45 protein-coding genes and 1 pseudogene (1 of these 46 running past the window's edge) are annotated in these 57,671 nt (G+C 43.4%); 17 read left to right on the forward strand and 29 right to left on the reverse strand.

What is annotated here, in order from left to right; translation table 11 throughout:
- Positions 1–71: 71 nt before the first annotated feature.
- The 12 genes from WC615_RS01085 to WC615_RS01140 all read right to left on the reverse strand — a co-directional run bounded on the left by WC615_RS01085 (position 72) and on the right by WC615_RS01140 (position 19,221).
- Entirely contained in the window at positions 72–3,209 is a 3,138-nt protein-coding gene (locus tag WC615_RS01085) for a SusC/RagA family TonB-linked outer membrane protein (RefSeq protein ID WP_372976298.1), read from the reverse strand.
- Positions 3,210–3,319: 110 nt separating this feature from the next.
- Positions 3,320–4,318, reverse strand: a complete 999-nt coding sequence (locus WC615_RS01090) for a DUF4961 domain-containing protein (RefSeq protein ID WP_372976299.1) — start codon at positions 4,316–4,318, stop codon at positions 3,320–3,322.
- A gap of 17 nt (positions 4,319–4,335) precedes the next feature.
- Positions 4,336–4,809 carry a DUF5004 domain-containing protein gene (locus WC615_RS01095; RefSeq protein ID WP_372976300.1) on the reverse strand — a complete coding sequence of 158 codons (474 nt, stop codon included), beginning with the start codon at positions 4,807–4,809 and terminating at the stop codon, positions 4,336–4,338.
- Between the two features lie 32 nt (positions 4,810–4,841).
- The gene (locus WC615_RS01100; protein WP_372976301.1) at positions 4,842–6,575 is read right to left on the reverse strand and encodes a RagB/SusD family nutrient uptake outer membrane protein; all 1,734 of its coding nucleotides are present in this window, start codon (positions 6,573–6,575) and stop codon (positions 4,842–4,844) included.
- Between the two features lie 254 nt (positions 6,576–6,829).
- Positions 6,830–7,657: an alpha/beta hydrolase gene (locus tag WC615_RS01105; RefSeq protein ID WP_372976302.1), complete on the reverse strand. Its 828-nt coding sequence runs from the start codon at positions 7,655–7,657 to the stop codon at positions 6,830–6,832.
- Between the two features lie 5 nt (positions 7,658–7,662).
- Complete coding sequence (locus tag WC615_RS01110; RefSeq protein ID WP_372976303.1) at positions 7,663–9,081, reverse strand: SGNH/GDSL hydrolase family protein; 1,419 nt, start codon at positions 9,079–9,081, stop codon at positions 7,663–7,665.
- 66 nt (positions 9,082–9,147) lie between these two features.
- Positions 9,148–11,463 (reverse strand): GH92 family glycosyl hydrolase, encoded by a 2,316-nt coding sequence (locus WC615_RS01115; RefSeq protein WP_372976304.1) that lies wholly within the window; start codon positions 11,461–11,463, stop codon positions 9,148–9,150.
- A gap of 144 nt (positions 11,464–11,607) precedes the next feature.
- Positions 11,608–14,172, reverse strand: coding sequence for a glycoside hydrolase family 38 C-terminal domain-containing protein (locus tag WC615_RS01120; protein WP_372976305.1), 2,565 nt, complete (start codon positions 14,170–14,172; stop codon positions 11,608–11,610).
- Complete coding sequence (locus WC615_RS01125; protein ID WP_372976306.1) at positions 14,153–15,571, reverse strand: SGNH/GDSL hydrolase family protein; 1,419 nt, start codon at positions 15,569–15,571, stop codon at positions 14,153–14,155. The genes WC615_RS01120 and WC615_RS01125 overlap by 20 nt, the downstream gene beginning before the upstream one ends.
- A 34-nt stretch (positions 15,572–15,605) precedes the next feature.
- A complete protein-coding gene (locus tag WC615_RS01130) occupies positions 15,606–16,355 on the reverse strand; it encodes an SGNH/GDSL hydrolase family protein (protein ID WP_372976307.1) in 750 nt (249 codons plus the stop codon).
- Positions 16,356–16,361: 6 nt separating this feature from the next.
- Positions 16,362–17,885 (reverse strand): sialate O-acetylesterase, encoded by a 1,524-nt coding sequence (locus tag WC615_RS01135; protein WP_372976308.1) that lies wholly within the window; start codon positions 17,883–17,885, stop codon positions 16,362–16,364.
- 136 nt (positions 17,886–18,021) lie between these two features.
- Positions 18,022–19,221 (reverse strand): DUF4185 domain-containing protein, encoded by a 1,200-nt coding sequence (locus WC615_RS01140; RefSeq protein ID WP_372976309.1) that lies wholly within the window; start codon positions 19,219–19,221, stop codon positions 18,022–18,024.
- A 208-nt stretch (positions 19,222–19,429) separates the two neighbouring features.
- Here WC615_RS01140 and WC615_RS01145 point away from each other — a divergent pair, with 208 nt between their 5' ends.
- Complete coding sequence (locus WC615_RS01145) at positions 19,430–20,602, forward strand: carboxypeptidase-like regulatory domain-containing protein (protein WP_372976310.1); 1,173 nt, start codon at positions 19,430–19,432, stop codon at positions 20,600–20,602.
- 148 nt (positions 20,603–20,750) lie between these two features.
- On the opposite strand, the gene WC615_RS01150 is transcribed toward WC615_RS01145, so the two are convergent.
- From WC615_RS01150 to WC615_RS01165, 4 genes are all read right to left on the reverse strand, one after another.
- A complete protein-coding gene (locus WC615_RS01150) occupies positions 20,751–23,165 on the reverse strand; it encodes an outer membrane beta-barrel protein (protein ID WP_372976311.1) in 2,415 nt (804 codons plus the stop codon).
- A gap of 320 nt (positions 23,166–23,485) precedes the next feature.
- On the reverse strand, positions 23,486–24,907 hold the full coding sequence (locus WC615_RS01155) for a M56 family metallopeptidase (protein WP_372976312.1): 1,422 nt from the start codon (positions 24,905–24,907) through the stop codon (positions 23,486–23,488).
- A gap of 2 nt (positions 24,908–24,909) precedes the next feature.
- Entirely contained in the window at positions 24,910–25,299 is a 390-nt protein-coding gene (locus WC615_RS01160) for a BlaI/MecI/CopY family transcriptional regulator (RefSeq protein ID WP_372976313.1), read from the reverse strand.
- 725 nt (positions 25,300–26,024) lie between these two features.
- Positions 26,025–27,188 carry a glycoside hydrolase family 130 protein gene (locus WC615_RS01165; protein WP_372976314.1) on the reverse strand — a complete coding sequence of 388 codons (1,164 nt, stop codon included), beginning with the start codon at positions 27,186–27,188 and terminating at the stop codon, positions 26,025–26,027.
- Between the two features lie 139 nt (positions 27,189–27,327).
- Here WC615_RS01165 and WC615_RS01170 point away from each other — a divergent pair, with 139 nt between their 5' ends.
- The 11 genes and pseudogenes from WC615_RS01170 to xrtY all read left to right on the forward strand — a co-directional run bounded on the left by WC615_RS01170 (position 27,328) and on the right by xrtY (position 38,570).
- Positions 27,328–27,546 carry a substrate-binding domain-containing protein gene (locus tag WC615_RS01170; RefSeq protein ID WP_372976315.1) on the forward strand — a complete coding sequence of 73 codons (219 nt, stop codon included), beginning with the start codon at positions 27,328–27,330 and terminating at the stop codon, positions 27,544–27,546.
- A gap of 308 nt (positions 27,547–27,854) precedes the next feature.
- Complete coding sequence (locus WC615_RS01175) at positions 27,855–30,275, forward strand: GumC family protein (protein ID WP_372976316.1); 2,421 nt, start codon at positions 27,855–27,857, stop codon at positions 30,273–30,275.
- Positions 30,276–30,295: 20 nt separating this feature from the next.
- Complete coding sequence (locus WC615_RS01180; protein WP_372976317.1) at positions 30,296–30,811, forward strand: UpxY family transcription antiterminator; 516 nt, start codon at positions 30,296–30,298, stop codon at positions 30,809–30,811.
- A 125-nt stretch (positions 30,812–30,936) separates the two neighbouring features.
- A complete protein-coding gene (gene asnB / locus WC615_RS01185; protein ID WP_372976318.1) occupies positions 30,937–32,718 on the forward strand; it encodes an asparagine synthase (glutamine-hydrolyzing) in 1,782 nt (593 codons plus the stop codon).
- On the forward strand, positions 32,711–33,832 hold the full coding sequence (locus WC615_RS01190; RefSeq protein WP_372976319.1) for a glycosyltransferase family 4 protein: 1,122 nt from the start codon (positions 32,711–32,713) through the stop codon (positions 33,830–33,832). Before asnB ends, WC615_RS01190 begins: the two co-directional genes overlap by 8 nt.
- Positions 33,825–34,685: an ABC transporter permease gene (locus tag WC615_RS01195; RefSeq protein WP_372976320.1), complete on the forward strand. Its 861-nt coding sequence runs from the start codon at positions 33,825–33,827 to the stop codon at positions 34,683–34,685. The genes WC615_RS01190 and WC615_RS01195 overlap by 8 nt, the downstream gene beginning before the upstream one ends.
- Positions 34,685–35,302, forward strand: coding sequence for an ABC transporter ATP-binding protein (locus WC615_RS01200; protein WP_372976321.1), 618 nt, complete (start codon positions 34,685–34,687; stop codon positions 35,300–35,302). Before WC615_RS01195 ends, WC615_RS01200 begins: the two co-directional genes overlap by 1 nt.
- A pseudogene (locus WC615_RS01205) lies at positions 35,290–36,021 on the forward strand (hypothetical protein); the annotation flags it as partial. The gene WC615_RS01200 and the pseudogene WC615_RS01205, both read left to right, overlap by 13 nt.
- Positions 36,018–37,151 (forward strand): XrtY-associated glycosyltransferase XYAG1, encoded by a 1,134-nt coding sequence (locus WC615_RS01210; RefSeq protein WP_372976322.1) that lies wholly within the window; start codon positions 36,018–36,020, stop codon positions 37,149–37,151. The pseudogene WC615_RS01205 and the gene WC615_RS01210, both read left to right, overlap by 4 nt.
- Positions 37,148–38,014 carry a glycosyltransferase family 2 protein gene (locus WC615_RS01215; RefSeq protein WP_372976323.1) on the forward strand — a complete coding sequence of 289 codons (867 nt, stop codon included), beginning with the start codon at positions 37,148–37,150 and terminating at the stop codon, positions 38,012–38,014. The genes WC615_RS01210 and WC615_RS01215 overlap by 4 nt, the downstream gene beginning before the upstream one ends.
- The gene (gene xrtY / locus WC615_RS01220) at positions 38,001–38,570 is read left to right on the forward strand and encodes an exosortase Y (RefSeq protein ID WP_372976324.1); all 570 of its coding nucleotides are present in this window, start codon (positions 38,001–38,003) and stop codon (positions 38,568–38,570) included. The genes WC615_RS01215 and xrtY overlap by 14 nt, the downstream gene beginning before the upstream one ends.
- 170 nt (positions 38,571–38,740) lie before the next feature.
- Here xrtY and WC615_RS01225 read toward each other — a convergent pair whose 3' ends face one another.
- From WC615_RS01225 to WC615_RS01245, 5 genes are all read right to left on the reverse strand, one after another.
- Positions 38,741–39,115 carry a hypothetical protein gene (locus tag WC615_RS01225; protein WP_372976325.1) on the reverse strand — a complete coding sequence of 125 codons (375 nt, stop codon included), beginning with the start codon at positions 39,113–39,115 and terminating at the stop codon, positions 38,741–38,743.
- Between the two features lies 1 nt (position 39,116).
- Positions 39,117–40,073 (reverse strand): HNH endonuclease, encoded by a 957-nt coding sequence (locus WC615_RS01230; protein ID WP_372976326.1) that lies wholly within the window; start codon positions 40,071–40,073, stop codon positions 39,117–39,119.
- Between the two features lie 46 nt (positions 40,074–40,119).
- Positions 40,120–40,638 carry a hypothetical protein gene (locus WC615_RS01235; protein ID WP_372976327.1) on the reverse strand — a complete coding sequence of 173 codons (519 nt, stop codon included), beginning with the start codon at positions 40,636–40,638 and terminating at the stop codon, positions 40,120–40,122.
- 25 nt (positions 40,639–40,663) lie between these two features.
- The gene (locus tag WC615_RS01240) at positions 40,664–40,849 is read right to left on the reverse strand and encodes a hypothetical protein (RefSeq protein WP_372976328.1); all 186 of its coding nucleotides are present in this window, start codon (positions 40,847–40,849) and stop codon (positions 40,664–40,666) included.
- An 82-nt stretch (positions 40,850–40,931) separates the two neighbouring features.
- Positions 40,932–41,453, reverse strand: coding sequence for a hypothetical protein (locus tag WC615_RS01245; RefSeq protein WP_372976329.1), 522 nt, complete (start codon positions 41,451–41,453; stop codon positions 40,932–40,934).
- Positions 41,454–41,556: 103 nt separating this feature from the next.
- Between WC615_RS01245 and WC615_RS01250 the strand changes: the two genes are divergently transcribed.
- Genes WC615_RS01250 through WC615_RS01260 form a run of 3 tightly spaced genes read left to right on the forward strand, consistent with a single transcriptional unit; the run spans position 41,557 to position 45,378 of the window.
- Positions 41,557–42,330: a DNA-formamidopyrimidine glycosylase family protein gene (locus WC615_RS01250; RefSeq protein WP_372976330.1), complete on the forward strand. Its 774-nt coding sequence runs from the start codon at positions 41,557–41,559 to the stop codon at positions 42,328–42,330.
- 14 nt (positions 42,331–42,344) lie between these two features.
- On the forward strand, positions 42,345–44,873 hold the full coding sequence (gene uvrA, locus WC615_RS01255; protein WP_372976331.1) for an excinuclease ABC subunit UvrA: 2,529 nt from the start codon (positions 42,345–42,347) through the stop codon (positions 44,871–44,873).
- Positions 44,874–44,883: 10 nt separating this feature from the next.
- Positions 44,884–45,378 carry a peptide-methionine (S)-S-oxide reductase gene (locus WC615_RS01260; protein ID WP_372976332.1) on the forward strand — a complete coding sequence of 165 codons (495 nt, stop codon included), beginning with the start codon at positions 44,884–44,886 and terminating at the stop codon, positions 45,376–45,378.
- 14 nt (positions 45,379–45,392) lie between these two features.
- Here WC615_RS01260 and WC615_RS01265 read toward each other — a convergent pair whose 3' ends face one another.
- The 3 genes from WC615_RS01265 to WC615_RS01275 all read right to left on the reverse strand — a co-directional run bounded on the left by WC615_RS01265 (position 45,393) and on the right by WC615_RS01275 (position 47,885).
- On the reverse strand, positions 45,393–45,647 hold the full coding sequence (locus WC615_RS01265) for a hypothetical protein (RefSeq protein ID WP_372976333.1): 255 nt from the start codon (positions 45,645–45,647) through the stop codon (positions 45,393–45,395).
- 11 nt (positions 45,648–45,658) lie between these two features.
- Entirely contained in the window at positions 45,659–46,780 is a 1,122-nt protein-coding gene (locus WC615_RS01270) for an exodeoxyribonuclease VII large subunit (RefSeq protein ID WP_372976334.1), read from the reverse strand.
- 181 nt (positions 46,781–46,961) lie between these two features.
- Positions 46,962–47,885 carry a glycosyltransferase family 2 protein gene (locus WC615_RS01275; RefSeq protein WP_372976335.1) on the reverse strand — a complete coding sequence of 308 codons (924 nt, stop codon included), beginning with the start codon at positions 47,883–47,885 and terminating at the stop codon, positions 46,962–46,964.
- Between the two features lie 116 nt (positions 47,886–48,001).
- Here WC615_RS01275 and WC615_RS01280 point away from each other — a divergent pair, with 116 nt between their 5' ends.
- The gene (locus WC615_RS01280) at positions 48,002–49,723 is read left to right on the forward strand and encodes an ABC transporter ATP-binding protein (RefSeq protein WP_372976336.1); all 1,722 of its coding nucleotides are present in this window, start codon (positions 48,002–48,004) and stop codon (positions 49,721–49,723) included.
- Positions 49,686–51,461, forward strand: a complete 1,776-nt coding sequence (locus tag WC615_RS01285) for a hypothetical protein (protein WP_372976337.1) — start codon at positions 49,686–49,688, stop codon at positions 51,459–51,461. The genes WC615_RS01280 and WC615_RS01285 overlap by 38 nt, the downstream gene beginning before the upstream one ends.
- On the opposite strand, the gene WC615_RS01290 is transcribed toward WC615_RS01285, so the two are convergent.
- The 5 genes in view from WC615_RS01290 to WC615_RS01310 are tightly spaced (at most 22 nt apart) and all read right to left on the reverse strand, a layout consistent with a single transcriptional unit that may run on beyond the window.
- Positions 51,458–52,852: a condensation domain-containing protein gene (locus WC615_RS01290; RefSeq protein WP_372976338.1), complete on the reverse strand. Its 1,395-nt coding sequence runs from the start codon at positions 52,850–52,852 to the stop codon at positions 51,458–51,460. The two genes, WC615_RS01285 and WC615_RS01290, sit on opposite strands and share 4 nt — an antisense overlap.
- Positions 52,849–53,463: a DUF4254 domain-containing protein gene (locus tag WC615_RS01295; protein ID WP_372976339.1), complete on the reverse strand. Its 615-nt coding sequence runs from the start codon at positions 53,461–53,463 to the stop codon at positions 52,849–52,851. Before WC615_RS01295 ends, WC615_RS01290 begins: the two co-directional genes overlap by 4 nt.
- A 22-nt stretch (positions 53,464–53,485) precedes the next feature.
- Entirely contained in the window at positions 53,486–55,906 is a 2,421-nt protein-coding gene (locus WC615_RS01300; protein ID WP_372976340.1) for an outer membrane beta-barrel protein, read from the reverse strand.
- Positions 55,907–55,919: 13 nt separating this feature from the next.
- Positions 55,920–56,291 carry a hypothetical protein gene (locus tag WC615_RS01305; RefSeq protein WP_372976341.1) on the reverse strand — a complete coding sequence of 124 codons (372 nt, stop codon included), beginning with the start codon at positions 56,289–56,291 and terminating at the stop codon, positions 55,920–55,922.
- Positions 56,236–57,671 carry the 3' portion of a hypothetical protein gene (locus tag WC615_RS01310; protein ID WP_372976342.1) on the reverse strand. Its footprint extends 427 nt past the window's final position, so the window shows 1,436 of its 1,863 coding nt (coding positions 428–1,863); its start codon lies off the right edge, out of view; it ends in the stop codon at positions 56,236–56,238. Before WC615_RS01310 ends, WC615_RS01305 begins: the two co-directional genes overlap by 56 nt.

Below are 57,671 nucleotides of genomic sequence, written 5' to 3' on the forward strand. Positions count from 1 at the left end.
AGCAACTACAGCTGTTATTAATAGTATTTTATATTTAAAGGTCTTCATAATCATATCCTTTACTGTTAATATTATAATTTGACACTTACACCGGCGTTAAACACGCGCTGTATAGGGTAAGCTAAACCATTCACTTCCGGGTCGATACCTTTGTAACCGGCTATGGTTACCAGGTTTTCGCCATTCACAAAAAACCTTAAGCTTGATATCCCTAATTTTGATGTTACGATGTAAGGAAGGGTGTACCCTACCTCGGCATTTTTTAACCTGATGTAATTTGCAGAGTGCAGATAGAATGTGGACCATGCGCCGTTATTAGCATTTATGCCTACAGTGGTTAGCCTTGGCGAGGTAGCTGTAGCCGCTGTTTCGGGTGTCCATCTGTTAAGTATAGTTGTATAGGCCTGGCCATACGGGGCGTTCCCGAAAAAGCCTTTACCCATAAAACCCTGCGTAATATCGCCCTGACTATAAATGGTTTGCAGATTACCAACGCCCTGTAGTATAATGCCTACATTAAAACCTTTGTAGTTAAAGCCAAAGTTAAGGCCGTAAAAAATAAGCGGTTTTAAATTGCCGATAGCCGATATATCATTCTGATCGATAATGCCATCGCTATTCAGGTCCTTATATTTAATATCACCCGGTTTGGCAGTAAAGCCTGCTGTTGTAGCGCTTGTACTTGCTTCCTGTTGGGTTTGAAAAAAGCCTAATGCTGTGTAGCCATATAAAGCATTTACCGGTAAACCAGTTTTCGCCATCCATGGGTATAAAGGCTTTAATTCATCAAAAAACACTTGTTTTGTTTTTACTATGCTTGCATTACCGGTAATAAAGTAATTAAAATCGCCTATGTGGCTTTGGTGTGTTACGGTAAGTTCGCCGCCCTGCATCAGGTTTATACCAATGTTTTCATAAGGATAATTTGCGCCTAAGAGCTGGTTGCTGTTTCCGCGATTTTTAAGCAGGTTATAATACCGCTCATAGAAGTAATCGGCAGTGATCTGCAGCTTGTTGTTAAACAGGGCTATATCAGTACCAAAGTTTATTTTATGTGCCCTTTCTGCCTCCATAGCCGGGTTTATTACACCGTTGGTTTCGCCATAACCCGATCCGTTAGAATAACCGGTACCTTGTGGATAACTGGCACCATTGCTAGAATCATAAGTACTGCGGTACGCAAAATAGCCCGGCACCTCGGCATTACCATTACCGGTGTTGCCATAGCTTGCCCGCCATTTCCATGAGTCTATCCACGATATATTGTCTTTAATAAAGCTTTCTTTGCCCATTTGCCAGCCTATGCCGCCCGCGTAGAACATGCCAAACCTATGGCCCGGAGCATAACGATCATCGCCGCTATTGTTTACAGCCCCTGTTATGAAATACTTGCCATCGTAATTATATGAAACCTGCAGGGCCCGGTTTTGAATAAGGCGGGGAAGGTCATAAGTAAGTATAATGGACCTGAAATCGTAAAATAAAAGGGCGTTGAAATTGTTTTTACCAAAACTGTTATCATAAGCTATAGCAGCCTGGGCGTATGAATACCTTGAGTTTGATACATTGTTAAAGCTATTGCTTTGTGGCCGTGTCGAACCGAACACATTATAAGTACCATTAGCATTATATTGGTAAACCGCGTTTTGTGAACTTCTGTCGATGTAGTTTTGGGAGTTTATGGCAAAATTACCTTTTGCACGCAACGATAAGCCTTTTAGATAACTCCCCATATCGTACTTAAGATCAAGGTTTGTTAATACATCATGGTTTTGCGTTAACGTATAACCCGAGTACTGCGACATGGCCAGTAAGTTGTTTTGATAAAAACTTTGGTTATTGCCACCAAAACTGCCATTAGGGTTATAAATAGGATAAGCATTGTTTGGTGTACCAAACAGCGTTGAAAAGATATTGCTAAAACCGCTGGCACCCTGGCCCGGATAATTAATACTTTGTACACGACCAAATAATTGCAGATCGATAGTAAAGTTTTTGGTTGCGCTGATATTGATATCTGAGTTAAGAATATAGCGGCTAAGGTTATTATTGGTGTTGTATGACAGCGATGGGTCTGACTTTAAGATACCAGCCTGGTTAAGATAATTTAACGATACAGAATACCTGGCTATGCTGTTACCACCGGTAATATTTAACTTATAGTTACGCATAGGCGAATTTTTACGCAGTATGGTGTTAAACCAGTCTACATCGGGGTGGCCTATTGGGTCGGTATGGTTACGGTAAGCGTCAAAATCGGCGGTGGTATAAAATGGTGCCTTACCATCATTTTGTAGTGCCTCGTTATATAAATAAGCGTATTGGTATGCCGGTAAAGGTGTTGGTAAACCCAGTGATTGCTGTATGGCTGTTTGCGCTGTAAAAGATATTAGCGTACGCCCTGCCTGCGCTTTTTTGGTTGTTACCAGTAAAACCGCGTTAGAGCTATTGATACCCAACAATATGGTTGAGAGCCCGTCTTTTAAAACCGATACCGATTCAATGGTTTCAGGGTCAATTGATGATAGCTCCCGCTGTACGCCGTCAATTATGGTAATTGGGGCAGAGGCAAAACCAGAGGCGTTAACCGCCCCCCTAACCTGCAGGCTCATTTGCCCATTGTTATCATTTGATGTGATATTGCGGCTTGTTACATAATTTACAAGAAATGAGTTTGTTGTTGGCGAACCCGCTTGCGGGCTACCAAAACCGCTTGTTTGCCGGGTGTATAACCCTGCCAGTTGGCCGGGTAAAGCGTAGGTATATAGTGACGCCGGGGTTGTGGTAAGCTGGTTGGTGTATATGGTTGATACCGCGCCTAAGCTCTCCTCTTTATTTATTGTATTGTACAGTACATCTACTTTATCAGGGTTTTTCAGGAACTGATCTGACAGCTGAATATTTATTTTATCTGCCTTATTAATGGTGTAACGCGCAGCATTATATCCTTTACCGGTTATTTGCAGCACACTGCCTTTTTGGGCTAATATTTGAAACACGCCATTTTTATCAGTTGTCGCGGTATCGGCAGTTTTTGCTACATGCACTTTTACACCCGCTAAGGGCTCTTTAAACTGATTGAAAACCTTACCGCTAACATATCCGGCAGGTACAGTTTTAACTGTATCCTGCGCAGAGGCAAGGCCAGTGCCGATCATGACAAGCATGAACAACACTAAAATGCTTTTTTTCAAGTAATTATATTGCATAGAATCAGGTTTATAAGTTGTAATTAAAGGGCATAATTAGGGCTAAACAGGTGCTGTTTTACGGGCAAACCTTGCTGTATTTTAATTATTATTTGCCCAGGGCTATTTTATTAATCGCAAAGAAATTTAATTTTGAAAGGAACCGTTGATACGTTACCAAACCCCACTTTTACCGTCCCTCCCTGATCGGTAAAATAATAGTCGACGCTGGTTAGTGTTTTCCCTGCCGGGACGTTGAAATACCCACGCGGCCAAATTGTTATCTGGAATTTATTGGGCGCTATCGTTCTCATTTTTGAACGCTCATCCTGTGCGCAAACTACAATGTCCTGGCCATCACTGGTGTGGGCGGTTGCGCATAAATAAATGTTTTGAACATCTTTTAGGGCCGTTGTTGTTACCGTATTATCAAAAGTGATGCTCTCAAAATCGTTATCAAGCACTTTCACCGGAGAAAGCACTGCTAAAGATGGGTTACAAAAATCAATCAGATCGCCGGTACCGCCGCTAACTTCCAAACAATTGGCATATTTAACAGGCCACAGATTTGGTGTATCATCTGCCAACCCATCATCTTTATTACATACAACATAACCAAGCCTCACTGATGTATTTTGCCCATCAATACCCACCTTCATTTTTATTTGAAACTTCGCATTAGCCTTATCGTTAATATTTGCAGTAAGGCTCTCCGTAGTCTGGAATGGCACCCACTCCATATCATCAATAAAGTTTGGACCAATACCCAATTTATTTTTCATTCGTGTGGCCCAGTTCTCGCCATTTTTAGCGCTGGCGGCAACTTCTGATGCCGGTATCGGGATCATCGTACCAGTACCTTTATCACCACTGAAAGTAATTTTTGTGTTTTCACCCAACTTCCATGATTTTGGTGCAAGTATGCCTATTACTATCCTTTTTGTATACGGCCCGCCATCTACATTGAAATTGGCATCCAATACGGTTGTAATCTCTTCGCCAACATTTGCGGTTAAAGGCTGCGTAATGGAATTAATAATAAAATCGCAATTACTCAGGAACAGGATAAGCGCCGCCAGGAATACATACCTGGGTAATTTTTTTCGTGTGTTACGTAAATATTTTATCATATAACAATTGTTACGCGTTAGTTATCTTTTTTAAGTGTGTATACGTAAATGTTTTTGCTGCAACCCGGGCTAAAAGTTAGTGTAACCCGCCTTTGCCCCTGCACTACCGGAAACTGGAATGTAGATTTCACAGCCGTAGTAGCACCTGTTGGTGTAAAACTTATATCAAACGGATATTGAGGGTCGTTAAAAGTATAGGTGCCATCTGTCTCCACAATAAAAGGTATTGGGTTTGTAAGTGTATATTTCCCATCGGTAAAGGTTACACCAAAGCCGCTCAAATGGGTCATGGCATCGGGTATAGTGTTTAATATATCCGTTCCGTTTAATGTTGCCGATGCTATTTTCCAGGTACCGTCGATATTTTTAACGGACTCATTTACCTGAGGTACCATATTCTCTGTTTTGCATGATGCTGCAAAAAACATACAGCCTGCAAGTAATATCCTGATTGCCTTCCGCTGGCTTAACTGCATTAATATTTTATACATAGTTTGTTATTTATATCAATCTGCTTAAATTATTAATATCCCGGGTTTTGTAAGGTCAACGGGGATTTTGCCACCTCACTTGTTGGTAATGGCCAAAGATAAAGCGCCGTTTTAAAACCATGTTTCCGTACATCAATACGTTTTAAGTTTTCAATAGCACCCGCACTGTTCCTTTGAACTTCTAAACCAGTCATTTGCTGGGTAAGTGCTTGCGGCGCTATTTTCCATCGGCGTACATCCCAAAAGCGGTGCCCTTCAAATGCAAGCTCTAAGCGGCGTTCGTTTTGTATTACTTTGCGCATCTCTACCTGGCTTAAACCAAGCGGTAGTTTATAATTGGTCAGCCCTGCCCTCATCCTGATCTGTTCAATCGGGTCATAGGCTTTTGCAGGGCCTTCAAATTCATTTGCAGCTTCGGCATAGCTTAACAATACTTCGGCGTAACGAATTAAGGGTATACATCTTGCTGTTTGGCTGAAGGAATTTGGAACAGCCTTTGGATCGAGCATCTTATTGCCATAATAGCCCGTTTTTGTACCTGCGTAAATAGCATCAACACCTGTGCCCTGCCCGTTTACCGTATAAATATTGATAGGCGTTGGCGTTAACGAATTAGCGGTTATTAATTTCGACTGATCACGATTTACGGTGTAAGCCAGTCTTGGGTCGCGATTATCATAGGGGCTGTTTGCATTATATGACGAAGTTGGATCATGAATATCCTTTCCATTAGCCATCGGGAATGCATCAACCAACTCCTGGTATGGGAAACCGCCGCCATGGCCCCCGCGTGATGGTGGGTCGTAAGCATTTTCAAGGTCCTGGTTAGATGACCGGGTTACCTGCCAGATATTTTCAAAACTTGGGCGAATGGTAAAACCATACTGAAACCCAAAACCCGGGCTTGTAGCATTATCGGTATATAATTGATATGCCCCCGATTTGATCAGCGTATCGGCAACTTTTTCTGCTTCTTCCCAACGCTCCTTTTTAAAATCGGTATAGCCAACCAATAGTTTAACTTTATCTGTAGCTATAGAAAGTGGCGTAGGACCCGGAATAGTATTATCATCATTAAACAGCGGGCTTGCAGCATACAGCAATACCCTCATTTTTAAAGCCAGACATGCGCCCTTTGAAGCCCTGCCAAACAACAGCCCCACTTGTGTAAACGGAAGGTCGGCACCAGCCTTATTACACTCTGATATAATATAGTCCACACAATCTTTATAGCTTGCTCGCTGGGCCGGAATTTTATCGGTATAGTTGTATACGGTATCGCCAATTAAAGGTACACCTCCATAATGCTTTAATAGTATAGAGTAATACCAGGCCCTTAAAAAACGCGCCTCGGCTTTTATTTCGGTTTTGGTAACTTCCCGTAGCGGGGTTTGTGGCAAATGCTTTAACAATACATTTACCGCCCTTATATTGGTATAGCAGGTGTTGTAAGCATCGCCCGATACTGTATTGGCATCAACCGAGCCATTGGCAAAACCTATGGTGGTGATCTCTGAATTGTCATAAGGTTCGGCCTCGTCGGATGCCACATCAAGGCCGCCATTACCAAAGCGTGTTGCGCTTTCGCTAAACCCAACCTTTAAATATATATTGGTTAAAAAGGCGGTGGTGTTAACACTGTCTTTAAAAACTGCCTCTTCGGTAAGGTCGCTTGTTTGCGTTTGGCCCAAAAAACCATCTTTTTTACATGAAAAAAGAATAGTGGCAGCAGCGCAAAAAAAGCTAAGAATGTAAAATTTCCTCATAGCATAAAGTTTGTTCAACAAAGCTTAAAAGCTTCTTAAAAAGGTTATTTAGCAAGAGCCTGTTTAAAGGCGTTATAATTGGTTATTGCAAATCAAATATAAAATCATAAAAACGATTTAGCAAATTATTTATTTGAAATATTGCCCTATCGTAAACTTTTAAAATTTTGGTAATATTTGCAATATTTAAGTGTAAATCTGATACTTAAAAACAAGATTCAATATTTATTTATCAATGTTTTGACGCCACTAAATCAGTTTAGCTTATCAAAAAAGCGTCTAAAGAACAACATTTGATAATTTATAGAATTGCTCCAGTATTCCCAGGTATGTGCACCGGGCCTGACAATGTAGTCGTGCGCTATTTTTGCCTTGAGTAATTGCTCATGCAAAGTGTTGTTCACGCCAATAAAAAAGTCGTCTGCCCCACAATCAAAAATAATCTTCAATACACCGGGTTTTAGCTGATCTACCATACCTACAACACTGTGGTCGGCCCAGCTTTTAGGGTTGTCTTTATATTCGCCAAGTATCTGGTTTATAGCAAAATCTTTAGCAAAAGGTTTAAGATCTACCGCCCCACTCATGGAGCCCACAGCCCCATAAACTTCCTGATGACGTATTGCCATTGATAAAGCCCCATGCCCCCCCATGCTTAAGCCGGTTATTGCCCTGCCGGTGCGGTTTTTTATTGTAGAAAAGTGCGAGTCGATATAGCTAACCAATTCTTTTGAAACATAGGTATCATACATCCAGTAGCTATTTACCGGGCTATCAATATACCAGCTTGCAAACGCGCCATCGGGGCAAACTATAATGCAATGGTACTGATCTGCAAGGTTTTGCACGGGGGCATCTTTTGTTATCCAATCGGCGTAATTGCCGCTAAAACCATGTAATAAATAAACTACGGGGTAGTTTATTTTTTTTGAATAGTTATTGGGCAGTATTACTACTGCTTTAATATCCTTTTTCATGATATCGCTATGCGTAAGCACCGTATCTACCTTGGCGGCGCTGGCATTTATCCCGAAACAAACAAGTAAAACAAAGAGTATTCTTTGATATATAATTTTAGCCATAATTATTAGTTGATACGGGTTAATGATACCTTATGGGTAACAGGTTTATTTATTTTATAGATCTGGCTCAACAGTACATCCATTTCCATTTGCCATGCCTCCCTTACAGATTTATATTGCGACAAAACGTAGTTACCCTTGTTACCGGCAACAAAAATTTCCTTTTTAGCAATCTTGCTAACCGTATCCATTGCGGCAATATTATCGGCATTTAACAAGCCACGGTCATACAATACATTGTATTCAATAAAAGCATGGTTGCGTAATCGCCTTTCAATTTCCCATCGTTCTTCATTCAGGCTCATAATTTGTATCGCCTGCTGGTATTGTGGTGTGTTGGTTTGCTCGGCCAGATTTATACCATTAGCCAGCGCAGTTGCCGACCACTTTCCTATCACTTCATCATCAATTTTAAGCTGATAGTTACCTGCTGCCAAATCTTTCACGGTGAGCATTTCGCGGTTAAATTCGTTCATAAACGGAACCAGCTTTATAGCTTCGATCTGTTTTTTATGGTTACCCCAGCTTCTTGAAACGGTGTCTAAAGGATATGGCAGTGATTTAGCCAGGTAATCAAAAGAGATACCATCGGCAGTGCTTACCAACTTGCTGATCTTGCTGTTATCAGCTTTCACTATTTTTTTATCGTTAGCGCTGATCACTACGTCAGCTACTGATTTACCTGCCAGGCCCTGTGCTTTCAGGATGAGGTAAGCCATCACCATGTGCCCATCATTATCCGGGTGGATACGGTCGTTTGGTGTGAGACTAAATGTTGGGTTTTTCTCCTGCTCGCGTTTGTTTATCGCCGTCATTGGCCGGTTCAGGTCAATAAATCCCCAGTTATTCTTTTTGGCGGCCTCTTCCTGAAACTCGGCAACTTGAAGTAACGCTGCGCTTTTACCCTTGTATATATTATTGGGCGTAGCGTAGGTAAACTCATCGTAAGGCGAAGAAGCGATAAGTATCGGTTTTATATTAGGCAGCTTTTTAAGTTTTGCCTCTATCTGGTGATAATATTTAAAAGATGTATCCAACCGGCTTTTAATCGTTTGCTGCGCATCGCTGCGGAACCACTCGATGTAACCTGTATCATTCATTCCCCATGAAAGGGTTACGACTGTAGGATTTTTTGTAAGCACGTCGGTATCAAACCTTCGGGCTATTTGTTTGGCTACGTCGCCACCAATACCAACATTAAAACAGGTAATGCGCATATCCGGGAAATGCGTCATATAATACAGCCATACATACGAGTGGAAATGCCCTCCGTCGGTAATACTGTTACCTACAAATGCCACCCTATCGCCATTTTTAAAGGGGGCTGCAGTTTGCGCTTTAAGCGTTAATGATGATCCCAGGCAAAACACTGCTGCCGACGCGCAAGCTATCCACTTCGCACCTTTTTTAAGTTTTATATTCACTTTATTTAGTTAATCGATTTAGTTATTAGTTACGACAATTGCCTTTTACTGCATAATTTATTCTGGCTAATTAGCCAATCCCCAGGTTTTTGAGGCCTGTGCACCCATTTGCAATTTAAGTGTGCCGCCGGCTGCAATATCTTTATAATCTATAAAGCATTTGTTGTAAGGCTTACCATTTAGCTGCGCGCTTTGAATATATATGTTTTTTGCCGAGTTGTTTATCGCCAGTATGGTAAACAATTTGCCTTTACCATAGCGGTTATCCAGTTTAACACTTATCTTATTAAACACCGGACTGGTTATTTCCTGCCTTGTATCGCCCGGACAAACAGGGTGTATCCCCATGGCCGACAATACATACCAGGCCGACATCTGCCCAACATCTTCATTACCTACCAAACCCAAAACACCATCATGATAAGCTCTTTTGCAAATAGCACGTGTCCATTTTTGGGTTAGCCATGGCGCACCTAAACGGTTGTATAAATAAGGCACATGGTGTACAGGTTCGTTAGCGTGGTTGTAGTAATCGTTCCACATCATATCTTGCGGGGCTTTTTCAAAAAAGTTGTTCAGGTCGGCAATTACTTTTTGTTTACCGCCCATCAGCTTAACCATGCCGGGTACATCCTGCGGTACAAACCAACCTTGTTGATACGGATTGCTTTCCATAGTACCATACCAGGCTTTTAACCTGCCCGAATCTGGCCAGGCGGCCCAATTGCCGTTTTCCTCACGCGGGCGGAACCAGCCTTTATCCTTATCAAAAATATTTTTATAAGCCTGCCCGCGCTGGGTATATTTTTCGTAATCATTATTGTTACCCAGGGCTTTGGCTAACTGTGCCGCGCACCAGTCGGTATAGGCATATTCTAATGTGTACGACAGGCTTAGTCCGCCAGGGGTATAGCCTTTATCACCATTGCCAAACTTCTCTACCGAGTTTGCCGATAGCTCATAGGCTTTTTTAAGATCAAACCCACGGATTCCCTTGGCATAAGCATCGGCAATAACCGATACGGCCGGGTTGCCGAGCATACAGCCGCTATAGGAATTAAGCAATTCCCAACGCTCTAAGTAGTTCTTATCTTTTTCATCTGCCAGTGTAACCAGCGAGTTTACCATATCATTTACCAATGCGGGATTGATGATAGTTTGCAAAGGCATCTGGCTGCGAAATACGTCCCAACCGCTAAAAATAGTGCGTTTGGTAAACCCGTTTGAGGTATGCGCTTTGCCATCGCCCCCCCAGTAACGGCCATCTACATCTTCAAAAACGCGGGGATCTATCATGGTGTGGTACATGGAAGTATAAAAAACGGTCTTCTCTTCTTTTGTACCGCCTTCTACCGCCACTTTTGATAGTGCCTTGTTCCACAATGCAACGGTACGCTGGTGTACGGCATCAAAGTTCCAGTCGGTAATTTCTTTGCTCAGGTTATTCTTAGCGCCATCAATGCTAATGAACGAGATACCGGCTTTCATTAGCACCTGCTCATTTGCCTGTGTGGCAAACTCGGTATAAAAGCCAAGGTGTTTACCTTCTTTTTCTTTTACCTGTTTTAATATTTCTGCGTTTGCTATTTGCGCCTGGTATTTGGCACTCTCTACGTCTTCGCGTTTACGTTTCCAATCATTTGGGATATCAGCACTCCAAACACCATAGTTTTTTAAAGGCTTGCTAAACTCCGCGTGGAAATAAACGGTGTATTCGGCATGGCCATCGCCATTGCCCCAGCCACCGCCATCGGGAGTGCACTTCATCCAGCCTTCAATGGTATGATCATTAACCACCTTTACGCTTTGCAGGGTTGATGTACCGCCTACCCTGCGTGCCAGGTCTATCTGGATGCGCGATTGTTTATTTTGAGGGAAAGTAAACCTGAGTATACCGCTATGCGGCGCGGCTGTCATTTCTGCTTTAATATTGTTATCGGTAAGTTTTACAGCGTAATATCCTGCCGATGCTTTTTCACTTGCTTTTAAGTATTGCGAGCGATAGCCACCTTCCGGATGATCGACCGTACCGGCACTGGTTTTTAGTTTACCTGCCGTAGGCATCACCAGGAAATTGCCCAGATCGCCATACCAGCCTATGCCGCTCATTTGTGTAAATGCGAAACCTTCTATACTGGTGTGTTCATAGCTGTAACCCGAACCATTATCGCCACCGGTAATGGTATTGGGACTAACCTGCACCATGCCAAAAGGGGTATCGGCACCGGGGAAGGTTTTACCAAGGCCATGATAGGTACCAGCCGCTTTTGTACTGGTGCTTGCCCCAATAAACGGGTTAACATAACTTGCGGGTGTTTGCGCGGCTGCCGTTAAAGAACCGCTTAGTATAGCAGAAAAAGTTAGTAAACATTTAAATCTCATTCCCTTGAGGCTATTATTTTAATGCGATACCTTTTATTGAGGCCAAAAAGATAAGGCATTAGTAATTGGTTAGTGACAAATATATCAATTAAAACGTTTTAGCAAAAAAATTATATATTTCCTGCATTAAACTTATTTTTTGCTTTAAATAGTGCTAAACCTGATCGTACGGATGCCGAATTTTGGTATCAGCAACTCAACAGATGTTTGGCCGTTTGATGCTTTTGAAACCTTTAATTCACCGTATACTTTTCCGTTCAATTCAACTACCTGCGCTTTGGTATATTTAAAATTCAGGATGATCTTCTTTTTACCGGCCTCGCCTTCTGCATTAAAAAAGCGCAATAAAACATCTTTACTGTTATTTTCTGCCGATGTTAATATCAAACCCTTTTGCGGATTAACAAGCGTTTGCTGTTTAGCTGTTGCTGATGAATTGCCAACATGAACAACCAATGGCTCGTTCCATTGCGCGGATGCCGACCACACACCTGCCTCGTTCCATTTACCGGCATGCGGCATCAGGGCATAATGGATATTTGTTGGGCCATCTGTGTAGTAACTGCGCCCCCACAGACCCATTCCCGAGTATTGGGTAACTAAGCCTAAAGGGAAGTTTTCACCGTAGGTATAGCTGGTAGTATGGTCGGTAAACATGGCCATACCAAATTTGCCATCGCCATCGGTAACATCAACCCAATTCAGTATCACGGTATTTTTAATACTATCCCAGCTATTGTAGAAAGTGTTTTTCAATTTGCTTTCCGTAACATCAAACGGCGCATTTTTATAAACTTTTTGGTTCTTTAAATTCAGCGGGAAAACCGTTACCAGTTTATTGCTATCGTTATAAAACGGCTTCTTGTAATCCGTCCATTTGTAGCTGCTTTTTACCACATCTTCGCCAACGCCAACATCTTTTTTCCAGTCGATGTTTAAGTTAAGATCGATGATCTGCTGGCCCTTGTTCAGCGTGATTACCTGGGTAAAGTCTGTCCCGTTAATTTTACCTTTTATTTGTACGCTGGCGCGGATAGGGCCAGTCTCTAAAATGGTAACGGTCGCAGTTTCATCAGTAGACGCCTTCAATCCGCCATCATTATAAAAATTTCCGCGAAGTGTATTAAAACCATTTCTGTTAGCTTGGTCAACCATCTCCTTATTCATTTTTTTGGCAAACAAACTGGTAATGCTGCCTCCTTTTTTAGGGTTGATAATGATGGTGTACAGGTCAGATTCTAATTTGAAGTTTCCATCAGCAAGTTCTGTTACCTGCGTACCTTTTTCAATTGGATCCGTTGTTTCTGTTATGCTATATGTGTTATAGCCGAATGATGGAGTTGAGGCCACAAACAGCAATTTATCGTTAACCACCTGAGATACCACCGCTTTGCCCAATACATCCTTAACCGACAAACTTTTACCCTCCAATCCGGCAGGTATAATTACAGAAACGGTCTCGTTACGTTTGCTGGCCTGTGTGTTTACAACGGTAACAATGTCTTCTGTTCCTTTTTTGTTTAAAAACACTGTTTGTACCGATACGTTTGCAATACTATCGCTGATTCGGTTGGTATTGCCTGTCCAGTCTACTACTTTATCTGCCCAGGTATCGCCTTTTTGGCCGTTATACGGTACTATCCAGCAATCGTGGTGTTGGGATAACAGCAAGGTGCGCCACGCGCTGTCGAAATTTGCTTTTGGCCAGTTATTTGAATCATTTAGCAGGTTTGATATCACCGCTGCTTTTTCGGCAATCAACACTTTATTCTCAGCCACACGCACACGCTGGGCCAGCTTTTGTGTTACCTGCGATCCCCAAACAAGGCTTACCAGCATATCTTCCTGCGTAACTTTCCAGTCCTGCCTTTTATCTTTCGGAGTAATGTTGGCAAAATAGTTATGCCAGGTGGTGTACTTATTTTTTTGCTGCTCCGTATCTGCATTTCCAATAAAGGGGCCGCCTTTCCAGCCGGCATCCTGCAAGGTCATACCTATAGGGTGCGGTATGCCATACTTAATAGCCGCGTTTATATACCTTGGCGAGTTATCCCAGGCAATAGTTTGCCAGGCAGATTTTTCTAAAAGTGCCTCCACCTCGTACCGGGGTGATGTAGTGATTGCCGTACCATCCGGACCAATCCAATTCACCAATTCGCCGCCAAAAGCACGGGTGTAACCACCAAAACAGGTATTCGGGTTTTTTAATGACGCGTATTTAAACCCGAATGACTTTAAGATCTGCGGCAACGCGCTGGTGAAACAAGGTTCTTCAGTAGAGTAGGTATTAAAAGTGATCCCCGGGAAATAACCTTTCAATTTATCAATACCATAACTAAACTGGCGGATGATGCTTTCGCCATCAATATTGTACATATAACTTTGCGCGTAAGCCGGGTTCACATACTCTACCCTGCCGCTTGCCGTTTGGTTGGCCATCAGTGCCTGTAACTCTTTTAAGGCTGCTGGGTCAACTTTTGCGGCCCTGTCCCAGGTTTCGGGTTCTATCTCCAGGTTGATGTTCCAGTATGGGTGTTTATTCAGGTTATCTACGATGAAACGGGTATTCCAGTCGGGGTAATGGCCCCAAACGCCGCCGTGGTAACCATCAATATAATATGCCTGCTGACTAAACGCCTTTACACTACCCAGCGTTAATGCGGCGGCTAAAACAGCCCCCTTTAAGAATTTATTTTTGTGTGATAACATGTTCGGCTTGGTTGTCTTCCTTTATCTCGAAACGGTGAGCTATGGGTTGATTAATAATATAGATCCGGTCGGTTAGCAGGGCAATTTCTTTTTGCCATGCATCACGCACGGGTTTAAGTCGGGCCTTGTAATAAGTATTAAGCGTTACACCTACAAAAAAGTCTTTTTTAGCATATTTCTGTAGCGAATCAACGGTAGCCTGGCTGTCGTTATGCAACAGGCCGTGTGGTTTCATGATGGAGTATTGCAGCCACCAATATTCGCGCAGACGCCGCTCTATGCCCCAGCGTTCTTCGTTCAGGTGCATTACTGCTAAGGCCTGCTGGTATTGCGGTGTAGCGGCTATTTCGGCAAGATTTATCCCTGCCTGCAGTTGCAGTCCGTTCCATTTACCTATGGGTTTACCATCAATCAGTACTTCATAGTTTTTACTAACACCAAGGTTTTGTACCTGTAAAACTTCCTGATTAAACTCTTGTTGAAACGGGATAAGTTTCAGGGCATCGGCTTGTGTACGTGCTTCCTTGCCTACGCTTTGCGCCATGGTATCAATAGGGTAAGGCAGGGCGTTTGCCTTATATGTATAACTTAAGCCATTTTTTGTGACAGATAGGTTGGTTAACAGGCAATTTTCACTTTTTATAACTGATGCTGTTTTGGCGTTGATATCAACAGCGGCCACTTTTTTGCCTGCAAAACCCTGTGCCTTTAAAAATAAGTAGGCCATTACCATATGCCCATCAACCGTCGGGTGGATCCTGTCGAAACTCTGCATGGAGAATGTAGAATCTTTAGCCTGTTGCTGCTCATCAATAGCAACCATAGGCGCGTTAAAATCCAAAAATTCCCAGTTATTTTTTTTTGCTGCCTCCTGCTGAAATTTCACCACCCGTTGTATGGCCGCATTCTTATTATACAGAACCCCTGGTTTTATTTTTGCGGTACCATCATAGGGTGATGTACCGATCATGATCTTGCGAACCTCGGGGTGTGCCTTCAAATGTTTCTGGATCTCTAAAAAACTATTAAATGAGGTAGCAACCTTAGCGTTATAAGCTGAATCGGCTTTGGCGCCGGTAAGCCACTGGTAGCCGGTATCATTCATGCCGAACGTTAGGGTCATTACATTGGGGTGCTTGCCGAAAACATCCTCCTGCAGGCGCTCGTCAATCTGTTTGGCAACATCACCGCCTATCCCTGCGTTAAAAATATCAATACGTGCTTTTGGCATGCGGGTCATATAATACAGCCAGATATAGGAATGGTAATGCCCGCCATCGGTGATGCTGTTGCCGGTAAAAGCTACCCTATCACCTGCTTTGAAAGGTTTTATTTGCTGGGCGAATGCAAACCCTGAATATATAATCAGGGCAAATAGTATGTATAATCTTTTATTCATATAAATCGATTTAGCTTTAACGGATAAAAAAAGCCTATTTCAAGGCTTTTTTTATTGCAGCTTCTGCAAGCGGTTCCATTACTTTATAACCTGCCATATTTGGATGTACGCCATCCGTACACAGTTCCTTTTTAAGGCCTTTCTCTTCATTAATCATCGGCGTATAATAATCTATATAACCCAGTTTATTTTGTTCGGCGTAAGCTTTAAGCATCGCGTTAAGTTGTATAATTGATTGTATCGGGTTTACCTTTGGGTTCCACGGAAACGCAGCAGCAGGCAAAACTGATGAAAGTACAACTTTGATATGTGCAGCCTTAGCCAGTTCGGCCATAGAAAAAATATTACCCGCTACGTTCTCAATTTTTGATGGACCGGTATTCCCGGCGATGTCATTGATCCCGGCCAATATCACAACTACGGTTGGTTTCAGGGTTATCACATCCTCCCTAAACCTTACCAGCATTTGCGGGGTGGTTTGGCCGCCAATACCACGGTTTACGTATGCTTTACCCTTGAAGAAATCGGGATCGGTATTTATCCAGCCTTCGGTGATGGAGTTGCCCATAAAAACCACGCGCTTTTCTCCTGGCGCAGGTGCCGGTAGTTTGGCGTTATCATCTTCGTAGCGTTTTATCCAGGCCCAATCATTGTGTATACGCTCTTCTACAACTTTTTGGAAATTGGCCCAGGCTTCGGCTTTCTTTTGTTCTTCGGTTTGCTGTGCGCGTGCACTGAGTGTGCAAACAACAACCAGACAAATAATGATTTTAATTGTTTTCATATGCATTTATTTTTTAGCAACCACAGGTTCAGCCCAGTTATCTGTGCGGAAAGGCACTACCGGTAAACCGTCTTCATTTTCTAAATTAGTAACCGGGTAATTGGTAAAAGCATAACGTACTGCAACAGGTTTTTTAACCTGCTTAGTACTTAGCTCGATAGTGTTATTGATGATTTTTGCCTCCGCAGGCCAAAACACCTGATCGGCGCCAGCTATCATAAAAAACTTTGGTTCGGCTCCATCAGTAGTACGCAGCCCCGTTTTTACACTTGCCGGGGTAAAGTTTACAATGGCTTTTTTCTTCTTAAACGCCACATAGTCTACATGCGGCCCTTCATAATTGATATCCAGCATTCCGTAAGTGCGGTTTAATGCTATTCGGGCTAACCTATCTCCTACCGGCTTTTTATTGGTTGGATGTATGTTTTTCGCGTCACCTACGTCCATGGTAACGGCCATAGCTGTGTTATTCATTGCCGAGATCTTTTCCTGCACCTCGCGGAAGAAAGCATAATCATTTAGCGTAGAATCAAATTTTTCATAAGCATGCGGCGCAACCTGTACATAATAAAAAGGTAGATCGCCTTGTGCAAAAGCTTTGCGCCAACTTTTTATCTGGGCATAACTCAACCGAAGGTAGCTTTCACGTTCGGCGCGGTTTGATTCGCCCTGGTACCAGCAAATGCCTTTTATAGATAGGTTATAAAACGGATTGATCATGGCGTTATGGATCAGGAAAGGCTGGTACACCCTATCGAACGAAAACACACCGTCCAGTTTTTCTTTTGATTTCGGGCTATCGAAAAACGGTTTAAGATAAACCCTGTTCAGCATCGTATCGGCAGCCATTACATCTTGTGCCACATACGCCTGCTCCCATGATCCTCCTATACCTGAATAGATCAATCCGATCGGGATATCCAGTTTGCTTTGCAATTCTTTACCAAAATAGTAGCCTACCGCGCTAAAATCCTTTACAGTTTGCGGCGATACTTTTTGCCAGTCGCCTTTTAGGGTATCTATAGGTTTGGTATTCCAATTAAAGCCTACATTTAATATACGGATGTTCGGTTGATTAGCAGCAGCGATCTCGGTAGCGGCGTCCTTAACCTCACGCATAGCGAATTGCATATTTGATTGCCCGCTTAAAAACCACGTGTCGCCTATAAGCAGATCAGTTAGCATTATTTTTTGATGATGGCTTTCCGCTGTTAACGTATGGGCGGTATAATCACCCTTCTTTGCTTCCGGGACGTTGATAATTGCCATGAACTTATTATCGGCACCGGCAATAACCGTTACGGGTTGCAGCAGCCAGTCGGCTTTAACAGTAACCGCTTCGCCCGAAACAGCCTGCCCCCATACTTTAAAAGGTTTGTTTTGCTGTATTACCATGTTGCTTTGCAGCACCTGGTTAATTTTAAAAGCTACCGGGCTAATCTGTGTATTAGTTATAACTGCTTCTTGCTGTGCAAAACTTGTTTGCGCTACAAGGCATATCGTAATAAAAAACGGTAAAGCTTTAAACATTCAGTATGGTTAAATAAACTGGTTATAATGGTTTATGCCAACAAATGTAAATAAACTAAAATGATTAACTAAATCAATTTAGCAAAAAATAACAAAACTTGTTTAACAATGTTGTTACCGGCAGTAATACGCAGTATTATTTCAGGAATTTAACCCTGATGAAACGCGGGCGATATAAATGAGGGTGGTGTTGCAAATCGGTAATAAATTCGGTTGAATTGATATTGTAACTGATCAACAGTTCGCCCGGTTTTGAAAGACTTGGATGCGCTTTTGCATTATAAACTAAAAAGGTATTCTTGAGCAGGTCGGGCTTGCAGTCCCATAGTTTAATAATCGGCCCAAACGGCCCTGTAAGATTGTTTGACAAACGCATACCAATAGTCGGGCTCATACCATCCACCTGAAAAATGAGGGCATACCTGCCATCGGGTAAGCGCGATACGCTCAATTCATTTGATACATGGTTTGTAATATCGGCCACCTTGCTCATATCGCTTACCCATTGCGTGCCGTCCCAAAAACGCCACTGGCTGTAATCGTCAAAGTTTTTTGGCAGCACACGAGCAACCATCAGGTTTTTAACCATGCCACGCACACCATATACATATATATAGCCATCTGCATTTACGGCACCTGCACTTTTGGTGTTTACGTATACACCTGCACCAAACGAGCCAATGTCTCCTTTTTCATCCGTAAGATAAAAGGGAGTATCTTTTTGTTCTTGTACGGTAAAATACGGGGCATTTGCAATGTTTAGTTTAATAAGCGTGTTACCTACTTCTTTAAAGCCAAATGCACCTTCACTAACATTCCTAACCCGATAGCCAAATAAGTACAAAGCCTTATTTCCATCAGTATTTACAAAACCATCGCCAAGCCAGTAATAATCGCTTTTGTGTGTTTGAGCGGTATTGGGTATAAATACCGACTCGGCAGATCCGTCTTTATTTTTATCCCAGTAAAAGCTGATATTCTGTGGCTTTGGTTCATTTCCTTTTAAAAGCGCTACAGAGTTGTGGATCATTTTGTAGCCCGGCTTCATGGTGCTGTCGGTTACCTCCCCTATCATGGTATCGCTAAATATGATCAGGGTTTTATCACTCTTTTTAGCAAGCCCATTTTCAACACCGTTTAAGGGGATAGTATAAATACCATCTCCCCCAAACCAACCCGAGTACCTTTTTAGTAAGCCAGTCCATGCTGTATCTGCCTCAACAGAAAACTTGACAGACTCTGGCCCCAATTGCTGCACTACAGTTTTTTGCTGTGCATTTGCATAACAAAATGCAATTAAGACGGCTAAAACAGATAAACCAATTTTCTTTTTCATCGGGGGATAATTATGCGGCACTAATCTATTTATTTTTTAAAAAAATACTGTACCCATCAATACCTATAAAATTATAACCCAATAAGGTTGTCGTATTTACTTGTCTTTTTTGCCTGCGCGGCTATAAATGCACTTGTGAATTATAATTTGCTATAAAGATTTTACAGAATTCTTAATCGGAATAATTATTTAGTTAATAAATTGGGGCATGCTTAAACTTTTACTATTGCTGCTATTCTTTATTCCATCCGCATTACAAGCTCAAATTACCATAACAGGTAAGGTTATAAGCGTTACCGATAAAAAGCCTGTTGCGAATGCAAGCATTTTTTTAAGCAACTCTAAAGTGGGTAATATGTCGTTAAAAGATGGCTCGTTCACCTTAAGCAATGTAAAGAATGGGCAGTACGACCTGGTAGTTACCTGCATTGGCTTTGAGCCCCTTCACCAAACTATATCTGTACGCGGCAATGATATCCAATTACCCACTATTGCCCTAAAAGATAAAACAAGCCTGCTGGGCGAAGTAAAAATAAACGGTGGTAAACGCAAACGCGATTATAAACGGGAACGATACATCAGAATATTTACACGTGAGTTTTTGGGCCGCACAAAAAACGCCGCAGAATGTAAAATTTTAAACCCCGATGTACTACAGTTTGAGTATGACGAGCCTACTGATAGGATGCACGCAACGTCAACCGATTTTTTGGTTATAGAAAATAAAGCGCTGGGATATCGCATAAAATACCTGTTAGTATCATTTGAATTTGACCCTATAAACGGAACTATGTATTACACCGGCCCATCAGTATTTGAACCAATGGAAGGCACAACTGAGCAGGAAGACAACTGGGTAAACAGGCGTGTAAATGCATATAATGGTTCAATGATGAGCTTTTTGCGCGCTTGTTTAGTTAGCAATGTATCAGGCGCCGGGTTTAAGGTATTTGAATTATTCAGAACACCAACGATAGGAAGAGAACCAGACAGTTTGATAAATGCAAAGGTCAAATTTTACAGTAAGCACACGGCTGGAATACCTCAATATTGGTCAAAACAGTCTAATATGCCAAAATTTGACCAATACCCGGGCAAGGTGTTGAAAACCAATGATTACTTAAATTTAACCGATGAGAAAGGCATTTATGCATTCGGATACACCCCAACTCTACATTTGATGATCAATTATAAACATGAGCAAAACGGTTCTAATTATCACACCTCATTTATTACTTTTCTTGATAAGTACACTTACTTTGATAGCAATGGCGTAATATCCACGCCCTTAAAAACCGTGGTTGAAGGCTACTGGCAAACACTGCGGATAGCTGACCAGCTACCGGTTGACTACGAATTGCCCAACGGCCGAACAAGATAGCAGACGACAAAAAACCTTGATTCTTTTTATCGGCGACTTATGATTACTATAATATCCTAACCTGTAGGTCAAAACCCACTACTACTTATTTTTTTATAATATAGCATTGCAGTTGGGCTCATTCAATACACAATATGTTGATATATCCTTAATTTTTCACCCTGTTCTTTTCGCTTTCAGCGCCATCGGCATTGTGCTTACGTAATCCGGCTATGGTTTTACCAAAACGGTAATTTAATGATAGCACAACCGTTCTGGAATCGCCACGGTTCAAATAATTGGCCTTTACATTAGCCAGGTTGTTGATGTCGCCCCCGTTGTTAAAAGTGTATAACAGGTCGTTCCCAACCAAAGTCATGCTGAGCGAGGGGGAAAATTTCTTTGTAACAGCCATATTAATTTTCCCTCTTGCTGAGGCAACAAACTGCGCGTTAGTGATCTTACTCTGATAACCACCGTCAATTTGCGTTGTCCAGTCATTCGGTAATTTAAATTGAAACACCGGGCGAATAAAGTAATATGTCCCCTTTGTATCAAGCGTGCCGGTATAAAATTGGCTGATGGTGTGGATATTGACAACCCTACCAGAAAAATGAAAGTTAAGCCACTTTGCAGGATCAAAACTCGCGTCTATACTAATACCCTTATTGATGCTTTTCCCCAGGTTCCCGGGGCGGCTGTAATAAATACCGTTTACTATTTCTATTGTCTCGTTCACATCATCCTTTGTCTGGCTATAGTTAAGGGTTGTAGTGATGTTTTTCCAGGTGTGTGACAATTCCCAATCATCGGTATATGATGGTTTAAGGAAAGGGTTACCAGTGTAGTAGGTAAACTTATCCAACGGCGATAAAAACGGGTTAAGGTCTTCATAATAAGGTCGGTCTATCCTGCGGCCATAATTAAAGTTGATGCTGTGGCTGCCCGTACTGTCTAATTTGTATTGAATATAGGCGGTTGGAAATAAGCCGTTATAATTTCTCTTAAAGGTTGAATCCGGTTTTTGTACGTTGCCAAGTTGGTGACCATCAGATGCGGTATTCTCAAACCTAACCCCCAATTGCAGCGAGATCCTTTTCCAATCTTTATTGACATTTAGGTAGCCCGCGCTGATCTGCTCCTTATAGATAAAATGGTTGGTTTTATCATAGTCGGGCGCTGTAACACCTCCTTGAGTTACAAAATAGTCGGCTATATTATCGGTTTTGGTATAACTACTTTTCAAACCGGTTTCAAGCTTAAAACCACTGTTTAAGGGGTGAGTATAATCTGTTTTGGCCGACCAGATATTGATGTTTGAAGGAAGGTTACCGGTCAGCAGATCGTGAGTGGAAATATTACCATTGGGTAGGTACCCCGTGTTGTCAAAAGACTGGCCCATGTTGGTTTGATAGCGCAGGTAATCAAAATCAAGGGTTAATTCCCTCCCCTTTTTATCGTACTGATGGCGATAGTTTACGTTTGCTGACCCATTCTTAAAGTTACGATGCTGGGCATTTAAGGCTACAATGGTAGAATCAAGATTGCCACCTGTGTTTAAAAACCTGCTTTTATTTATAGTATTCACATCGCTGGGATTTATTAATCCGTTAACAACAAAACCAATCGTTGATTTCTCGCTTACATAATAATCAATCCCAATTTTTGAATTATAGCTTTTTGATATACGGCGGATAAATGAGTTTTGCAAAAAATCATAGTCAGGTACGCCAGCGTCAGTAAAAAAATGGCGGTTAATATCCAAATCGCTGAAACCATTGCCCGTGTTATAGCTAAAGTTCCCGAAAAGGTTCACTTTATTATCGCGGTAAGTAAAATTCAACCCGTTATTTGTCCGTCCGTAATATCCCTGCGAATAACTGAGATTTACGCCACCGTTAAAGCCTTTTGCTTTATTCCTTTTTAAACGGATGTTGATAACACCGCCATTACCGGCCGCGTCATATTTTGCAGGCGGGTTGCTCATCAGCTCTATCTGGTCAATAGTTGCAGACGATAGCGAGCGCAGGTAGTTCTCCAGGTCGGCGCCAGACAGGTAAGTAGGCTTATCATCTATAAAGATCTTTACCCCGCTCTTACCCTTCAAGCTGATGGCACCACTTTGATCTACCAGTACTCCAGGCGATTTTTCCAGTACGTCCATCGCTGTCGACCCGGCATTACTGATCAGGGCATCAACGTTTACCACTGTGCGGTCTATCTTTTGTTCAACAAATTGCTTTTGGGACGTGATAACAACTTCCTTTAACAGTTTGCCTGTTGGTTGCATTAAAGCAAGAAGCGTGGTATCTGGTTTTAATAAGCCACTTTTATAACTAGCGAAACCCATCATACTAATGTTAAGATAGTACTCGCCTGGTTTTAACTGGGCAAAGCTAAACGCACCGACGGCATCGGCCAATGCCGTTTTAACAAGTGCTGAATCTTGCATCAGGTAAACGCTTGCACCATCAAGCGGTTTCTGACTGCTATCAGTCACTTTACCGCTGATGCTTTGTGCGTTTAAAAAAGTTGAGGCAATAGAAAGCCAGGCAGCTAAAAAAGCTGCAATTTTTAATTTCATGGTCAAATGGTTTTAGGAATTTTTAGGCATAGCTATGCCCGTTCATGTGATTGAATGTTTTTTCAGATAAACTTCTGCTTATTTTTTATCGTCGGTAGTGGTATCGTAATTATTGTACAATGTCCAGGTACTTTTACCTTTTGATACGGGTACAAATTTATCCTTGTAACGCTTTTGTACATCATCCGGCTGGCGTACGCCATTAACAATCAGATCAGTATTGCTTAGTTTGAATGATATATGTTTGTCATCCGCACTGATGAGCTGGTCTTTAATTAGCTCGGCTGTTACCTGTTCGCCAATGCTCGGCGCTTTTGCTTTTACCGGTTCGTCAGGCGTTGCCGTGTACTGTTTTGCAGTAGCATTATGTTTAGGCTGCTATTTTTATACGGGCTTAGGCGCCCGCTTAATGGCGATAATGGCTTTGCATTAATTGATGTTATAGGTGTTATGGGGTGCGTACGGCCAGTATTGGGTGTTATGGGGGTTATTGGGCTTATGGGCGTTGTTGGCGATAACCGGCTTTGCCTAACCGAATCTTCAAATGCTATCTCCTTTTGTTTATTTAATGTTACTTCCTTTGTTTCCTTAACTTCTGCTTTCTCTGTAACGCTTTCTAAATGTTGCACAACGGTATTGGCTTTAACTTTTTTAGTAATTTGCTTTCGTTGTACCGGTATGGTATCTGTTGACGTGATAACAGCATGCGTAAGCGCTTTTTGGGTTTTTACTGCTAAATGCCGGATCTGTTTAGCGTTGGTAAAAGCTACCGTTAACAATCCCGCTGTAAAGAGTGTTATAAATAAGATGGAACGTTCCCTCAGGTTTAAAGCATGGTTGGTGCCCGATGCCATACGTTTTACGCGATCCATCAACTGGCTGCGCCTGCCCGGGAAAGCCATAGCATAAGCCGGGGCCGATAGCTGGTACTCCTGGCAGGAAACAAGTGCGCGGATGTAATTTACCTTGCTGCTGGTTTGCTCAACCGCGATATCATCACAGCAATTCTCCCTTTCGGTACGGATAAGGGCAGATAGCCACAGCACCGCGGGGTTAAAGAAAAAGATGATCTCCAGGAAGCTTTGCAGCAAATTCACCAGGTAATCCCTCCGCTGAATATGGGCCAGTTCATGTATTAAAATAGCCTCAATTTCAGCAGGCGGTAAAGCGGTTAATAATCCTGCAGGAATGAGGATCAATGGCTTTAAGTGCCCAATTACCATAGGCACTTTCGCTATGCCCGATTCTGCAATGCCCACTACCCTGTTTATCCCCAACTGAGCGGATAATATCGATACTCTTCTGCCCCAGTTTTCATCAACTGCAAACAGATTTTTACGGCGCAAATGGTATAAGCTTTGCAAACCCGTAGCTAATTGCAGGCTGCGAGCCAATACTATAAAAAACCAAACCAAAACGATGCTTTGTGTATGGGTATTAACATACTGCATTACCTGCTGTGGTAAGCTGCGTTCAACATTAGTAGGATTTGAAATAGCCGAAACATGGTAAATAATATCGCCTATTGCTGCTTTAGCAGATGGCTGATAAAACTCATAACAAAACGTACCGATAGAAACTATAACGAACGCCAACATTGTCCCTACCATCAGTAAGTAGCGGTTAGCGGCTTTGGCATTGCGGGTAAGAATAATTATCAAGCCCGTAATACCTGCCAATATCACTCCCTGCCATAATGAATGGATGAGTGTTTGGCCCAATGCAATATTAAAATTATCCATTGCTATTCCTCCAATTTTTTAAGAATGTCTTTGATCTCCTGCAACTCTTGCTGAGAATTCTTTTTATTACCAAGTAATTGTAATACCAGCTTACTTGCCGACCCTTTGTACATAGCATCTACAAACTTATCCAGCAGGTGCGATTTGGTTTTTTGCTCCTCTTCGGCAACGCTGTAGATATGCTTCATCTGGCTTTCATCACGAATAAGCATCCCCTTCTCGGCCATCAGTTGCATAAACTTTAATGTAGTGGCATAATTCACTTCTTTTTGTTTTTGCAGTTCATCATTAACCGTGCGCACGGTTGCCGGGCCTATTTCCCACAGTACCTGTAGGATTTCCAGCTCTGATTTTGTTGGCTCAACGGGTTTGTTTTGCTCTTCTTTACTCATAACACTTCAAAGGTAGAAATTTTTTCCTATGCTCCAAATAAAACATAGGATTTTTTTTCTACCTTTTAATATATGACCATTTTAGCTATAAAATAATGATTATACAATTATTGCTATGTTTTCATCATGGCTGATCCGGATCATTTGTTATTTAAACAAATGACGGCCATGTAATGCAATACCTAAAAAAGGAGATCAATATCTAAGAATACTTTAGCGACAAGACAATAAGCTTTCCCCCCTTCCTCCAGATATTATTACTGACCGAACCGGGCATTATCTGTAAATGTAGCTGTACCCCATTTTTTATTTAATGGTAATACCGGGTAAGGATAGATCCTTCTCATCAACCTCGGTACGCTTACTTTAACTGGTGCCTGGGCGTAGGTTAGCAGGCTGCTGCATGCGACGTAAAAACGCTAAAAAGCATAATATGCCTTTAAGTGATTCTTTACGCTTTTGTTTTTAGAGGCAACCCTTCCAGGGTCGCTTCCTTTTGCGTAAACATTTGTAAAATTTCCATCATTTGTTTATTTATAATTGGTTGTTAGTACTTAGGTATTACTTAATAAAGCTCTGCCATAACACATTTTAATTATTCAATTCCTTTACTTTTATACAGGAAAACCGGTTCGGCAAATTAGCTTTAAAACGCCCGGCAGGTATTTTACCTGCGGGTGTTTGTTTATAATTTTAGTTGAAAATAGATGTAATACTAATTGGCATTATTTACCGTCGCCTGCTATTGGGTCTGGTTCTGAGGGCTTAGCGGGGTCATAAATAGCAACCCCCACCCTCGAATCTGCACACCCGTAATACAAATACCATTTATGTTTAAACCAAGCCATACCTTCAATAAATACCGTTCCGTTAACATATTGCCCGCTTTTTTCAAACGGTTGCATAGGGCGTAAAAACGGTACATCGAGCCTGGTTATTAACTTAGTAGGATCGGTTTTACTAAACAGCATTTGGCCCGCACTATAGGAGTTGCCATGGAAGCGTTTATCGCCCCCCTCACCTGGATGATTTTTACCATTGTAAAACAATATTACCCCTTTGCCTGTGAGTATTGCCGGTGGTCCACATTCGGTAAGGTCACTATCAAAATAACCGGGCCTGGTGGGTGCCAGTACTTTTAGTTCGCCTTTATTATCTATAAGCGGCGCCCAATCAACAAGGTTGTCTGATGTTGCACCATAAACAGCCGTTTCGCCCCAATACATAAAATACTTGCCGTTTACTTTTGCAATAACCTGTTTATCATTTTTTATGCGTGTGAGTATCGAAGCCGACTTGTGTGCCATATTAAAAAACTTACCCTTATAGGCATATTGAAATATAGGGCCATGTTTTTTCCAATGAATCAGATCTTTAGATGTTGCCACACCAAGGCGAGGCGTTTTACGGTTCCATTGAGTGTAAAAAACAACGTAAGTACCATTTTCTGTAACAGCTACGCGCGGGTCTTCACAGCCGCCCGGCCACTCATATTCTTTTTGCGAATCATTACCGGGGAAAAATACAGGTTGAGTTTTACGCGTAAAATGTAATCCGTCGCTGCTTTCAGCATAGCCAAGGCGGGAGGTACGCATTCCGATCTCAATACCCGTTTTATCTTCCGAGCGGTATAGTACCACAATCTTCGCGTTTTTAACAGCAGCTGCCGGATTAAAGGTATCATTAGCTTCCCAATGAATCATTTTTTTGCTCATAGGATCGTAAAATTCTGATGCAGGGTTGGGAGATATTATAGGATTGACACCCTCTGGCCGGGCAAAACCACCAAATGCCCATGCAGGCAACACATTTTTATCTTGTGCGGTAGCTAACTGGGCATACAAAAACAGCGTAATAACCCATGTAAGTTTTAATAAACGTTTGTTCATTTAATAAATATATTAATATGTTGTTATGGCAGATATTTACAGATTTGCCGGGGTTTGCAAGCTGTAATAATAATTGGTTGAATTACAAAACAATTATAGGTAATAAAACCGTGGCCTAAAAGCTATTAATGACTAGGAATTGCAAATACCAAAAGACATAGGTGTAATAGCCTTTGATGACCACGACATTTTTAACGTTTATAACCCAACCATCAGCGCTGTTGCCCAGCCGCTTAAAAAAATGGCCTCTGAACTATTTAGGATACTATTAGACAAATTGGAGAACAGGGTACCAATCGGGCAGTTCCAACAAGTTGTTATACCATTTGAACTTATTATTAGGAGATCAATTATCTAACAAAATCCCCGGCGTTATATCAATTACCCCGCCTTCAGTATATTCCCATGCTAACTTTCTTTGTAATTAATAACAATATCGATATAGTCCTTTTTTATGATTTAAATGCTGATTCTTATTTAGGCCCCTACTCTAAAAGGTCTGTTTAAGTGTAAAATAAAATACGTATTTTTGAAGTTCAGGCAGGCGCTTGAATAGGTAAGCCGTGATCATTTAGGATTCGCGATGAGTAACTTTTGGACCTGCCGAGACAAGTATTTCGGGCCGTGTTCCACTTTATAATTATGAACTAGCCCTGTCAGGCAATAATGGAAGAAACAAAGAATATCGTTAAGAAATTGCCAAACCAGGAAGTTGACTATTTTAAAATAGGCAAGATACTGGTTAGCCGTTGGTATTGGATAGCCGGTTCACTTTTACTGTTCATACTTGGTTCATACGTTTATTTATGGTATACCCCTAAAACTTATGCTACCTCTGGTACCATGAAACTAGAGGAGAAAAAATCAGAAATATCTGACCTGGTAAATGTTATAAGCACATCAGACCGCGGCCCGTCAAAAATACAAAGCGAAACCTCTGTTATTCAAAGCCCATCGGTTATTCTGGCAGCTATTAAAGACCTAAATTACCCAATAAGTTTCTATATTGAAGGGCGTGTACGAACCAGTGAGATCTATCCCCAAAAGCCACTTGAGATACAAACACTGCGATTTGACAGCCTGAACTTTTATCGTGACATCATTACATTTAAAGCACTTGACAAAAACCACTTTAGGCTGGCATATAAAGTATCAGATAAAGTAGTTTCAAAAGATTTCCAGTACAATACTCCTGTAACTATTGGCCCAACAACATTCCTTGTCAAAACACCTGTAGGCTATATAGGCAATAACACCGTTTATCTTTTCAAATTTAATATGCCTGAAGATTTTATCGGTCGGGTAAGGGGCGGTTTACGCACCAGCGAGATGGTAAAAAATTCCAATATACTTTTACTTCAACAAACCGATGCCAACCCCCAATTTGCGTCCGATGTGCTCAATGCGATCATGAAGGAGTATCTGATATACGACCGAAACCGCAAAACACAATCGGCCACCCAGATGATCAACTTCATAGACGACCAGTTGAAATACCTTTCCGGTACTGTCAAAGGATCAGAGAAATCCATCCTGGAGTTTAAGCAGAAAAACAAATTGATGGATGTTAGCACATCTGCCGAAGGAGCACTTACCAAGGCTAAGGATATCGAGACACAGCAGGCCATATTAAAACTACAGCTAATTGCTATTGAACAATTAAGGGATCAAATAGATAAAGAGAAAAATAATGTAAACCTTAATTTCAATGCCGGGAAAGATGTGGACCCGGCCTTGAACGCATTGATAGAACGACTTGATAATTTGCTAAACCAGCGTTATGAGCTTTTAAAAACCTACAACAGCAACTCTCAGCCTATATCAGATATAAACCGTTCTATCCTGCAAATAAAAAACAACGCTTTAAATAGCCTTAACATCACCTACTCGGGCGTTAAAAGAAATTTAGATTATTTGGATGCTCAGCTAGCTGTTGTCAATAAACAAATATCTGTATTTCCGGTTGCCGAACGCGACCTGATCGCTTTAAACCGCCCTTATGAAGTAAACGAAAAAGTTTACTCTTTTTTATCCGAAAAAAAGCTCTCTGCCCAAATAAGCAGGGCCGGTATACTGCCTGGGGCCACAATTATTGAGCAGGCGCAACCAAATTTTTCGCCGGTATCGCCCGATGAACGTAGTATCCATAGGTCAGCAATCATATTTGGTATCCTTACCGGCCTGGGGTTAATCATCCTTATCAGGGTGTTAAATCCCTATATATATGATAAAGAAACCGTTGAAAGCCTTACCTCTGTCCCTATTTTAGGTGTAATCAGAAAATTTCCAGAAAAAATAGATGAAGATAATGCCCAGGTATTGGCCATTAGCAGACCCAAAACCATGTTTGCCGAGTCGGTACGGTCGGTGCGTACTAACCTAAACTTTCTTGCGTCAGAAAAAGCCAGCAAAGTTATTTGTATCACCTCAGAAGTGGCCGGCGAGGGAAAATCGTTTGTAGCCATTAATTTATCCAGCACGCTCTCCTTAATAGACAAAAAAGTTGTTTTAATAGGCGCCGACCTGCGGCGTTCAAAACTGCATAAAACATTTAAAGTGCCTAATGATATTGGCCTTAGCACCTACCTTTCGCGTCAAACCGAATTAGATGATATCATTCTAAAAACCGGGCAGGAAAACCTCGACCTCATCATCTCCGGCCCAGTACCTCCAAACCCTTCGGAGCTATTACACAGCCTGCGAATGGACGAATTGATAAAAGAACTAAAAACGAGGTACGACGTAATTATGATTGATACCGCCCCAATTGGCCTTGTATCAGACGCTATACCCCTTATCCGTGTAAGCGATATCAACATTTTTGTAATACGTTCGGGCAAATCAAAATATTATGCGGCAACCATACCACAGCGCATAGCGCAGGAATACCACTTAGATAATACCGTGATAGTGCTTAATGCCTTTGCCGAAGATCTTTTACACTCAAGATATTATACCACCCGGTTTACAGGCGAAAATTATGGTAAGTACTACTATTACTCTGATTATAGCGGGTATGAAAGTTCCGGTTACTATATAGAGCATGATAACAAGAAGTGGTGGAACATTAAGCGTTGGTTTAGTTAATTAGTGTTCTATTTACAAATATGGCTTTAATGGTAAGTGAAAGCAGCTTTAAATGGTATCCTGTTTGCACCAATCCCCGTGCAGAAAAAAAAGCTTACAGCGCCTTATTAGAAAAAGGTATTGAAGCATACCTGCCCCTTAACCGCCGCTTAAAACAATGGAGCGACAGAAAAAAGTGGGTAGAAGAGCCTCTTTTAAAATCGTACCTGTTTGTACGCATTGCCGATAGCGACCGTGCCGAAGTATTAATGACCAAGGGAATTGCCCGTTTCATATACTTTTCGGGCAAGATAGCCGCAATGCCCGACAGGCAGATAGATGAATTAAAATTATTAATGGCAAGTTCGCTTGAGCTTGAAGTAACTGAAGAAAATTTACAACCTGGAGAAAAGATAAAGATCAAAGCAGGCCCACTAAAAGGTATTACCGGCGAAATAATAGCCTATCGTTCGCAAAAACAGTTATTATTACGTTTAGAGAACCTGGGTTGTTCAATAATTATAAATGTTGCAGCATCATTAATTAACAGGCTTTAGCTTATTTTTATACGATAAGCCGGGGTTGATATACATATCGCAACCACTACATAAGTGGTTGAAAAATAATAAGTTACACAATATCGTTGTAACTTACGGGGCGAAGCTATATATAATAGGATACAATGTGCAGAATTGCGGGGCTTGTTACAAACGCCTTACAGGAAAATGAGATAAAACAAACGGTGAATGCAATGTGCAATGCCTTAAAACATGGCGGGCCCGATGATGAGGGTGTGTATTATAGCACAGATACAAGGGTGGCATTTGGGCACCGGAGGCTATCTATTATTGACCTGAGCGCAAACGGTCACCAACCAATGGCCGACACCCGGCAAATAGCATGGATAACTTTTAATGGCGAAATATACAACTATCGCGAATTAAAAATAGAGTTACAATTATTAGGCGCTACATTTAATACAGGCACCGATACAGAAGTTATTATACAGGCTTATTTATACTGGGGTACCAACAGCTTTAGCAAACTTAGGGGCATGTTTGCATTTGCCCTTTATGATACCACAACAGAAGCCATTTATTTAGTGCGCGATATAACAGGGATAAAACCCTTGTATTATTACGTACACAATAGTCAGTTGTATTTTGCGTCAGAAATAAAGGCGTTTAAAGCGGCCGCTATTACCAAAGATGAGGATACCCGCTGGCCGGTTTGGTTGTTGGCTTTTGGGCATATCCCCGAGCCTTACACTACGTTAAAAAATGTATTAAGTATTCCCAAAGGGCATTTTTTATGCTGGGATAAAAGCGGCATTTACACCATAACAAATTACCACAAACCAAGCACTGGTAATTATATAACAGATCTTGAAACAGCCCGCCTTGGTTTACAAACGCATCTTAAAACCGCTATACGTAGGCAACTGATAGCAGATGCCCCTATAGGTGTTTTTTTAAGCGGGGGGATAGATTCGAGTTTGCTTGCCCTGCTGGCGAGTGAAGAAATAGAGCAACTTAAAACCATATCGATATTTTTTAACGAGCAGCAATATGATGAGCGCACATATCAACACGCGGTTGCCGATAAAATAAGGGGCCAAAACTTTACCCACCTGATAAAACAGCAAGATTTTGAAGAGGCTTTTCCGCAGGTGCTAAATGCGATGGATATGCCTACTACTGATGGTATAAACAGCTGGTTTATTAGCAATTATGCCCGTAAAGATGGGTTAAAAACGGTTTTATCGGGTATTGGCGCCGATGAACTTTTTGGCGGATACCCTTCATTCAATCGTATTAAACCGCTTAGGTACCTTAAAGTGTTACCTGCAGCCATTTTTACGCTAACTAAGCCATTCAGTAATGACCGTTATAAGAAACTGGCATACCTGGAAAACAATAATACTATAGCCGATTACCTGTTTTTGCGTGGTTTATATGCAGCTGCAGATATAGCAAAGTTAACCGCTATGGATGAGGATGAAGTAAAAGGCATCCTGTTTGATGATATTGATATACCAAAGGTGGGTGCTTACAATAAATTGCAGGCCTCGTGGATGGAAACCAACCTTTATATGCAAAACCAGTTGCTACGCGATACCGATATGATGAGCATGAGCCATGGCTTAGAGGTTAGGGTGCCGTACCTTGACGAGGATTTCCAGGAATACGCGGCGCAACTACATCCCGGAATTCGTTTTGATAATAATCAGCCAAAAAAAATACTGATAGATAGCTTTAAAGATATTTTACCTGAAGCAGTATGGAACAGGCCAAAAATGGGCTTCACCTTCCCACTTCAGCAATGGATGAAAGATAACAAGGCAATTAGCGATACAACCCATTACCACGGAAAAACAGCTAAAAGGCTGATCAATGATTTTAATAACGGGCGGATACATTGGTCAAGGGCCTTTGCCTTATACCAAATACAGGGCCATGTTTAAAAACATAACACTCTTTACGTTACAAACATTTAGCACTACCGGCGGCATCCAAAAAATGACCCGCACACTTGCACATGCGCTCAATAGTATTTGTAGAACAAATAATTGGAAGTTTAAGCTGGCATCATTATATGATAATAACAACGACCTGATGCCACAGTACATCCCTAAAGAAAATTTCGAGGGCTTTAATAACCGGCGGATCCCGTTTATGTTAAAAAAAGGATTCTCTCGTCAAAAACAAGATGTTATTATATTAAGCCATATCAACCTGGCCCTTATTGGGCTATTGATTAAATTATTCAACCCTAAAACCAAGATCTGGCTTATAGCACATGGCATTGAAGTTTGGAGGCCTTTATCATTCCATAAAAGGCAGCTGTTAAAACAATGCGATAAAGTTATTTGTGTAAGCGCCTTTACAAAAACACAAATGTACAAATGGCACAAAACAGATCCGGCCAAATGCTTTGTGCTAAATAACGCGCTCGATCCGTTCATGAAGATTCCGGATACGTTCCAAAAACCGGCTTATTTGTTAGATCGTTACGGCTTAACCGATAGCAGGCCTGTTATATTTACGTTAACCCGCCTGGCATCAACAGAACTTTATAAAGGGCATGACAGGGTTATAAACGCCATTGCCAACCTCAAGCATAAGTTTCCGGGCATTAACTACGTACTGGCTGGGAAATACGACCATGCAGAAGGTATCCGTGTAAAGCAGCTTATAGCGGACCTTGGGGTTACAGAGCAGGTAATATTAACCGGGTTTATTAAAGAGGATGAACTATCTGACCATTTTTTAATGGCCGATATTTTTGTACTCCCCAGTAAAAAAGAGGGCTTTGGAATTGTGTTTATTGAGGCTCTTGCCTGTGGCCTGCCTGTTATATGCGGCAATGCCGACGGCAGTATTGATGCCATACGTAATGGCGAATTAGGCACAGCAATAAACGCTGATAATGAAACCGAACTGGAAGATTGCATTGCCAACCAATTATATGAACCATTAAAACTAAACAAGCGCAAGCATTTAAAAGATAAGTGTTTGCAGTACTTTAACGAACAAGCCTATATTAGCACCTTGCAAAAACTGTTAACTGATGACTGAACCGGAAGAGCACTGGGACCTGGAAATTAAACCAACCGGCAGTTTATTTGACTTAAAGTTGAAGGATGTTTGGCATTACCGCGATCTGCTTTTACTACTTGTGCGGCGCGATTTCGTATCGTTTTACAAACAAACCATGCTTGGCCCAATATGGTTTTTTGTACAACCCATTATAACCATATTGGTTTATACCCTGGTGTTCAGCAACCTGGCGGGTATAAAAACGGATGGTATCCCCGGGCCTGTATTTTACCTGGCCGGCACCATCATGTGGAACTATTTTTCGGAGTGCCTTACTAAAACATCTACCGTTTTTAAAGATAATGCGGGCATGCTGGGTAAAGTATATTTCCCACGGCTAATTATGCCGCTAAGCATTATTTTTTCCAACCTCATTAGGTTTGGGGTACAATTGATATTATTTATTGTGCTGTTGGCATATTATATACTGGCCGGCAAGCCAATTGTGCCAAATGCCTATTTGTTGTTATTCCCCTTTCTTATTATGCTTATCGCTGCGCTTGGTCTTGGCCTCGGCATGATCGTATCTGCTGTTACAACAAAATACCGCGACCTGTCTTTCGTGGTATCATTTGGCGTACCGCTGTTAATGTATACCACTACCGTTATTTACCCGCTATCAGAAGTGGTCAAAAAATATAACCATTATTCATGGCTAATTAAATTCAACCCCCTTACGTCCATTATAGAGACTTTTAGATATGGCTTTTTAGGCAAAGGGAGTTTTAGTTGGGAGCTATTGCTTTACACAACCACGTTTACCCTTGTGGTTTTATTGATAGGTATTGTAATTTTTAATAAGGTAGAAAAAACATTTGTTGATACTGTATAATGGCTAAAGCTATAAAAGTTGAGAATTTATCAAAAGCTTACCAGCTTGGCGATTTTGGCACAGGCACCATCTCACGAGATTTGGAACGCTATTGGGCGCGCTTACGCGGCAAAGAAGACCCCTTCCTAAAAATAGGCGAAACAAACGATCGGACATCAACTGGTAAAAGCGACATTGTTTGGAGCCTGAAAGATATCAACTTTGACATTGAACAAGGTGATGCAGTAGGGATAATTGGCCGTAATGGCGCTGGTAAAAGCACCCTTCTGAAAATTTTAAGCCGGGTTACTTCCCCTACCACCGGCTTGGTAAAAGTTAAGGGGCGCATAGCCAGTTTGCTTGAAGTTGGTACCGGCTTCCATCCGGAACTTTCGGGTCGCGAGAATATCTATTTAAACGGATCAATACTAGGCATGCGCAAGGCCGAAATAAGACGCAAGTTTGATGAAATAGTAAATTTTGCGGGGGTTGAGCGCTATATCGGCACACCTGTAAAACGCTATTCATCGGGCATGTACGTAAGACTGGCATTTGCGGTTGCAGCTCACCTCGAATCGGAAATTTTAATAGTAGATGAAGTACTTGCAGTTGGTGATGCCGAGTTCCAATTATCATAAGCGTTTTGATACTGGGCATATTTTTATACCCTACCTATAAAAAAGTGGTGTTAGCTATTTTCGTACCTGTTTTACTCGCCCTTTTTTTCCTGTTGCCCACTTATGCCAAAATATTCCGTCAGAATGCATGGGGAGATCAGGTATCTGCCGATGATGCCTCACAACTGGCATTAGATGCAGCGTTAAATCCTGGCGATGATGTTGACGATACGAATTGGGGGTTCCTGGTTTTTCGCCTTAGTGAAATAGACATGTTTACCACATTCATCAGCTCGACTCCTGAAAAAATTGATTATTACCATTATGATCTTCTTGAGCAATCTGTAGTAGCGATCATCCCAAGGATATTTTGGCCGGAGAAGCCAAGTACGGAGGATCTGGTTATGGAAAGGGTGTATGATGCTGGGGTTGTTTACCGGGGTGCGAACGTATCCGCCAAACCAGCGTTTATAGTAGACGCTTATCTCTCATTTGGCCAGTTCGGTATTTGGATATTTTTATTTGTGTATGGCGCGGCGGCACAATTAATCTCCTTAAAAGCCGAAAAGCTGTTCGGCGGATACCTTTTAGGCACAGCGTTAATATTTTCAGGGCTTTTTCAGATATTTTGGCGCGGATTAAGCCTGGAGTTTATTATTAATTCCGTTTTTTGGAGTTATATCAGCATGTTACTGATCGCGTGGGCCTTACGCTATAAAAATATAATTCGGCCGATTTGAAAATATTACACATTATTGCCGCTTATAAACCCGCTGTAATTTATGGTGGCCCAACCATGTCGGTAGCTATGCTTTGCGAGGAACTTGTGAAGAGCGGCGCACTTGTTGAGGTTTTTACAACAACAGCCAATGGTGCTACAGAATTGCCCGTTACTGCCAACACACCAACAAAAGTTGATGGTGTAACTGTAACTTATTTTAAACGCTTAACAAAAGACCATACACACTTCTCGCCTGCTTTGTTAAAGGCTTTATGGAAACGCGCCGCCGAATTTGATACTATCCATATCCACGCATGGTGGAACCTTGTATCAATATTTTCATGTTTAATAGCTTTACGCCGGGGCATACCTGTTATACTATCGCCCAGGGGTACGTTAAGCAATTATTCATTTACTAATAATAACACCAGCAAAAAAAGGTTTATCCATAAATTTTTAGGTAAAAACCTGCTGGCCAAATGCCACATGCATGTTACGTCGGTAAGAGAAGCCGAGGCTATTACAAAGCTTGTTTCACCAAAAAGTATCACAACAATATCAAACTTTGTAAAAATTGAAAATGCCGGGATGAATGCCATCTCCCTATCCTCCTCCCCCCCGCTAAAATTGCTTTTCTTTTCGCGTATAGAAGAAAAAAAAGGCTTAGATATTTTACTCGATGCATTGCCATTGCTTACTGTGTCCTTCCATTTAACTATTGCAGGCGACGGGGATAAAGGCTACATTGATCAATTAAAAGCATCCGTGCATCCTGCTCTGGCAGATAAAATAACCTGGGCTGGCTTTTACAACGATGACAAGTTTGACCTGCTGCGGCGGCATCATTTAATGGTGTTACCTTCACATGATGAAAATTTTGGTAACGTTGTTATTGAAAGCCTTAGTGTTGGCACAGCCGTACTGGTAAGCGAAAATGTTGGCCTGGCCGGATATGTGAATTCGCATCGGTTAGGTTGGGTTTGCAGCACCAATACAGCATCTATAAGCGAGGCGATAAACTATATTGCAAATAAACAATATCAGCAGCTTGAAATAATAAGAAGCTCTGCCCCGGATATCGTACGCGGGGATTTTACAGGTGATAAATTGGTACACCAGTATATCGACCTTTATAAAAAACTAAAGTGAACCAGCATTTTTCATTTATCATATTAACTTATAACGAAGAGATGCACCTGCCCAGGCTGCTCAATTCTATCGCCGGTTTGAATGCCGAAACATTTATATTGGATTCGGGCAGTAAAGATGATACTGTTGCAATTGGTGAAAAAGCCGGGGCAACTATAACACAGCATCCATTTGAAAACCACCCCAAACAATGGGATTTTGCCCTCAAAAATTTTGCTGTAAAAACGCCCTGGGTTATTTGCGTAGATGCTGACCAGATTGTAACGCCCGAACTTTATAAACAGCTGGATAACTTTAGGAATGAGGATTATAAAGATGTTAACGGCATCTACTTTAACCGTAAAAATTTTTTTAAAGGCAAATGGATAAAGCATGGCGGCTACTACCCTTTTTACCTGCTCAAAATGATCCGCTTTGGCGTTGGTTTTTCGGATACTAACGAAAACATGGATCACCGGCTCATTGTGCCCGGGAATACCCTGATCTGGAAACAAGGACATCTGTTAGAAGAAAACCTGAAAGAAAACAAGATCAGCTTTTGGATAGAGAAGCACAACAAATACAGCGACCTGCTTGCACACGAAGAACTGGAGCGCATGCTTAGCATCAGGCAACAAACGGTAAAGCCGCGCTTTTGGGGCTCGCCTGATGAACGTACCGCATGGCTAAAACAACGCTGGTGGAAAATGCCGCGTTATACACGGCCTATGCTTTATTTTATATACCGAATTATTTTTAAACTGGGCATTTTAGATGGGCGCACCGGCCTCATTTTTCATTTTATGCAGGCTTATTGGTTTAGGTTGGTAGTGGATATTAAAATTGACGAACTTTTAAAACAACGCGAAAGTGAAAACAGGTAAAGCAAAGTTGAGTCCGCCGGTTGTATTTGTCATAAAATTTGTGTGCCTGTTTGGCCTGCTTTATGGTTTTTACCTGGGTTACCTAAGCATAACCTCTCCCGGCGGGCACTATGTCGCTTTTTTTGATACCCACCTTAATTTTATTGCATGGTTAAGATCCCTACTGATCGAAAGCAGCGCCGCTATATTAAACCGGCTTGGTTACCAAACCAAAACAGCTGCCGACCAGATGCTTGTTGTTGGGCGCAATATGGTGTATGTGGGCTATGATTGCCTGGGCTTTGGTGTTATGTGTTTCTTTACGGCTTTTGTATTCACATACCCAGGTATATTAAAAACTAAATTATACTTTTGGGCCATTGGGTTAATAGCTATACAAATTATAAACCTGGCCCGTTTTGTAATCCTCTCGCTTTATTGGCGCCGTAGTAACAGTGTTTACCTCTCCGATCATCATACTATATTCAATCTCATAGTATATATTGCTATCGGTGTAAGCTTGTTTTTTTACATCCGCTACCAAGATAAACTTCTCCTAACTCATACCAAAGTTTAATTCCTTCATTTATAATGAATTATTACTATTAACATCCTATTTGCCGATGAAGGAAGTGAAACGTAACTGACTATCAATGAGTTACTTAATTCGAGTTACAAAATAGGAACAATTTATTTTCGCTATTTTATGTGGATAAGTTTTCTACTTGAGAGACGCTAAATTGGACATTATTTTTGAATTTCAAAACGTAAATTCAAAGTAATGTCTTTCAGTTTAGGTAGCCTGAAGAAATAGTTTTCCCACATAAACTTCAGGTAATCGCCCCGGTCTACCCTCGTCATCTTAAAGGATTTGATTTTCGGATGAGCAAACTCGATCAGTTTTAGGGTCATGTCAATATCCCAGAAACTTTGCGACAAATCAGAAATAGCATCATTAACGGATTCAATGTACACCGTATATTCACTTGTTCTATCTCGCCGGCCCAGCAACATTTCAGTAAATGCACTTTGCACCCCCTGTCCTAAAGGCGTCGTAAAAAGCGACTGCGCATTCCAATCAAAATTGGCGATCCTTTCCTCATCGATTTCGTTTTCTTCCATCCTATCCCCTAAAAACCTCCCTCCGATGCCATCTCAACAACTCCACATCGGGCCAGGCCGATTTATGTTCAGGCAGTAACATCCGTTCCCCCTCAAACCGTGTCAAACTGTAAGCATGTTCCGACTTCTCCCGGATATGCGAGGAAAGTAAAACCGAATAATCGTCACCAATAGCAATTAAGCCACGGTCAAAAGCCCGGTGTATATTCGGGCACAAGGCCAGCCCGTTCGTCACCCGGTCATCATGCGAAACACTGAAAGGCACAATATGACAGGCATCTACAAAAGTATGTCCGAAAGTACTGCCCAATTGCATCCCCGAGATCGCGCAGGTCTGTGCATAGACCTGTGGCACCAACCGCTTGAACAAGCCGCTGCGAACATAAACTTCCTCCTCTGTTTCAATTTTAATAATCTTCTTCCTCGCCTCCGGCGCGTTCAGAATATAAGCCTCCAGATCATGAAAGTAACCCTCACCTTTCCGCTTATGCGTAACAAACTCACCCGCCTTTGAAGGGAAATAGGTCTCAATCAAAAGCCTTCGCACTTGCGCCCTTTTCGCAGCATCGCTCAAAAACAAAAATAACTCATCACTAAACCGACCGTAATTTACCACCGATATCAGCTTATTGATACTTTTGATATGTGCGTTAACCTGGCAGCCCGGCATCGCTATTAAAGCCCAATAGCCCTGGCCATCTATCTTCTCACTCTGCAGATAATAAAAAGGTTGCGTAAAATCAGGGTGGTTAGCCGAGTCGACCAGCAGGCGCCAGTTCTCCTGGAATACCCCAACCAGCTCCGTATCCGGGTAAAAACGGTTCTCCGAAGCATAGCCGCTTTCCATCAGCTCCAGCAAAGTCAGCAGCAGCACCGGCTTATGCGGGGCCTTACCAAACTTGGTCGGCGCCCGGTTCAGGTGGGTCAGGGCGTATAAAAACTTCGACGGATCACTCATGTGCTCCCGTAAAGCTAAAAAATTTTTTGTTTATCGAGAACCGCGTTTACGCATGCTGCGATTTCAAAATAAGCGCTTGTGCTTCGCGTCTTAAACCCTCATCACCATCTGAAAGCTGCTCGAGCAGGGTCTGCTTTCTTTTTAAATAATTCGGCAACTTTCCCCCTCCAAAACGCAACATCCAATCAATATTATAGATCAGGTCCGCATATTTCACCGTTTGGGCGTCCGGGTTGATGTCGGCAAGGCGGGTCATTTCCCTCCGTTTACGTTCTTGTTTCCTTAATTCAGGATATGCGGCTTTTGTGAAAACATCCGTCAGTTCCACTACACAAATCCTTATATGCTCAGCCGACGGGGCCGGGTAACCAAAACATAATAAAGAGGAGAGCAATTCCGCTTCGGTTATGTTGGTCTCTTCCAGCAGATCATGGCAGATGCCGATCTCATACCCTAAAGGGAAGACAGAACCGACCTTCTTGGCGACAAAAAGCAGATGATCAAAGTAGGGCTCATCCGTTTTCCGAATTAACTGACCGGCATGCTGTTCCTTTACCCAAGCCATTAACGCATTCCGGTTAGGTTTGACCCTATTCACTCCGGGATACTTGAGCGTCCTCCGGGTTTACTTCGGTTTCGTCTTTGGACGGTTCTTCACCTTCCAGCTTCTCTTGCACGGCATCCTTTTCCGCATCCGCGTTATCAATTTCCGTATCAATGATATCATCCGGTCCAGTCTGCGATTCAATGGGTTCTTGTTCGTTTAATGTGTTCATAGTTTATCCAGTACAAGGAGTATACCAAACAGTTAAACGTCCCGATACTTTCTTTGAATGTATTTTAAAATCGCGCTAACAATTATTTCACAGTAATCTTGCTCTTCTTAAAGATCACGGCCCATTTTTCTAAAAACAATGGCGATAAACTTGCTTGTTTGACCGCCACAAAATTGATAAATAGTGCGGATCTACCCTGTATGACATAGTATAATTGAGACTCCGGTTTGGGGCTGTCAATAAAAGACGGTGCCTGTATCTTAAACATGATCCAGTTATAACCGGCTGTCTGGCTTTGTTCGATCACCAACAATTTCGCATCCTTTGCCCGCTTCTGCATTTGCGCCAGGAAAACACCAGGGATCTGGGCAAGCGGCCGCCTGGCGCCTTTCATCACCAGCATGGACCCGATGGTCGTCCAGCTTTTCAATGTCTCGTTGCCGGGAACGATCTCTACCATCTGCTGCGTCGCGCTTTGCTGGTTCGAGCCGATCTTCCACCGGTACTCGGTCGGCCAGAAGATCTTCAGGACTTCCTCTTTTTGCTGGGCGTGCGAACTAAAATTCGCTGCGCATAGTACCATAAGAATGATTAACTTTTTCATAATCGGATATTTGGTTGAACCGCATAATAAACCATCGATGCGCAGAAAGTGTTTGGGCATTTCGATCCCGTAAACTTTTACCTGTTTTTGCCGTTCATCTCATATGGCAGAATTACCAGATCTCACCGTTTTCGCCCAAATCCTGACCAGGAAATATGCGGGTAAAAAACTTCAGGCGCTCGACGTCACCGTTCCGAAAAAACTCAACGTCAGCGAAGCTGAGCTAAAATCAGCGCTCGTAGGTCGGGAACTGATGGGTGTCCGTCGTGAAGGGAAGACCCTGCAGTTTGATTTTTCGGGTGATCAGGTACTCGGGCTGCACCTGATGCTAAGGGGGGAACTTGTCGCGCTCCAAAACGGTGAGGCTCCACGTTTTCAGATACTGGCTTTTCACTTTAGCGACAAGGAAGGTTTTGCGGTCATTGACCTGCAGAAACAGGCCACTCCCACCCTACAGCCAAAACCTGCCGCTGCGCCCGATGCCCTAAATTTGAAAGAATCAGCGTTCAAATCACTCGCAGCTAAAAAGCGGACATCTATCAAAACACTGCTCATGGACCAGAAGATGGTGAGGGGGATCGGTAACTCCTACGCCGATGAGATTTTGTACCATGCAGGCATTTCGCCGTTTTCGACGGCCAAGGCCATTCCTGAAAAAGCGATGGCCAGGATTTTTAAAAGTATTTACATAGTGCTTGAAAAAGCTATCGAAGATATCGCGGAAGCGAACGGTGATGAGCTTAAAGGAGAATTACGAGATTTTATGGCTGTCCACGATCCAAAAAGGAAAACCACTGAAAAAGGTGAAGAGATCAAAACCGATAAGATCGGTGGCCGGACAACGTACTACACAAGTTCACAAGAGTTATATCAATAATATGAAGATCGATAATGGCTAAACAACCAGCAGACCTCAACGGCTTTGTCCGGGTGCGCGGGGCGCGCGAACATAATCTCAAAAACGTTAGCCTGGATATCCCTCGCGATGCGCTTGTGGTCTTTACTGGTATATCCGGGTCAGGGAAATCGTCCCTGGCTTTCGGTACGCTTTATGCGGAAGCGCAACGCCGTTACCTGGAGTCCGTTTCGCCCTATGCCCGGCGGCTGTTCAACCAAATGGCTATTCCGGAAGTAGATGAAATAGAGGGCCTGCCACCGGCGGTTGCCTTACAGCAACAGCGCGGTGGTACGTCTACCCGTTCGTCCGTCGGCAGCGTGACTACGCTCTCTAACCTGCTTCGTATGCTTTACTCACGGGCGGGCGACTATCCCAAAGGACAAAGCATTATTTATGCCGAATCTTTTTCGCCGAACACACCAGAAGGTGCCTGTGTCGAATGCCATGGCCTGGGACGGGTTTACGAAGTGACCGAAAAAACGATGGTGCCCGATGAAACGCTCACTATCCGGGAGAAAGCTATTGCCGCGTGGCCCTCAGCCTGGCAGGGACAGAACCAGCGCGATATCCTAACCACGATGGGTATTGACATTGACACCCCATGGAAAGATCTGCCGAAGAAAGACCGGGACTGGATCTTATTTACCGAAGAGCAGCCGGTCGTACCGGTTTACTCAGGCTACACCCACGAGGAGATCCAGCGTTTTATCAAAAACAAACGCCAGCCGGATTATATGGGGACATTTACAGGCGCACACCGCTATGTACGGCACACGTTTGCCAACACGCAAAGCGCCCTGATGAAAAAGCGGGTCAGCCAGTTTATGCTGAGTAGCGAATGCCCGCTGTGCCACGGAAAGCGTTTACGCCAGGAATCACTAAGCGTCAAGTTCGCAGGCTATGATATCGCTGAACTTTCGCGCCTGGCATTAAATAAGCTGGCAGCGATCTTCAAACCTTATACATCGGGTGAAGCGCCAGCTTTAAAAGCCATAGCACATACCCACCCTGAAAAAGTGGTCGTAGCTAAAAGAATAGCCGAGGACTTTTTGGCGCGTTTACAGGTAATGCTGGACCTGGGCCTTGGTTATCTGACTATCGAGCGAAGTACACCAACCCTATCACCGGGAGAACTGCAGCGGCTGCGATTGGCAACACAGGTACGTTCTAATTTATTCGGGGTGGTTTACGTTTTAGATGAACCATCTGCCGGCCTCCATCCTGCCGATACCGAGGCGCTGTTGCGTGCGTTGGATAAACTGAAAGCTTCGGGTAATTCTTTGTTCGTGGTCGAACATGAGATCGATGTGATCCGTCACGCGGACTGGATCGTAGATGTCGGCCCGGCTGCCGGCGAAAAAGGCGGGCATATTTTATACAGCGGTCTGCCCGAAGGTTTGCGTGAGGTAAAAGCGTCCCTCACCCGGCATTATATTTACGACGATACCTTAAGAGCGGTAAGCGACCCGCGTGTGCCGAAAGACTGGCTAAAATTGACCGGCGTTAGCCGGAATAACCTGAACAAACTTGACGTGTCTTTCCCTATAGGGGTATTGACCAGCGTGACCGGCGTATCGGGTTCCGGTAAAAGCAGTCTGGTCAGCCAGGTATTGGTAGAACTGGTTGCGGAGCAACTCGGCTTACAGGTCGATATTTCCGGTGATACAGAAGCTGACCCGCTGGAGCAAACGGAAGTGATCACTTTGGGTGGGCAAATCGCCGGCGGCATGAAAAACATCAAACGTTTGGAGGTGGTCGATCAAAAACCTATCGGACGTACGCCGCGCTCCAACCTGGCTACCTATACGGGACTGTTCGACCATGTGCGTAAACTTTTTGCTGCTACGCCGACGGCCAGGTCCCGGAAATATGATGCAGGGCGTTTTTCTTTTAACGTGGTTAAGGGCCGTTGCCCTCATTGCGAAGGCGAGGGCATGGTGATGGTAGAACTGCTTTTCCTGCCAAGCGTGTACACGCCCTGCCCCACCTGCGGCGGCACCAGGTACAATCCGAAAACACTGGAAGTAAAATACAAGGATAAGAATATCGCCGAAGTGCTGGGCATGACCGTAGATGAAGCGGCCAGTTTCTTTGACGAAGAACCGGCCGTGAGCCGCGCGCTCGAAGTAGTCCGGGAAGTTGGTTTGGGTTACCTCCGCTTAGGGCAGCCTGCTACAGAGCTTTCGGGTGGAGAAGCGCAGCGGATCAAACTGGCGACGGAACTGCAAAGGGCGCAGCACGGGCAAACGCTTTACGTGCTGGATGAGCCCACGACGGGCCTTCACCCTTCTGATGTCGAACGCCTGATGCTACAGCTGAACCGCCTGGTGGACGCGGGCAATACCGTGATCCTGGTGGAGCACGATATGCACGTGATCGCGGAAAGCGACTGGGTGATCGATATCGGACCGGGAGCAGGCGAAGACGGCGGGACGATCGTTGCGGAAGGCACACCTTTGGATATTCTTAAAGTAAAGGATAGCCGCACAGCCCCCTATCTTACAAAACACATTAAACGGTAATATATCAGCTATGCAAAAAATCGGGTTTGGCGGGTCATGTCACTGGTGTACCGAAGCGATCTTTCGGTCGCTCAAAGGCGTAATGCTCGTCGAACAAGGGTGGATAAGTTCCAATGGTGGGAACATGGCGCCTTCAGAGGCGGTCATCGTCACCTACCATGAGAAAGAAATAAGTCTACAGACTTTGATCGCTATACACCTGCATACCCATAGTTGTACCGCTCAACACAGTATGCGGGAGAAATACAGGTCGGCGGTTTATACTTTCGAAGATGCGCAAGCAGCGGAAGCTCAAACAACGATAAGTGAGATACAGGCAGATTTTGACCAACCCATAATTACCAAGGTGCTGCCATTTCAAACCTTCAGATTGAACGATGAAACTTACCTGGACTATTATTACAAAGATCCATCGAAGCCATTCTGCCGGAATATTGTCAACCCCAAGTTAAAGGAACTGATCAGGCGCTTTGACAAACATATTTCTCCGGAGCGCGAGGCGTAACTGGCTAATCTACGTTAGGATTTCCCGAACTGAAAGCCGACCGTTTTTGGCGCTTCATTCTCAGCAGCAATGCCCTGGATATAACGCTGGTCATCGATCAGTTTGTAACTCAGCGAGGTCTCGTCAATTTTATAGTTCTCCGCTTCAAACCGTTCTTTTAGCGGTGCAAGGACTTCCTTACGGTCAAAGCTCGGGCTCAGTTTCAACTGTTCGTCCTGCGCTTCGAGCACCACGCCCGCTACTTTAAAGGAGAATATTTTTGCGTTCATTTGATTTGTCATTAACGTCCTTTGATTAAATAACCAATTAGCAATCCGATCACTACTGCAATGATAACATATACCCAGTTCACCGCCGGTTTCTTTTCCAGCGTTTCTACCTGCGCTTTGTAAGCTGATATCTGTTCATTCAGCAGCACCAGTTTTTCATTTTGCAGTTGCTCGGCTCCGGCTTTCAATTGCTCCACCCCTTTCAGTTGTTCATTAAGGTTGTCGATCTGTTTCTGGTAGCCTGCCGCCATTTGTGTTTTGACGGATTCGACTAGTTTGGCTTTAGAGTGAGCGGCTTCTTCTATGGTAAAGTTATAGGTCTCATTTAGGAATTGGCCAAAGGCCGTCGGGGTGATAAACGCCTTATCCGCCACTTGCTGTAATAGGCTGACGTCGTCCTTATGCCCGATGGCGGTAACGAAAAGCGCGCGCAGGGTAGTGCTTCTTTGAGCCAGGCCCAGTCTATTAAAGACTTCCATTTGTTCGCCACCACCGCGGGAAACCACAATAATGTCAAAGCCCAAGTCGTCAAGGCGCTTCATTTCACCTGTTAGTTCGCTTTCGTTGGTGAGACTGACCCGGAAGAACTGAAGATCGTAAAACCCGATGGACTCTTTCAGCTGGTGTTTGATGTCATTATCGATAATGCCGCTTTTGCCGATGATGACCGCGATCTTGAATGGTTCCTCAGTCAGTATCTTACCTTTAATAAAACCCTGAACATCTTTAAAACCGTAGGCCGCTTTCGCCTGCAGCAGGCTGATCTTGGCCAGGTCATCTTCGGAATATTTGTTTTGGCTTTGTTCGACCAGGTAGGTTACGGTAAGCTGGATCTGAATGCTGCCCGAGCTGTTCATCACGCGCTTGGTGATAAAGCCGTTCACCGTGATGGTCTTATTGTGCTGAAGTTCATTTCGGATCAGGGCGGGGATGATCAGCGTGAGCTGGGCATCCGAAGATTCATCACGCAACGTATCATAGTAGTAACCGTTATATGCGCTGCTTCTCCCCTGCAGGAACACACCTTTCAGGCGGACCATACGCTTGCTCTGGCTGATGCTGATCGAATTGTTGAACAGGTTTAATACAGCAGACGGTGAGTAAATCAGGGTTGCAGGGCTTTCCGTTTCCATTGTTCCCAAAATTACTAAAAATCTTGGCAGGGCGTAGGTGTCTGTCTTACCTATATTATCCCTATTATAATTATAAGGACATCCAAAACATGTCCGATGGCCCTGAGAGATTGCATGTAAAAAGATGTATTGTGAGCGACATATCCTTAACATGGTTGTACCGGGCAGCGTGATCCGGTGCTTACCGGGGCGACCATCGGGTTCTGCCTGCCAGCATAATCAGGAAACGCAATGTCATCCGGTTTATGCAGATTTTGTGATGATGCAGCCCAAGGGCCCTTTTGAAAAACAACACAGCCCGCTTTATTTTATTGTCCTTCAACAGATCATATGCCAATAAACAGCAAATCAGGCGCTCGCTTCGACGGAAGCTATATGTGAAACGGAAATCAAAATGCCTGTCAACCGTCCTAAAAATCTTCAGGTGGGTCAACCAGCGCGACTGATAGTGCTGACCGGTCCACGTTCCGCCGGGATGTTTCCTGTAGACTGACCAGCAGGCTTTAAAGTAATAAGCTGATCCGACGGCAGATAAGAGCAGGTATAATGGACGATCAGGAGCATTCAGGGTGAAGAACCAGTCGGGAGGATAGCCGGCGAGCGCAGACCTTCGGAACATAATACTGTTCGTGAGGATACTTACGTCGCTGATGATATCCGTAAATCTGTAGATGGTTCTTTTCAGATTGCTGCAGCAGGTTAAATTATCTTCGAACTGCCCGTTAATATTCAGTACCGCTGCGTCGTGAAAGCAAATGGTACAGGACCGTTCCTTATCCAACAACTCCGCCTGCCTTTGTAATTTGAACGGGTAAGTCCAGTAGTCATCTCCGTCCAACAGGGCGATCAGTTCCCCCCTGCACTGTAAAATCGTGTCTGCATTATTCTGCATCATGCCTTTATTGATCGTGTTCAGAACAGCCCTTATTTTTTGAGGGTAACGCTCCTGATAAGCTCTGACAATCTCTGCGGTCCCGTCTGTCGAGCAGTCCTCACCAATCACGATTTCGAAGTCAAAATGAGTAATCTGCCTTAAAACACTTTCAATTGTCTGTGCGATGTATTGCTCATGGTTGAATGTAAATATGCAAACGCTTAGTTTCATCAGTTAACAGATTATGGCTTTTCAGCAATTCTCCAGCAAGATAAAGTTTAATCTTAAATCTTAAAAAATAATTTAAGATTTAAGATTATTACCTACCTTTAGGAAAACGTTATTCAATGAATTCATCCAAAAGCCACGCACATCACTTAAAGTATTTCTCCAGATATTTCAAGCCGTATGTTTTGAATGAAACGTTGCTGGTCCTGATGCTGATCACCGGCAGTATCGGTTCGCTGGCAACCCCCTATGCTTTAAAGATCATCATAGACCAAACGCTTCCCCACGGCAATTTTCATGATCTTGCTTATGTCATGCTTGTGCTGACGGGCGTCTACGTGATCAGGATAGCAGCAAACATCGGCAGTGATATCCTCCAGATGAAAGTCAGTCAGGGAATTGTGGCAGATATACGTATGGATATCCTTAAGGCATTGCTTCAGCGCCCCCTGGAATTTTTCAAAAAAGCTGATTCTGGTGAAATCCTTTATACCGTGATGAACGATGTCCAAAACATTCAGACATCCCTGTCAGCTATCATACTGGTTTTCCTGAATGACCTTTTGGGCGTCGTCGGGATTGTGGTCATGCTTTTTATTCTTAATGCCAAACTCACGCTGATCAGTCTGGCGATCCTTCCGCTGATCATTATATGCCTGAAATATTTCACCCCCATTCTGCAGGCAAAGTTCAAGGAGGTACAGCGGCAGGAAGAAAAGCTGAATACTTTCTTTCTGGAAAAGCTGAAGAACATCAGGGTAATCAAAAGTTACAACACCTTCGGATATGAAGCGGACCGTCTGAAACATGCGCAAACTTCCTTATTGTCCGCCTACCTGGGAAATATAAAAGCATCTACGCTGAATACCAACTCCATCACATTCCTGATCGCGATCGGGCCGGTCATCGTGCTGATTTTCGGCGGCAGTGATGTCTTTAGGGGATCGATGACGGTGGGTGCGCTGATCGCGTTCATTCAGTATCTGAACCGTTTGTTCAGCCCGACGATTACGATCATGAACAGTTATACCCAGCTCAACCGGGCTGTAATTTCTATGGAACGGGTTTATCCCTATATAAAGTCAACCTACAGCATTGCGTCATCCGGCGGAGCGACCTGTTCTAAACAGGTGGAGTTTCACGAGGCGCTGCGTTCGCTGACCCTGAAAGATGTTTCTCTCGAGCTGGGTGACAGTAAAATCCTGGAAGACATCAACTTTGAATTCAAAGCAGGGAACATATATGGCATCACCGGCCCAAGCGGTTGCGGCAAGAGTTCTCTGGTTAACTTGATATGCGGCTTTTTACCACCTACAGCTGGCGAAATACTGGTCAATGGGGATACACAGCTGGCGCATTGCCAGGACTGGCAGGACCGGATCGGACTTATTGAAAAAGAAAATCAGCTGTTCCTCGGCTCTATTGCTTATAATATCCGGTACGGAACTTTTAACTCGACCGCCGCCGCAGTGGAAGACGCCATCCGATCGGCCAGGTTAAGTGATATCCTTGACAACCTCAAAGATGGGAAAGATACGGTCATCAACGAAACAGGAACGCTACTATCCGATGGCCAGAAACAGAGGGTTTCAATAGCGAGGGCTCTTTTGCGAAACCCCGGTATTGTGATCTTTGATGAAGCAACCGCCAGCCTTGACATCAAGTTAGAAGAGGAGATCTTAAAAACAATAAAAAAATCATTAAGCAACAGTATCGTCATCGTTGTGACACACCGCACGTCATCTCTGCATTTGTTCGACCATGTACTGCCGTTAGAAACTATAAACCGTCAGCAGACAAAAAATGAATATACCCCAGCAGAAGCCTGCAAGGCACTTTAATTTCGCGAACAGCCGCCTGCTTATTGTGAATAAAGTGGGCGATCTGGTTGTTAATCAAAACATTGACATAAAGATGATCAGTCAGATTTATACTTTATGCTACATCTTCAGCGGGTTCGCCTTGCCATCCAGGCAAAGCAAAATAACAGTAAACGACGCTGATGCCGGCATTTATTCTGATCTCTGGCCGGATGACTCAAAGTTCAAATCGTTAATCGAACCTTTTTTATCGACAGCACCGTTAAGCCAAATGCCATTTGAAGATTATGATGTGATCGTTACTCATCCTGCACTCGAAGAAAGCCTGATCCGTTCGCTGACTGCCCACTTTGAACAATTAAAGGGTCAACGCTACCACCAGCCGGAGCTTTTTTCGATGCTTGACCTTTCAGCGGCTGAAGTGATGCCCCTTCATCTGCCCCCGGTCAGTGTTTTAACAGAACGGATCCAGCAGTCATTTTTAGCGGATGAGTTTACCCGGCTCAAAGAATTCAAAAAGGAATTATTTGAAGCCTATAAAGGATATCCGCTGGCCGACCAGGAAAAACCCTTTAATAACTTACTGAAAACAATCAGGGCTACAAACCAGGAGAAGATCGGCCAGGCATTTCATCGCATCCTGCTACTGGATGACCAGCGAAGAAAATTTTACATTGGTGATTCCTGCTTTTGGTTACAAAATATCAACATCAACATCAGGCGGGCCTTCCCCGGAAGTGATATCACAGTCATATGCCGGGATGAAAAAAAGGTCGAAAGCTTTAACAAGATATTCGGACCATCCCTTGACAAAAGCTTCAAAGTGGCTTATCAGCAATGGGAGGACCTTGACTTTAAGCACTTTGATTTGGTGCTTTATGAAAGTGATATCACCTGCAACTTCCTTGGATATGTCACGCGCCATCATGATGCCAAATTCCGCAGCTTGCCCATTTTCAGTTATTTCAATAAGAGTGTGCACGACATCAAGGACCATTCAGAATGGAATTTCAAAACCATCTTTAATACCACACAACCCGTCGGTAATAGCATCGATAATATCCGTTCTGCACGAATCAACAGGGAGTTTGAAATAAAAATGTTGAAAGAAGAGCTTGCAGCAGGTGAGGAATGGATGGAAGTGCAAAATGTGAAGGCGGATGAAAAGGTGATCGCATTACTGCTCTCCACCTCTTCAGTACACAAGACTTTGCCTTATCCGGCACAGCTGGCACTTATTGAACATTTAACAAGCAGCATACAAAAGAAAGTGCTGTTGTTTGACGAGAACGGAACAGACTTGAGGAGCAGGCTGAACAATGACCTTCCGGCGCATGTCTCCGGCAAGATCATCATCGCCGAAAAACTGGGTATCCGGATGGATATGAGCTTATTGGCTAATCCGCGGATCACCGCCGTTTTCGGCCCCTGCACAGGGATGATGCATCTGGCGAACGGCATTTATCGGTTTATCAGGAACAAAAACCCCGGTAGCAGAATTTCACCTTTCATGCTGGTCTACACCGGAAATTTCGCCGAGTTCGATATCGCTTATCATCCGAAACACTGGTGGTTCAACTCGCTGGTAAAATGCGCCGTACTGATCAGGTCCTCCGTTAGCCGGGAAGCTGCATTTGTAAAACTCAACCAACTGAAGGCAGATCAGTTTGAAACATGCTCCTTGCCACTGCAGGAAGCTACGCCTGAGTTATTCATCGATTTCCTGGAGCGTGAATTCCGGCAGTTTGTAAACTGTTAGGCCTGGGCCGTTAAGTCAGCCGGCGCAAAGCTGGCCGTCAGCCGGCCGGTTTTAAGCCCGGGCTCATTGATCATAAGACGTATGATGCGGCTATGTTGCCCGGCCATCCATTCGATGAACCCAGGTTGGAACATCCAGGAATTGTAATACCAGCTGCAATGGAAGACATCAGCATATTCCATGATATCAAAAGTCAGCATGTAATACGTGTTACCACTTTTCCGGTGCCCCTCGACAAAATTGTGCTCAGCCGGCTTACCGATAATATTCCTGTTCTGAAAGTTCATGAATACTAGCGTATTTATCCTTAAGAGATCCGTATCGAAGTCAAATATGGCATGGTCGGTGATCCCTCTCCTGTAGGCTTTGATGAACTGATGATAGGTCCTGGTCGTCATGGCTTCTACGCTCTCTTCAGGATCAGGGCACCCGGTCAAATAAATACCCGCATTCAGATTAGCGATAAGTTCCGCTGCCTGCGGATAGGCGCCTCTTAAAGATATCGGCGAGGCAATGATTATCCTGGCTGACCTGGTCAGCGCGCTCAGCAAAATAAAAAGGCTGGAATAAAATAAAGAGCTGACCCCTGTCCTGTTATTCTTTGAAAAAAGTTTGATGCCTGCTGCCGTTTGGTCATCAAATTTGACCCCGTATTCAGCGGTCGGTCCATTTTGCAGCGCATACAGTACACTTGTCTTGTCTGCATATTGCTGGACCGGTCTTTCAACTCCGGTCATTCGGGAGAAAGTATCAAATGCCGGATGCCAGTCTACATGAGCGGGCAGTTGACCAAACTTTTCTTTCCAGAATGATGAGAGGGAGTGCCGGCCATTAAGCTGAATTTTCAGGAGTTGTTCCGAAAAATCTTTCAACTGGCATTTTAAGGGGGGGATCCGGGGCTCTTCTTCTCTGACGGCGGCGGCGTAGAAGCTGTTAATATCATCTTTCAGAATACTCAGCGAAGGTATGTCCGATATAATATGATGAATAAAAAGGATAAACAGATGGCTGCCATCACTCAGCTCAAACAAATATGTTTTGAAAAGAGGGAGCCGCTGAAGATCGCGCAACTGTCGGTTCCCCTTAGCGCAGGCTGCTTCGACAAAAGCTTCATCATCTTTTGTTTTGATCTGATAGGTCTCCATCCGGAAAACCTCATGTTCAAAATCCCGGATATCCTGCATCAGTGTTCCCTCATGCTCGAAGAAAACGGTCCGTAAGCTTTCATGCCTTTTGCTCAGTTGCGCCAGCGAAGATTGCAGCGCTTCAATGTTGACCACCGGTCGGGTAAATTTCAGCATCAGCAATTCCGGCAACGACGCTTCGGCCAGTTGCAGATTGGTCAGCCAGCACTTTCTTTGGATATCAGAGGCAGAGAATGATGTTTTCATGATGGATTAGTTATAGCATACAGAACCGGATTAAAATTGCGGTCATTATACATTTTCAGCTGTCGGTAAAGCTTTATATTTATCTTTCCTTCGATGATATCGTCCGTCATCCAGTCTATCGCATTCAACAGATCATTTTTCTGGCACAGGATGATTTCGCTCCGGCTCAGGCAGTTCTTGTAATGCTCCTGCGATATCTGCGGGCGCTCCAGTTCAGCGCCGACATGAAAACTTTTTAGTTCGAGGATGCATAAGCGGTCATAGGCCCACCCCAATGTCTCCGAGTTATGCCGGCATCCTGCCCTTTGCTGTTGCCCGTATCGTTCAAAAAAGTATAGATCCAGCCTTTCAACAGTATCTGTTCGCTCCTGATTCAGCTGATCAATTTTTCTTTTAAGGAACAACCCGTAAGACGGATCTATTCCCGGATCGCGGATCAGGTCTTCCACATGCCATTGCACAGTATCGATTGCTGCCTTGTGAAAGAACAGGTTTTCAACGCTGCCCGCAGCGTACCGGTTTACAGGCATTTTATCGATGGTATCCGTGATATGATAATCAGCGATCGCCTGTTGAAAAATCTGCAGAAAATAGGTCGCTTTAGTCTTCATAAGTATCGTTTTGTTCATTTATTTAAAGCCTGTCCTTCTCACTTGCGCTGTTGTCGCTTTTATCTATGTTCTCCCCTTTCCTCCGCCCGCTGGAAAATGAATAGGACAAGCCCAGGGAAACGGATCTTGTCGGAAGCGTTCTGTTAACGTCCCGGTAAAAATCTTTTTCATCGATCCTGTAACCGATACGTGTCAGATTAAAGGGATCGTTGGCATTCAGCGTAACGGTAAGCTTGTTATTTAAATAAGATTTTTTGAATGCAAAATTGATACGGCCCTGTGGTTTAAGGTCATAAATACTGTAGAAGTTATTGGTTATATAAAAGCCGTTTACTTCCGCATGATATCCCCCGGGCAATTGAAAACGGCTGGTGAGGGATCCATAGAACGGCAACTTCCTGATTGCTGTCTCGCGGTCCAGTAAGTAAATGCGGTCATAGGTCAAACTTAAATAAGAGGTAACCTCCCACCATTTCGTTAAACTAATCACCGAACTGTAAGAGAGTCCAAGTTTATCTTCGTTATTCGCATTGGCATACGATTCTACAATCACCTTTCCTTCTGAGAAATAAACCGTATTGATAATGCCGCGCAGCCTGTTGTAGAACAGACTGAAATTATGAACGCTGTTTCTGGTGTAGTTCAGTTCGAGGTTATCGGAGAAATAAGGCAAAAGGTCCGGGTTGCCCCTGGAAACATAATATGGATCCGCTATATCTTCGATCGGGTTTAGTAAAGTATAAGATGGCCTGGTCACTTTTCTGGAGTATGCAAAGGAAAACTGGTCTTTTTCCCGAGGCTTATATTGAACGAAGAAAGAGGGGAAAAAGTCAAACCTGTTGTCCCTGATAAAAAGCATGGAAGCTTCCTGGATCCGTGACCGGCTGTTGCCGCTGTAATTTGTATTTTCCCCCCTCAATCCGGCCTTCACACTCCACTTTTGAAAGTCATGGCTGAATGTTCCGTAAATACCGAATATATTCTCCTTATAAACGTAGCTGCTTGATCGTTGCGGGTTAAATACACCGCCGGACCCAAAACCATCAAAGTAATTGATTGCGTTATCCGTCTCGGATGTGTTGTATCGTGAACCGATCTGAAAGCTCGTTTTTTTGTCAGAGATTGTCAGAAGATCTGCGCTAAAGGTGGAGAACCCGACCCTAGCGGGATTGGTGAATGAGATCCCCTGAGGATCCCGGGTCGGTTGGCCGTTACTATCAAGAAATGTGTTGATCAGATCGGACGACAAGGCATTATGATAGCCCAGATAATTATAGGCCACATCCAGTTTACTTCCAGCCGTGTCAAGTTTGATCCGGTAAAGCACATCTACCTGTTGATTGTCAATGTCGGTTGCCTTGCGGTTCAGCGTTTTGAAAGCGGAATCGATCGCCGTGTCTCCGGCACTATGTCTCATAATATTGGTAACATTTCCTTCAGAGGCGACGTTGAGCTCCATCAGGCGGTAATCTACTGAGACCAGTTGTTTGCCGGTCAAAAAGTAACTCAGTCCCCCAGAGAGATTATGCAGGTGAACATGATCGTCCCGGTATAGGTTCAATTGATCCGTATAAATTCCGGCATCTTTATAAAACTGATGTTGACTATCGTCGCTAAAGTTCTTTCCAGTGTAATAATTGTAATTAGCCTTAATGTTCAATTTTCCGACCCGGTAATTCAGGTCCGCCCCGTTGCTGAAATTGGAATACCGGTGGCGCTCAAAACTGGAGTTCGCATTCCCGGTTAAACCATACCTGGCTTCCTTTTTTAATACGATGTTGATCACCACACCAGTGCTGGAACCTTCATATTCGGCACCGGAAACCGTTCTGACCTCGTAAGATTTGATATCTTCCGAAGGAATAGAACGGAGATACCGCATCAGGTCCTCTCCCTGTAATCTGACCCTGTTATCATCCACATATACCGTGACATTCCTGGTCCCCCCAAAAGTAACCGATCCGGCATTGTCGGCAACAACCCCGGGTATGACGTTAAATAAAGCATAACCGTTTTCCCCTTTTTTATATACGCTGCTCTCGATATGGACAACTGTTTTGTCAATACTTCTGGTAATCAGCGGTCTTCTGGCGCTGACCGTCACATCCTTCATCATGGTAATAGACTCTTGCATGCTAAAATGTGCCACAACGTCCTCGTTACCAACGCTTATCTCTTTAGACTGGTTGACGATCCCGATACCCGATGCAACCAGCAGGTAATTCCCTTGTGTAACGGAGGTAAGTATGTATTGGCCTTGGGCGTTTGTTGTCGTTGCCCGGATCAGCGCGCTGTCTTTAGCAGACCTGAGTGTTACCGACACCTGTTCAGCCGCGACGGTTCCAAGGGTAACGCGCCCGGAAATCCCAACTGACTGGGTATAAGCTGTCACCGGTGACAACCACAAAAGGAAAAGACAGAAACGGGCAGGTAAGGATGACATTGCAAGTTCAGATTTATTTGGTGCGGTACTGGTAATCGAAGCTGCCGTAAGCGTGGCTGGCCAAGAATATCACTTTATATTTGGTTTTGTCAGGATTGCTCAGTCTGATGGAGACCGTATCTCTTCCTGCAAGCTCCTTATCTAAAAGTATTTTTGATCCTTCTTTCAGCTGCACCTTCATTTTTCCTTTCGACAGCCTGGTCTTCATCTCCAGCAGAAAAGCGTCCCTCACGCCTGATTTTAACCTAAAGTCCTGTTTGCCATTAAAGTCTTCAAAGCCTGCGTAACAATGACCGGCAACATCGCTACCCTGCCATTTGTAAGTGTAGTTAGCAAGTTGGAGTACGCTCGTTTGGAGAATAAGTAGTAAAAAAGTTAGCTTCATCGGTATTTGTTTTTAATTTATTGAGCAAGTCGGGACATTGTTTTTTTACGATTGTCTTTAAATATAGTTGTAACGGCCTGATGTCCGAAGAGGCGTTCTTAATCATCAAAAAATCTTTCAGGTTTGCCCTGATATACGCATGATTGTTTTCCATAACGGCATTGCTCAGGCTGACCCATGACGACAACTGAAGTTTAAAATCGGTTAGCGGGCGATCTATCGTGATCTTTCCCAGCAATTCGTAGCCCGGCTGGAAAGACGGGTCCTTTATGAGCATCATGGTAACGTTGCCCAGCATCTCCAGCACAAAAGCGTTAACGACGTTCCCGTCGATACGCGAAAAACAGGAGAAATCAACTGGCGGCACCTCATCTGGTTGCGCGGCGTTTAGCAGAAAATGCAAGGCGTTCAGGCTTTCCTTTATCCAATCCCCGTAATTCTTACGGACGAGAAAGACCTTTGCTCTGTTCGACAACATCTGGAACAGAATGAGGTAAGCAATTTCTGCCTCTTTATATTCTAAAAGCTGCGTAGCAAAATCAAGTCCCTCGCTGATGATCGCATCACTTTCTGCGAACAGGCGTTTCCTGTAGGCGAGGTAAGACTGGGCAGAAGTACTGCAGGTTTTGAGGTAAGCGAGTTCGAAGGGCTTGTCATAATAGTGACCAAGCAGCTGGTCTGCGGCAGACACCACTTGCTGTGATAAATGTTTCTGACCGCTTCTCGACAGACGAAATCCCCGGTCATATTCACTGATCAGGTGCTCCATATCAAACCTGGTCACGTCGTCAGTGTTGGCACACACCAGCTTTAGCAGCAATTCATCCACCTCTTTTTTTACGGCCAGCTTGTTGCGCAAGCCAAAGCTCTTATGCTCTTCCGGCACCTCGAAAAGGTGTAGGTGTCTTACATAGACGGGGATCATGTCAAAGGCTGTTGCTTTAAATGTAGGACAAACGACTTCCTGGTTCCGGGTATACCCTCCACATGAAGGCAATAAAGCACATGACAGGCATTGTGGGTGCAACAATGGTTCTGTATTCGCCTGATCCTGGTCTATGATAAGGCCCGGAAATGGCAGTTCTTTAAACCACCGGAATTTCGAGTTGACCAGCGAGCTTGTTCTGACATCTTTCAGAAAGTTCAGCCTGCCGAAGTATTTATTGGCAAATTCCCGCTCATAATCATAACAGGAGATCCCCCAGTTAACGCCGGCTTCAAATTCCCCTTCACGCCCGGCCTGCTGTACCAGCCATTGTGTATGCACAGGAACAGCCTGAAAATCATTTTCCGGTTTGATTCCGTAAACCAACAGCCGGTCCTGCTGCCGGTCATAGCGAATATTAAAAAAATTCCGGGTATATTGGGGTTGGAGCGCCT

Source organism: Mucilaginibacter sp., assembly GCF_041663085.1.
Lineage (GTDB): Bacteria > Bacteroidota > Bacteroidia > Sphingobacteriales > Sphingobacteriaceae > Mucilaginibacter.

Excerpts from the sequence above, each read along its gene's own strand:
- WC615_RS01085 (WP_372976298.1), bottom strand. The coding sequence starts at position 3,209 with ATGCAATATAATTACTTGAAAAAAAGCATTTTAGTGTTGTTCATGCTT.
- WC615_RS01090 (WP_372976299.1), bottom strand. The coding sequence starts at position 4,318 with ATGATAAAATATTTACGTAACACACGAAAAAAATTACCCAGGTATGTA.
- WC615_RS01095 (WP_372976300.1), bottom strand. The coding sequence starts at position 4,809 with ATGTATAAAATATTAATGCAGTTAAGCCAGCGGAAGGCAATCAGGATA.
- WC615_RS01100 (WP_372976301.1), bottom strand. The coding sequence starts at position 6,575 with ATGAGGAAATTTTACATTCTTAGCTTTTTTTGCGCTGCTGCCACTATT.
- WC615_RS01105 (WP_372976302.1), bottom strand. The coding sequence starts at position 7,657 with ATGGCTAAAATTATATATCAAAGAATACTCTTTGTTTTACTTGTTTGT.
- WC615_RS01115 (WP_372976304.1), bottom strand. The coding sequence starts at position 11,463 with ATGAGATTTAAATGTTTACTAACTTTTTCTGCTATACTAAGCGGTTCT.
- WC615_RS01120 (WP_372976305.1), bottom strand. The coding sequence starts at position 14,172 with ATGTTATCACACAAAAATAAATTCTTAAAGGGGGCTGTTTTAGCCGCC.
- WC615_RS01125 (WP_372976306.1), bottom strand. The coding sequence starts at position 15,571 with ATGAATAAAAGATTATACATACTATTTGCCCTGATTATATATTCAGGG.
- WC615_RS01130 (WP_372976307.1), bottom strand. The coding sequence starts at position 16,355 with ATGAAAACAATTAAAATCATTATTTGTCTGGTTGTTGTTTGCACACTC.
- WC615_RS01135 (WP_372976308.1), bottom strand. The coding sequence starts at position 17,885 with ATGTTTAAAGCTTTACCGTTTTTTATTACGATATGCCTTGTAGCGCAA.
- WC615_RS01140 (WP_372976309.1), bottom strand. The coding sequence starts at position 19,221 with ATGAAAAAGAAAATTGGTTTATCTGTTTTAGCCGTCTTAATTGCATTT.
- WC615_RS01145 (WP_372976310.1), top strand. The coding sequence starts at position 19,430 with ATGCTTAAACTTTTACTATTGCTGCTATTCTTTATTCCATCCGCATTA.
- WC615_RS01150 (WP_372976311.1), bottom strand. The coding sequence starts at position 23,165 with ATGAAATTAAAAATTGCAGCTTTTTTAGCTGCCTGGCTTTCTATTGCC.
- WC615_RS01155 (WP_372976312.1), bottom strand. The coding sequence starts at position 24,907 with ATGGATAATTTTAATATTGCATTGGGCCAAACACTCATCCATTCATTA.
- WC615_RS01160 (WP_372976313.1), bottom strand. The coding sequence starts at position 25,299 with ATGAGTAAAGAAGAGCAAAACAAACCCGTTGAGCCAACAAAATCAGAG.
- WC615_RS01165 (WP_372976314.1), bottom strand. The coding sequence starts at position 27,188 with ATGAACAAACGTTTATTAAAACTTACATGGGTTATTACGCTGTTTTTG.
- WC615_RS01175 (WP_372976316.1), top strand. The coding sequence starts at position 27,855 with ATGGAAGAAACAAAGAATATCGTTAAGAAATTGCCAAACCAGGAAGTT.
- WC615_RS01180 (WP_372976317.1), top strand. The coding sequence starts at position 30,296 with ATGGCTTTAATGGTAAGTGAAAGCAGCTTTAAATGGTATCCTGTTTGC.
- asnB (WP_372976318.1), top strand. The coding sequence starts at position 30,937 with ATGTGCAGAATTGCGGGGCTTGTTACAAACGCCTTACAGGAAAATGAG.
- WC615_RS01190 (WP_372976319.1), top strand. The coding sequence starts at position 32,711 with ATGTTTAAAAACATAACACTCTTTACGTTACAAACATTTAGCACTACC.
- WC615_RS01195 (WP_372976320.1), top strand. The coding sequence starts at position 33,825 with ATGACTGAACCGGAAGAGCACTGGGACCTGGAAATTAAACCAACCGGC.
- WC615_RS01200 (WP_372976321.1), top strand. The coding sequence starts at position 34,685 with ATGGCTAAAGCTATAAAAGTTGAGAATTTATCAAAAGCTTACCAGCTT.
- WC615_RS01225 (WP_372976325.1), bottom strand. The coding sequence starts at position 39,115 with ATGGAAGAAAACGAAATCGATGAGGAAAGGATCGCCAATTTTGATTGG.
- WC615_RS01230 (WP_372976326.1), bottom strand. The coding sequence starts at position 40,073 with ATGAGTGATCCGTCGAAGTTTTTATACGCCCTGACCCACCTGAACCGG.
- WC615_RS01235 (WP_372976327.1), bottom strand. The coding sequence starts at position 40,638 with ATGGCTTGGGTAAAGGAACAGCATGCCGGTCAGTTAATTCGGAAAACG.
- WC615_RS01240 (WP_372976328.1), bottom strand. The coding sequence starts at position 40,849 with ATGAACACATTAAACGAACAAGAACCCATTGAATCGCAGACTGGACCG.
- WC615_RS01245 (WP_372976329.1), bottom strand. The coding sequence starts at position 41,453 with ATGAAAAAGTTAATCATTCTTATGGTACTATGCGCAGCGAATTTTAGT.
- WC615_RS01250 (WP_372976330.1), top strand. The coding sequence starts at position 41,557 with ATGGCAGAATTACCAGATCTCACCGTTTTCGCCCAAATCCTGACCAGG.
- uvrA (WP_372976331.1), top strand. The coding sequence starts at position 42,345 with ATGGCTAAACAACCAGCAGACCTCAACGGCTTTGTCCGGGTGCGCGGG.
- WC615_RS01260 (WP_372976332.1), top strand. The coding sequence starts at position 44,884 with ATGCAAAAAATCGGGTTTGGCGGGTCATGTCACTGGTGTACCGAAGCG.
- WC615_RS01265 (WP_372976333.1), bottom strand. The coding sequence starts at position 45,647 with ATGAACGCAAAAATATTCTCCTTTAAAGTAGCGGGCGTGGTGCTCGAA.
- WC615_RS01270 (WP_372976334.1), bottom strand. The coding sequence starts at position 46,780 with ATGGAAACGGAAAGCCCTGCAACCCTGATTTACTCACCGTCTGCTGTA.
- WC615_RS01275 (WP_372976335.1), bottom strand. The coding sequence starts at position 47,885 with ATGAAACTAAGCGTTTGCATATTTACATTCAACCATGAGCAATACATC.
- WC615_RS01280 (WP_372976336.1), top strand. The coding sequence starts at position 48,002 with ATGAATTCATCCAAAAGCCACGCACATCACTTAAAGTATTTCTCCAGA.
- WC615_RS01285 (WP_372976337.1), top strand. The coding sequence starts at position 49,686 with ATGAATATACCCCAGCAGAAGCCTGCAAGGCACTTTAATTTCGCGAAC.
- WC615_RS01290 (WP_372976338.1), bottom strand. The coding sequence starts at position 52,852 with ATGAAAACATCATTCTCTGCCTCTGATATCCAAAGAAAGTGCTGGCTG.
- WC615_RS01295 (WP_372976339.1), bottom strand. The coding sequence starts at position 53,463 with ATGAAGACTAAAGCGACCTATTTTCTGCAGATTTTTCAACAGGCGATC.
- WC615_RS01300 (WP_372976340.1), bottom strand. The coding sequence starts at position 55,906 with ATGTCATCCTTACCTGCCCGTTTCTGTCTTTTCCTTTTGTGGTTGTCA.
- WC615_RS01305 (WP_372976341.1), bottom strand. The coding sequence starts at position 56,291 with ATGAAGCTAACTTTTTTACTACTTATTCTCCAAACGAGCGTACTCCAA.